Annotated in this window: 47 protein-coding genes and 1 tRNA gene (2 of these 48 running past the window's edge); 20 read left to right on the top strand and 28 right to left on the bottom strand. The window is 69.3% G+C overall.

Going from position 1 to position 57,671, the window contains the following annotated elements; genetic code table 11:
- Positions 1-236, bottom strand: partial view of a hypothetical protein gene (locus AC3ET3_RS00820; protein ID WP_435611442.1) — the start only. 274 nt of this gene lie to the left of the window's left edge; only the first 236 of its 510 coding nucleotides appear in the window; its start codon is at positions 234-236; its stop codon lies beyond the left edge, outside the window.
- A gap of 559 nt (positions 237-795) precedes the next feature.
- Here AC3ET3_RS00820 and AC3ET3_RS00825 point away from each other — a divergent pair.
- A complete protein-coding gene (locus tag AC3ET3_RS00825) occupies positions 796-4,917 on the top strand; it encodes an nSTAND1 domain-containing NTPase (RefSeq protein ID WP_432133534.1) in 4,122 nt (1,373 codons plus the stop codon).
- Positions 4,918-5,128: 211 nt separating this feature from the next.
- Here AC3ET3_RS00825 and AC3ET3_RS00830 read toward each other — a convergent pair.
- The 9 genes from AC3ET3_RS00830 to dnaA form a co-directional block, all read right to left on the bottom strand.
- A tRNA-Ile gene (locus AC3ET3_RS00830) sits at positions 5,129-5,202 on the bottom strand.
- Positions 5,203-5,313: 111 nt separating this feature from the next.
- Complete coding sequence (locus AC3ET3_RS00835) at positions 5,314-6,048, bottom strand: DUF3566 domain-containing protein (RefSeq protein WP_432133533.1); 735 nt, start codon at positions 6,046-6,048, stop codon at positions 5,314-5,316.
- Positions 6,049-6,066: 18 nt separating this feature from the next.
- Positions 6,067-8,658 carry a DNA gyrase subunit A gene (gyrA, locus tag AC3ET3_RS00840; protein WP_432133532.1) on the bottom strand — a complete coding sequence of 864 codons (2,592 nt, stop codon included), beginning with the start codon at positions 8,656-8,658 and terminating at the stop codon, positions 6,067-6,069.
- Positions 8,659-8,700: 42 nt separating this feature from the next.
- On the bottom strand, positions 8,701-10,773 hold the full coding sequence (gene gyrB / locus AC3ET3_RS00845; RefSeq protein ID WP_435611443.1) for a DNA topoisomerase (ATP-hydrolyzing) subunit B: 2,073 nt from the start codon (positions 10,771-10,773) through the stop codon (positions 8,701-8,703).
- A gap of 441 nt (positions 10,774-11,214) precedes the next feature.
- Complete coding sequence (locus AC3ET3_RS00850; protein ID WP_432136540.1) at positions 11,215-11,745, bottom strand: DciA family protein; 531 nt, start codon at positions 11,743-11,745, stop codon at positions 11,215-11,217.
- A complete protein-coding gene (recF, locus tag AC3ET3_RS00855) occupies positions 11,742-12,866 on the bottom strand; it encodes a DNA replication/repair protein RecF (RefSeq protein WP_435611444.1) in 1,125 nt (374 codons plus the stop codon). The genes AC3ET3_RS00850 and recF overlap by 4 nt, the downstream gene beginning before the upstream one ends.
- Before the next feature lie 52 nt (positions 12,867-12,918).
- Entirely contained in the window at positions 12,919-13,794 is an 876-nt protein-coding gene (gene gnd / locus AC3ET3_RS00860) for a phosphogluconate dehydrogenase (NAD(+)-dependent, decarboxylating) (protein ID WP_435611445.1), read from the bottom strand.
- Positions 13,795-13,985: 191 nt separating this feature from the next.
- Complete coding sequence (gene dnaN, locus AC3ET3_RS00865; RefSeq protein ID WP_432136543.1) at positions 13,986-15,116, bottom strand: DNA polymerase III subunit beta; 1,131 nt, start codon at positions 15,114-15,116, stop codon at positions 13,986-13,988.
- A gap of 1,136 nt (positions 15,117-16,252) precedes the next feature.
- A complete protein-coding gene (gene dnaA / locus AC3ET3_RS00870) occupies positions 16,253-18,151 on the bottom strand; it encodes a chromosomal replication initiator protein DnaA (RefSeq protein ID WP_432136544.1) in 1,899 nt (632 codons plus the stop codon).
- Positions 18,152-18,526: 375 nt separating this feature from the next.
- Here dnaA and rpmH point away from each other — a divergent pair, with 375 nt between their 5' ends.
- The 9 genes from rpmH to AC3ET3_RS00915 all read left to right on the top strand — a co-directional run bounded on the left by rpmH (position 18,527) and on the right by AC3ET3_RS00915 (position 25,295).
- Complete coding sequence (gene rpmH, locus AC3ET3_RS00875; RefSeq protein ID WP_003956500.1) at positions 18,527-18,664, top strand: 50S ribosomal protein L34; 138 nt, start codon at positions 18,527-18,529, stop codon at positions 18,662-18,664.
- 21 nt (positions 18,665-18,685) lie between these two features.
- A complete protein-coding gene (gene rnpA, locus AC3ET3_RS00880) occupies positions 18,686-19,057 on the top strand; it encodes a ribonuclease P protein component (RefSeq protein ID WP_432136545.1) in 372 nt (123 codons plus the stop codon).
- Entirely contained in the window at positions 19,054-19,407 is a 354-nt protein-coding gene (yidD, locus tag AC3ET3_RS00885; protein WP_432136546.1) for a membrane protein insertion efficiency factor YidD, read from the top strand. Before rnpA ends, yidD begins: the two co-directional genes overlap by 4 nt.
- A gap of 3 nt (positions 19,408-19,410) precedes the next feature.
- A complete protein-coding gene (yidC, locus tag AC3ET3_RS00890) occupies positions 19,411-20,685 on the top strand; it encodes a membrane protein insertase YidC (protein ID WP_435611446.1) in 1,275 nt (424 codons plus the stop codon).
- 15 nt (positions 20,686-20,700) lie between these two features.
- Positions 20,701-21,210 (top strand): Jag family protein, encoded by a 510-nt coding sequence (locus AC3ET3_RS00895; protein WP_432136548.1) that lies wholly within the window; start codon positions 20,701-20,703, stop codon positions 21,208-21,210.
- 117 nt (positions 21,211-21,327) lie between these two features.
- Positions 21,328-22,044, top strand: coding sequence for a 16S rRNA (guanine(527)-N(7))-methyltransferase RsmG (gene rsmG / locus AC3ET3_RS00900; RefSeq protein WP_432136549.1), 717 nt, complete (start codon positions 21,328-21,330; stop codon positions 22,042-22,044).
- A gap of 248 nt (positions 22,045-22,292) precedes the next feature.
- Positions 22,293-23,366, top strand: a complete 1,074-nt coding sequence (locus tag AC3ET3_RS00905; protein ID WP_432136668.1) for a ParA family protein — start codon at positions 22,293-22,295, stop codon at positions 23,364-23,366.
- Positions 23,363-24,463, top strand: a complete 1,101-nt coding sequence (locus AC3ET3_RS00910) for a ParB/RepB/Spo0J family partition protein (protein ID WP_432136550.1) — start codon at positions 23,363-23,365, stop codon at positions 24,461-24,463. Before AC3ET3_RS00905 ends, AC3ET3_RS00910 begins: the two co-directional genes overlap by 4 nt.
- Before the next feature lie 214 nt (positions 24,464-24,677).
- A complete protein-coding gene (locus tag AC3ET3_RS00915) occupies positions 24,678-25,295 on the top strand; it encodes a GNAT family N-acetyltransferase (RefSeq protein WP_432136551.1) in 618 nt (205 codons plus the stop codon).
- 97 nt (positions 25,296-25,392) lie between these two features.
- Here AC3ET3_RS00915 and trxA read toward each other — a convergent pair whose 3' ends face one another.
- From trxA to AC3ET3_RS00950, 7 genes are all read right to left on the bottom strand, one after another.
- Complete coding sequence (gene trxA, locus AC3ET3_RS00920; RefSeq protein ID WP_432136552.1) at positions 25,393-25,722, bottom strand: thioredoxin; 330 nt, start codon at positions 25,720-25,722, stop codon at positions 25,393-25,395.
- 47 nt (positions 25,723-25,769) lie between these two features.
- Entirely contained in the window at positions 25,770-26,741 is a 972-nt protein-coding gene (gene trxB / locus AC3ET3_RS00925) for a thioredoxin-disulfide reductase (protein ID WP_432136553.1), read from the bottom strand.
- Between the two features lie 158 nt (positions 26,742-26,899).
- On the bottom strand, positions 26,900-27,748 hold the full coding sequence (locus AC3ET3_RS00930) for an anti-sigma factor family protein (RefSeq protein ID WP_435611447.1): 849 nt from the start codon (positions 27,746-27,748) through the stop codon (positions 26,900-26,902).
- Positions 27,745-28,473 carry an RNA polymerase sigma factor SigM gene (gene sigM / locus AC3ET3_RS00935; RefSeq protein WP_432136555.1) on the bottom strand — a complete coding sequence of 243 codons (729 nt, stop codon included), beginning with the start codon at positions 28,471-28,473 and terminating at the stop codon, positions 27,745-27,747. The genes AC3ET3_RS00930 and sigM overlap by 4 nt, the downstream gene beginning before the upstream one ends.
- Before the next feature lie 26 nt (positions 28,474-28,499).
- Positions 28,500-30,227, bottom strand: coding sequence for a protein kinase family protein (locus tag AC3ET3_RS00940; RefSeq protein WP_432156563.1), 1,728 nt, complete (start codon positions 30,225-30,227; stop codon positions 28,500-28,502).
- Between the two features lie 140 nt (positions 30,228-30,367).
- Positions 30,368-32,656 carry a murein biosynthesis integral membrane protein MurJ gene (gene murJ / locus AC3ET3_RS00945; RefSeq protein WP_432136557.1) on the bottom strand — a complete coding sequence of 763 codons (2,289 nt, stop codon included), beginning with the start codon at positions 32,654-32,656 and terminating at the stop codon, positions 30,368-30,370.
- A gap of 43 nt (positions 32,657-32,699) precedes the next feature.
- Positions 32,700-35,135, bottom strand: a complete 2,436-nt coding sequence (locus tag AC3ET3_RS00950) for a DUF6049 family protein (protein WP_435611448.1) — start codon at positions 35,133-35,135, stop codon at positions 32,700-32,702.
- A gap of 204 nt (positions 35,136-35,339) precedes the next feature.
- On the opposite strand from AC3ET3_RS00950, the gene AC3ET3_RS00955 reads away from it, so the two are divergent.
- On the top strand, positions 35,340-36,779 hold the full coding sequence (locus tag AC3ET3_RS00955) for a CCA tRNA nucleotidyltransferase (RefSeq protein WP_435611449.1): 1,440 nt from the start codon (positions 35,340-35,342) through the stop codon (positions 36,777-36,779).
- Between the two features lie 108 nt (positions 36,780-36,887).
- Here the strand turns inward: AC3ET3_RS00955 and AC3ET3_RS00960 are convergent, their stop codons facing one another.
- The 4 genes from AC3ET3_RS00960 to AC3ET3_RS00975 form a co-directional block, all read right to left on the bottom strand.
- Positions 36,888-37,358, bottom strand: coding sequence for an LppU/SCO3897 family protein (locus AC3ET3_RS00960; RefSeq protein WP_435611450.1), 471 nt, complete (start codon positions 37,356-37,358; stop codon positions 36,888-36,890).
- A 127-nt stretch (positions 37,359-37,485) separates the two neighbouring features.
- On the bottom strand, positions 37,486-38,754 hold the full coding sequence (locus AC3ET3_RS00965; RefSeq protein ID WP_432136561.1) for an MFS transporter: 1,269 nt from the start codon (positions 38,752-38,754) through the stop codon (positions 37,486-37,488).
- Between the two features lie 94 nt (positions 38,755-38,848).
- The gene (locus tag AC3ET3_RS00970) at positions 38,849-39,931 is read right to left on the bottom strand and encodes an inositol-3-phosphate synthase (protein WP_432136562.1); all 1,083 of its coding nucleotides are present in this window, start codon (positions 39,929-39,931) and stop codon (positions 38,849-38,851) included.
- A 44-nt stretch (positions 39,932-39,975) separates the two neighbouring features.
- Complete coding sequence (locus AC3ET3_RS00975; RefSeq protein WP_432136563.1) at positions 39,976-40,659, bottom strand: PadR family transcriptional regulator; 684 nt, start codon at positions 40,657-40,659, stop codon at positions 39,976-39,978.
- 351 nt (positions 40,660-41,010) lie between these two features.
- Between AC3ET3_RS00975 and AC3ET3_RS00980 the strand changes: the two genes are divergently transcribed.
- Positions 41,011-43,674, top strand: a complete 2,664-nt coding sequence (locus AC3ET3_RS00980) for a transglycosylase domain-containing protein (RefSeq protein ID WP_435611451.1) — start codon at positions 41,011-41,013, stop codon at positions 43,672-43,674.
- Between the two features lie 148 nt (positions 43,675-43,822).
- Positions 43,823-45,349, top strand: coding sequence for a glycosyltransferase family 87 protein (locus AC3ET3_RS00985; RefSeq protein WP_432136565.1), 1,527 nt, complete (start codon positions 43,823-43,825; stop codon positions 45,347-45,349).
- Between the two features lie 100 nt (positions 45,350-45,449).
- On the opposite strand, the gene AC3ET3_RS00990 is transcribed toward AC3ET3_RS00985, so the two are convergent.
- The 3 genes from AC3ET3_RS00990 to AC3ET3_RS01000 all read right to left on the bottom strand — a co-directional run bounded on the left by AC3ET3_RS00990 (position 45,450) and on the right by AC3ET3_RS01000 (position 48,194).
- On the bottom strand, positions 45,450-46,481 hold the full coding sequence (locus AC3ET3_RS00990; RefSeq protein WP_432136566.1) for an alanine racemase: 1,032 nt from the start codon (positions 46,479-46,481) through the stop codon (positions 45,450-45,452).
- Between the two features lie 82 nt (positions 46,482-46,563).
- The gene (gene femX, locus AC3ET3_RS00995; protein WP_432136567.1) at positions 46,564-47,685 is read right to left on the bottom strand and encodes a peptidoglycan bridge formation glycyltransferase FemX; all 1,122 of its coding nucleotides are present in this window, start codon (positions 47,683-47,685) and stop codon (positions 46,564-46,566) included.
- A gap of 194 nt (positions 47,686-47,879) precedes the next feature.
- A complete protein-coding gene (locus AC3ET3_RS01000; protein WP_432136568.1) occupies positions 47,880-48,194 on the bottom strand; it encodes a hypothetical protein in 315 nt (104 codons plus the stop codon).
- 286 nt (positions 48,195-48,480) lie between these two features.
- Between AC3ET3_RS01000 and rpsF the strand changes: the two genes are divergently transcribed.
- The 4 genes from rpsF (at position 48,481) to rplI (ending at position 50,188) form a co-directional block, all read left to right on the top strand.
- Entirely contained in the window at positions 48,481-48,771 is a 291-nt protein-coding gene (rpsF, locus tag AC3ET3_RS01005; RefSeq protein ID WP_005482942.1) for a 30S ribosomal protein S6, read from the top strand.
- 73 nt (positions 48,772-48,844) lie between these two features.
- The gene (locus AC3ET3_RS01010) at positions 48,845-49,429 is read left to right on the top strand and encodes a single-stranded DNA-binding protein (protein ID WP_432156557.1); all 585 of its coding nucleotides are present in this window, start codon (positions 48,845-48,847) and stop codon (positions 49,427-49,429) included.
- A gap of 57 nt (positions 49,430-49,486) precedes the next feature.
- The gene (gene rpsR / locus AC3ET3_RS01015) at positions 49,487-49,723 is read left to right on the top strand and encodes a 30S ribosomal protein S18 (protein WP_003949403.1); all 237 of its coding nucleotides are present in this window, start codon (positions 49,487-49,489) and stop codon (positions 49,721-49,723) included.
- A gap of 18 nt (positions 49,724-49,741) precedes the next feature.
- Positions 49,742-50,188, top strand: a complete 447-nt coding sequence (gene rplI, locus AC3ET3_RS01020) for a 50S ribosomal protein L9 (protein ID WP_432136570.1) — start codon at positions 49,742-49,744, stop codon at positions 50,186-50,188.
- A 129-nt stretch (positions 50,189-50,317) separates the two neighbouring features.
- Here rplI and AC3ET3_RS01025 read toward each other — a convergent pair whose 3' ends face one another.
- Positions 50,318-51,655: an MATE family efflux transporter gene (locus tag AC3ET3_RS01025; protein ID WP_432136571.1), complete on the bottom strand. Its 1,338-nt coding sequence runs from the start codon at positions 51,653-51,655 to the stop codon at positions 50,318-50,320.
- A 460-nt stretch (positions 51,656-52,115) separates the two neighbouring features.
- Here AC3ET3_RS01025 and dnaB point away from each other — a divergent pair, with 460 nt between their 5' ends.
- Positions 52,116-53,594: a replicative DNA helicase gene (gene dnaB / locus AC3ET3_RS01030; protein WP_432156555.1), complete on the top strand. Its 1,479-nt coding sequence runs from the start codon at positions 52,116-52,118 to the stop codon at positions 53,592-53,594.
- 487 nt (positions 53,595-54,081) lie between these two features.
- On the opposite strand, the gene AC3ET3_RS01035 is transcribed toward dnaB, so the two are convergent.
- Positions 54,082-54,459, bottom strand: coding sequence for a hypothetical protein (locus AC3ET3_RS01035; protein WP_435611452.1), 378 nt, complete (start codon positions 54,457-54,459; stop codon positions 54,082-54,084).
- Between the two features lie 633 nt (positions 54,460-55,092).
- Between AC3ET3_RS01035 and AC3ET3_RS01040 the strand changes: the two genes are divergently transcribed.
- Entirely contained in the window at positions 55,093-56,478 is a 1,386-nt protein-coding gene (locus AC3ET3_RS01040; protein WP_435611453.1) for a serine hydrolase domain-containing protein, read from the top strand.
- Positions 56,479-56,586: 108 nt separating this feature from the next.
- On the opposite strand, the gene AC3ET3_RS01045 is transcribed toward AC3ET3_RS01040, so the two are convergent.
- Together AC3ET3_RS01045 and AC3ET3_RS01050 are read right to left on the bottom strand one after the other, a co-directional pair.
- Entirely contained in the window at positions 56,587-57,039 is a 453-nt protein-coding gene (locus tag AC3ET3_RS01045) for a GNAT family N-acetyltransferase (protein ID WP_432136575.1), read from the bottom strand.
- A 9-nt stretch (positions 57,040-57,048) separates the two neighbouring features.
- The gene (locus tag AC3ET3_RS01050; RefSeq protein WP_432136576.1) at positions 57,049-57,513 is read right to left on the bottom strand and encodes a MarR family winged helix-turn-helix transcriptional regulator; all 465 of its coding nucleotides are present in this window, start codon (positions 57,511-57,513) and stop codon (positions 57,049-57,051) included.
- A gap of 148 nt (positions 57,514-57,661) precedes the next feature.
- On the opposite strand from AC3ET3_RS01050, the gene AC3ET3_RS01055 reads away from it, so the two are divergent.
- On the top strand, positions 57,662-57,671 hold the 5' end (the start) of the coding sequence (locus AC3ET3_RS01055; RefSeq protein WP_432156554.1) for an MFS transporter. 1,199 nt of this gene lie beyond the right edge of the window; 10 of the gene's 1,209 nt are visible here — the first part of the coding sequence; the start codon lies at positions 57,662-57,664; the stop codon falls past the right edge of the window.

The following is a 57,671-nucleotide window of genomic DNA, read 5'->3' on the forward strand; positions in this document are numbered from 1 at the left end:
CCACCCGGGCCGGCAGCGACATCGGTATGGGCCTCGGCATCGGTGAGGTCCGCACCGGCATCGGCATCGGCATCGGCATCGGAGGTGTCGGTGTGGGCGTCGGCGGCCCGCCTCAACGCCTGCGCGGTCCCCTCCTGCCGCGCCCACGCCCCGTCCTTCGGCCCCCACAGCGCGACGACCGGTTCCTGCCCCCGGGCTCGCATGGTGTGGGTCATCTCGCCCAGCGCGTACAGCACAGGCGCGCGATGGGGCGACTCCGCGCCCACCCGCCAGGAACCCGAGCTTGCGTCCGAGCCGGAACCTGAACCGGAGCCGGAACCCGAGTCCCATCCCGAGCCGGAACCCGGGTCCGACCCCGAGCCGGAACCCGGGTCCGGCACGTGGAACAGCGCCACCCAGCGCGGCTCCCCCGGCGGCTGCGGACTCTGCGGATGCGTCCGCGAACGTGTCTCCACTTGCGCTCACCCCCTGCGACAGCGGCACGGCGAGGCGACCATAACTGACGGATCGTCAGGTATCCAGGGGTGCGCACAGGGAGCGGACACGATTCGGCACCGGTCTCTCCCCTCGTGGAGACCGGTGCCGAACTCGGGCGGACACGGTGGCTCCGGGCCGTGTCGGCGGCGGTGCGGAGCGTGTTTCAAGAGGTCAGCGCCGTGCCCGGCGGCTGTGCCGCGATCGTGCCAGCCGAGCCGTGGATGGAGGAGGCCCTCCTCCTCAGAGGCCGACGAAATCGCAGGTCAGGGAGGTAGAGTGAGTTTTCCGGTCCGGATGTCCAGGCGGCGGGAGTAAGGGGTGGATGCCTTGAGTTCCGACTCAGGGGCAGCACGCACAGCCTTCGCGGAACGTCTCGCGCTGTTGTACAAGGAAGCCGGCAACCCACCCCTGAAGAGCGTCTCGGAAGCGGTCGTACGACTGCAGCGCGTCGACGAACGAGGACGACCCGTACGGGTCTCCGCCCAGCGGATCAGCGACTGGCGGCGGGCGAAGAACGTACCCGCGCAGTTCGCCGCCCTGGCGGCGGTGCTCCAGGTCCTGGTACCGGCGGCCCGGCGCGCACGGCCCGCTCCGGTCGCCCCGGGGCTGTACGACATCGGCCAGTGGCAACGGCTCTGGGAGCGGGCGGTGGCCGATCCCGTGCTCCCCGCCGGCTCCACCGGCGGTTCCGCCGCCTCCTCCGGAGACGGAACCGCGGCACCGGACCGGCAGCGGGGTCGGGACCCGGCCGAGGAGCCCCCGCCCGTACCCGGCGGGGTGTGCCCCTACCGGGGGCTCGCCTCGTACCGGCGGCAGGACGCCGGCTGGTTCTTCGGCCGGGAACGCAGTACCGAGGCCCTGGTGAACCAGCTGCGGGCGGCCGAGGACACGGGCGGGCTGGTGATGCTGGTCGGCGCCTCCGGGGCAGGCAAGTCCTCCCTGCTGAACGCCGGTCTGGTCCCCGCCCTGGCCGCAGGCGCCGGGGACGACGACACACCTGCCCGGCCGATCCTGCAGTTCGTCCCGGGCGCCGATCCTCTCGGCGAGCTGACCCGCCGTATCCCCGGACTGGCCTCTGTCGTCTCGGCCGCCCGGCGGTTGTCCACCGGACCCCCCGACACGGACATCGCACCGGCCGCCCCGCACGCCCCCTCCCCCCGGCACCCGGATCCCCCACCGCTCCCCGAGGCCGTACGGCAGGTGCAGCAGGCCGTCACCGCCTGGGCCCACCGCCCCGGCGCCTCTGCCGCGCCCCGCCCCGTACTGATCGTCGACCAGTTCGAGGAGACCTTCACCCTCTGCCCCGACGAGAGCGACCGCCGCACCTTCATCCAGCTCCTGCACGCCGCCTGCACCCCGGCCGGCCCCGGCACACCGGCGCCCGCGCTGGTCGTGCTCGGCGTCCGCGCCGACTTCTACGAGCGGTGCCTCGACCACCCCGAGCTGGCCGACGCCCTGCAGCACCGCCACATGGTGCTCGGACCGCTGACCACCGCCGAACTGCGCGAGGCGGTGACCGGCCCGGCCAAGGCGGTCGGCCTGGAACTGGAACCCGGCCTCGCCGAACTGATCGTCCGCGAGGTCAGCGCCGACGGCCCGCGCGGCGCCCACGACGCGGGCGTCCTGCCACTGCTGTCGCACGCCCTGCTCGCCACCTGGCAACGCCGCAAGGCGGGACGGCTGACGCTGGCCGGCTACCGGGCCGCCGGCGGTATCCAGGGCGCGGTCGCGGCGACCGCCGAGCGCGCCTGGTCCCGCCTCGACCCGGCCGCCCGCACCGCGGCCCGGCTGCTCCTGCTGCGCCTGGTCCGGCTCGGCGAGGACACCCGGACCACCCGCCGGCGCGGCACCCGGCGCCAGCTGGCACAGGAGTCGAGTGACCCCGGAAAGACGGAGGAGTCGCTGGAGGCGCTGGTCCGCGCCCGGCTGGTGACGCTGGACGCGGACACCGTGGAGATCACCCACGAGGCCCTGCTGCACGCCTGGCCGCGCCTGCGCGAGTGGATCGACGAGGACCGCGGCGGCCATCTGCTGCGCCAGCGGCTGGAGGAGGACGGCCGGGCCTGGGAGAGCTCGCACCGCGACTCCTCCCTCCTGTACCGCGGATCCCGGCTCGAGCAGGCCCACACCTGGGCGAAGTCCGCCGGCGACACCTCGCTGACCCGCAGCGCGGTCGATTTCCTGGCCGCCTCGGTGCGGCTGCGACGTCGCACGGTGTGGCTCGGGCGGGCCGCGGTGTCCGCCGTGCTGGTCCTCGCGATCGTGGCCGCCGGTGCGGCGGTGGTCGCCTGGCAGCAGCGAAACGACGCCGTGTTCGGCCAGGTCGTCGCCGAGGCCGACCGGGTGCAGTACACCGACCCGTCGCTGTCCGCCCGGCTCGACCTGGTGGCGCACCGGCTGCGCCCGGACGACGAGGACACGTCGAGCCGCCTCCTGTCGATCGTCAACGCACCCCTGGCCACCCCGCTGTCCGGGCACACCGGTGCCGTCTACCTCACCACCTTCAGTCCGGACGGCAGAATCCTCGCCACCGCCAGCTACGACCGCACCGTGCGCCTGTGGGACGTGCGCGACCCGGCCCGGCCGGAACCGTTGGGCGGCGCCCTCACCGGGCACACCAGCTGGGTGAGCAGCGCGGTCTTCAGTCCGGACGGCCGCACCCTGGCCAGCGCGGGCGACGACGGCACGATCCGGCTGTGGGACGTCACCGACCCCGCCGCGCCACGCCCGCTCACCACGCTCACCGGCCACCGGGGCACCATCTACCTGATCGCCTTCAGCCCCGACGGCCGGACCCTCGCCTCAGCCGGCGAGGACGACACCGTCCGGCTGTGGGACATGACCGACCCGCCGAACGCGACCGCCCGCGGCGCCCCCCTGACGGGGCACACGGCGGCCGTCCGGTCGGTCGCGTTCGGCCCCGACGGGCACACCCTGGCTTCGGGCGGCGACGACGACACGGTCCGCCTGTGGGACGTCACCGACCCGAACCACGCGAAGGCGCTCGGTTCCCCGCTCACCGGACACTCCGACCTCGTGCACTCGGTGGCCTTCAGCCCGGACGGACACACCCTGGCCAGCGGCAGCGCGGACGACACCATCCGGCTGTGGGACGTCACCGACCGGGACCGCGCCGAAGCACTCGGCTCCCCGCTCACCGGACACACGGGACCCATCTGGTCGGTGGCGTTCAGCCCCGACGGCAACCTGCTCGCCGCGGCCAGCGCCGACAGTACGGCGAGCCTGTGGAGCGTGGCGGACCCGGCGAACCCGTCGCGGGTCGGTGAGCCGCTCGCGGGCGGCAGCGGCGAGATGTACGCCCTCGGCTTCCGCCCCGACGGCCGCACCCTGGCCACCGGCAGCGGCGACAGCAAGATCCGGCTGTGGTCCGTCCCGACGTCCGACCTGATCGGCCGCAACGGCGCCTTCCGCCCTGACGGCAAGGTGCTCGCCACGGCCGCGCGGGACGGCCGGATACGGCTGTGGGACGTGGCACGGCCGGACCGGCCCGTGCGCCTGGGCAAGCCGTTCCTGTCGGCGGACGGCGGCCAGCGAATGTTGGCGTTCTCCCCCGACGGCCGGACCCTGGCGATCCTCACGAGCAACCGCACGCTGTCCCTCTGGGACGTCTCCGACCCGGCCCGCCCGGTCGCCCACGCCCCACCCGTCGCCCTGAGCACGCGGTTCATGGGCCCGGACGCGCTGGCGTACAGCCCGGACGGCCGCACGGTGGCCACCGCCTACACCGACCGCACCGTGCGGCTGTGGAACGTCACCGACCCGGACCACATCGTCCCCTACGGCCCCCCGATCACCGGCCACCACGGGTACATCAACGCCCTCGCCTTCAGCCCCGACGGCCGCACCCTGGCCAGCGGCAGCGCGGACCGCACCATCCGGCTGTGGAACGTCTCCGACCCGGCACACCCCTCCCGGCTCGGCCGTGCCCTCACCGGTCACACGGGCCCCGTCAACGTGCTCGCCTACCGCCCCGACGGCACCACCCTGGCCAGCGGCAGCGACGACGACACCGTCCGCCTGTGGGACGTCACCGACCCGACGCACGCCACCGCGCTCGGCTCCCCGCTCACCGGTCACAGCGAGGCGCTGGCCTCACTGACCTTCCGCCGGGACGGCCGTACGCTGGCCAGCGGCGGCACCGACAACACGGTGCGGCTCTGGGACGTGTCCCGCCCGTCGGACGCCACCCCCATCGGCCAGTCGATGAGCCCGCACGCCCGCACCGGCACCTACCTGGCCTTCAACCCACGCACCCACCGGCTCGCCGTCTCCAGCGGCGTCGACACCGTGCGCCTGTGGAACCTGGACGTCGACGACGCCGTCGACCGCATCTGCTCGACGACCCGAGGCGTCCTCACCCCCGAGACATGGCAGGAGTACCTGCCCCGCCTCTCCTACGACCCGCCCTGCGACGACTGACCCCGAGGAATCCCAACCCCGGATTCGGTTCCCGCCACCCCATCTGCCTTGTTAGCCTTGGCCCAAGCCCGGTCGCTGCCGCATCCCCCGTCGTCAGCGACCGGGCATCTCCATGCCCGGCCCCGTCGGCCACCCCGATGTTTCACGCGACCCGATGTTTCACGTGAAACACCAAAAGACCCCCGGTCCACCGGACCGAGGGTCTTCACTGTGGGGCTAACAGGATTTGAACCTGTGGCCTCATCCTTATCAGGGATGCGCTCTAACCAACTGAGCTATAGCCCCGCCGCGCTCTGCGGTGTATGTCCCGCGCGCTGACTCCTGAAGATTAGCGCACGACCGGGGCAGTCCCAAAATCGGTTGTCGGGGTACCGCCCCGGAGGGTTCAGCGGCGGGTCACTCGTCCTCCGCCAAGGTCAGCTCGATGCCGCCGACGAAGCCGGCGGAGAGGTTGTAGATGAAGGCGCCGAGAGTGGCGAGCGCCGTGGCGAGGACGACGTCGATGACCGCGATGATCGACGCGAACATCAGCACGTGGGGGAGCGAGAGGAACGACTGCAGGTCGAATCCGTTCGACTCGTTGGAGCCGGTCGCCTCGGAGATGGTGCTGCCCACCGAGGAGAAGACGCCCATCGCGTCCATGACCATCCACAGCATCGCCGACGCCACGATCGTGCAGATGCCCAGCGCGATGGAGAGCAGGAAACTGACCTTCATCACCGACCACGGGTCGGCCTTGGCCACCCGCAGCCGCGCCTTGCGGACCCTCGGCATGGTGCGGGCGCCCGTCCGGGGCCGCCGTACCGCGGCCCCCGCCGGGGCCGGAGCGCCGGCGCCCTGCGCCGGGTACGCCTGCGGCGGGTGGTACGGCCCGGAGGGCTGCTGCGTCTGCCGTTCCCCCGGCAGCGGGGAGGCCGCCTGCGGGCCTCTGGTGTCGGTCACAGTTCCCCCCTGGGATGTCTGCGCGTCGGGAGAGGGCGTGCCGGAGTCCGTCACCTTGACCGCCTTGAGGTTGGTCGTGTGCGGGTCCGCCACCGGTGCGGCGGAGCCACGGCCGCCGCCCTTCTGCTCCGATTCGGCAGAGGTCCCGGTCGATGCCCCGACCGAACCGGCGCCCGTGGCTCCGCTCACGATGACTCACTCCTCGTGCTACTCGGCCGAGGGCGCCTCACCCTCGTCCGTGCCGGTGGTCGCGGCATCCTCGACGGTCTCGTCCACGGCGTCACCGCCGTCGACCTCCTCCGCCTCGCGCCCCGCCTCGGCGTTACGAGCGATGCCGACCACGGCATCGCGCTTGCCCAGGTTGATCAGTTGGACGCCCATGGTGTCACGGCCCGTCTCCCTGACCTCGTTGACTCGCGTACGAATCACACCGCCGGACAGCGTGATGGCGAGGATCTCGTCGGTCTCCTCGACCACCAGCGCGCCGACGAGCGAACCGCGGTCCTCCACGATCTTGGCGGCCTTGATACCGAGGCCGCCGCGTCCCTGGACGCGGTACTCGTCGACAGCGGTCCGCTTCGCGTACCCGCCGTCCGTCGCAGTGAACACGAACGTACCGGGTCGAACAACATTCATCGAGAGCAGTTCGTCGCCCGGGCGGAAACTCATGCCCTTCACACCCGAGGTCGCCCGGCCCATCGGACGCAGCGACTCGTCCGTCGCCGTGAACCTGATCGACTGCGCCTTCCTGCTGATCAGCAGCAGATCGTCGTCGGCCGAGACCAGTTCGGCGCCGATCAGCTCGTCGTCCGAACCGTCCTCGCCCTCCCGCAGGTTGATGGCGATCACACCGCCGGAACGGGGCGAGTCGTAGTCCTTCAGCGGGGTCTTCTTCACCAGACCGGCCTTGGTGGCCAGTACGAGGTACGGGGCCACCTCGTAGTTCCGGATCGCGAGGATCTCGGCGATCGCCTCGTCCGGCTGGAAGGCGAGCAGGTTGGCCACGTGCTGACCACGCGCGTCCCGGCCGGCGTCGGGCAGTTCGTACGCCTTCGCGCGGTACACCCGGCCCTTGTTGGTGAAGAACAGCAGCCAGTGGTGGGTGGTCGAGACGAAGAAGTGGTCGACGATGTCGTCTTCCTTCAGCTTCGTGCCGCGCACGCCCTTGCCGCCGCGCTTCTGCGCCCGGTAGTCGTCCGTCTTGGTGCGCTTGACGTAGCCGCCGCGCGTGACGGTGACGACGATGTCCTCCTCGGCGATCAGGTCCTCCATGGACATGTCGCCGTCGTAGGGCACCAGCATGGTCTTGCGGTCGTCGCCGTACTTCTCGACGATCGCGGCGAGTTCCTCGCTGACGATGCCGCGCTGGCGGACCGGGGAGGCCAGGATCTCGTTGTACTCGGTGATCTTGGCCTGGAGTTCGTCGTGCTCCTGGACGATCTTCCGGCGCTCCAGGGCGGCCAGGCGGCGCAGCTGCATCTCCAGGATGGCGTTCGCCTGGATCTCGTCGATCTCCAGCAGCTCCATCAGGCCGCCGCGCGCGATCTCTACGGTGTCGCTGCGCCGGATCAGCGCGATGACCTCGTCGATGGCGTCCAGAGCCTTCAGCAGGCCGCGCAGGATGTGCGCCCGCTCCTCGGCCTTGCGCAGCCGGAAGCGCGTACGGCGGACGATGACCTCGATCTGGTGCGTCACCCAGTGGCGGATGAACGCGTCCAGGGAGAGGGTGCGCGGCACGCCGTCGACCAGGGCCAGCATGTTGGCGCCGAAGTTGGTCTGCAGGTCCGTGTGCTTGTACAGGTTGTTCAGGACGACCTTGGCGACCGCGTCCCGCTTGAGGACGATGACCAGGCGCTGGCCGGTGCGCGACGACGTCTCGTCGCGGACGTCGGCGATGCCGCCGATCTTCCCGTCCTTCACCAGGTCGGCGATCTTCTGCGCCAGGTTGTCGGGGTTGACCTGGTAGGGCAGCTCGGTGACCACCAGGCACTGGCGGTTCTGGATCTCCTCGACCTCGACCACCGCGCGCATGGTGATCGAGCCGCGCCCGGTGCGGTACGCCTCCTCGATGCCCTTGCGGCCGACGACCAGCGCGCCGGTCGGGAAGTCCGGGCCCTTGATGCGCTCGATGAGGGCGTCGAGCAGCTCCTCGTGCGAGGCCTCCGGGTTCTCCAGGTACCACTGGGCGCCGGCGGCGACCTCGCGCAGGTTGTGCGGCGGGATGTTGGTCGCCATGCCGACCGCGATGCCGGCCGAGCCGTTGATCAGCAGGTTCGGGAAGCGGGACGGCAGGACGGTCGGCTCCTGGGAGCGGCCGTCGTAGTTGTCCGTGAAGTCGACGGTCTCCTCGTCGATGTCGCGGACCATCTCCATCGACAGCGGTGCCATCTTGCACTCGGTGTAGCGCATGGCCGCCGCCGGGTCGTTGCCCGGAGAGCCGAAGTTGCCGTTGGAGTCGACCAGCGGCATCCGCATCGACCACGGCTGGGCGAGACGGACCAGCGCGTCGTAGATGGAGGAGTCGCCGTGGGGGTGGTAGTTGCCCATGACGTCGCCGACCACGCGCGCGCACTTGTAGAAGCCACGCTCGGGGCGGTAGCCGCCGTCGTACATCGCGTAGAGCACCCGGCGGTGGACGGGCTTGAGGCCGTCCCGGACGTCGGGCAGCGCGCGGGAGACGATGACGGACATCGCGTAGTCGAGATACGAGCGCTGCATCTCGGTCTCGAGCCCGACGGGCTCGACACGCATGGCCAGGGCCTCTTCGCCCGGCGTCACGGAGGTGTTGTCGTCGGTCATTGCTGGTGAAGGTCCTTCCTGGTGCGGTCAGCTGAGACCGACTCAGATGTCGAGGAAGCGGACGTCCTTGGCGTTGCGCTGGATGAACTGCCGGCGCGCCTCGACGTCCTCGCCCATCAGGACCGAGAACAGCTCGTCGGCCTGCGCGGCGTCGTCGAGGGTGACCTGGCCGAGGACCCGGTGCTCCTGGTCCATGGTGGTCACGCGCAGCTCCTCGGCGTTCATCTCGCCGAGACCCTTGAAGCGCTGGATCGAGTCCTCGCGCACCCGCTTGCCGCGCTGGCGGCCCATCTCCAGCAGGGCGTCGCGCTCCCGGTCGGAGTACGCGTACTCGACGTCCTCCCGGCCCCACTTGATCTTGTACAGCGGGGGCCGGGACAGGAACACGTGCCCGGCCTCGACCAGCGGCCGCATGAAGCGGAACAGGAAGGTCAGCAGCAGGGTGTTGATGTGCTGGCCGTCGACGTCGGCGTCCGCCATCAGGATGATCTTGTGATAGCGGAGCTTCTCGATGTCGAAGTCCTCGTGCACGCCGGTGCCGAAGGCGGAGATCAGCGCCTGGATCTCCTGGTTCTGCAGGATCTTGTCGATCCGCGCCTTCTCGACGTTGAGGATCTTGCCGCGGATCGGCAGGATCGCCTGGTACTCCGGGTTCCGGCCGGACTTGGCCGAGCCGCCGGCGGAGTCGCCCTCGACGATGAAGATCTCGCACTTGACGGGGTCGTTCGACTGGCAGTCGGAGAGCTTGCCGGGCAGGGACGCCGACTCCAGCAGGCCCTTGCGCCGGGTCAGGTCGCGCGCCTTGCGGGCCGCCACGCGCGCGGTGGCCGCCTGGATGCCCTTGCGGACGATGTCCGCGGCCTCCACCGGGTTGCGGTCCAGCCAGTCGTTGAGGTGCTCGTAGACCGCCTTCTGGACGAAGGTCTTGGCCTCGGTGTTGCCCAGCTTGGTCTTGGTCTGGCCCTCGAACTGCGGCTCGCTCAGCTTGACCGAGATGATCGCCGTCAGGCCCTCGCGGATGTCGTCGCCCGTGAGGTTGTCGTCCTTCTCGCGCAGCAGCTTCTTGTCGCGCGCGTACTTGTTGATCAGGGAGGTCAGCGCGGCCCGGAAGCCCTCTTCGTGGGTACCGCCCTCATGCGTGTGGATGATGTTGGCGAAGGAGTACACGCCCTCGCTGTAACCGCTGTTCCACTGCATGGCGACCTCGAGGGACAGGCTCTTGTCCTTGTCCTCGGCCTCCAGGTCGATCACCGTCGGGTGGACGACCTCCCCCTTGCGGGAGTTGAGGTACTTCACGAAGTCGACGATGCCGCCCTCGTAGTGGTACGTGACGCTCTTGGGCTCGTCCTTCTCGTCCGCGCCCGCCTCGTCCGCGCCGGCGGTGGCCTTGGCCGACGCGCGCTCGTCGGTGAGCCGGATCGTCAGGCCCTTGTTGAGGAACGCCATCTCCTGGAAGCGCCGCGACAGCGTCTCGAAGGAGTACTCGGTGGTCTCGAAGATCTCCGGGTCCGCCCAGAAGGTCACCGAGGTGCCGGTCTCCTCGATCGCCTCGTGCTGCGCCAGCGGTGCCGTCGGGACGCCCATCTTGTAGTCCTGCGTCCAGCGGTGTCCGTCGGTCCTCACCTCGACGGACACCTTGCTGGACAGGGCGTTCACCACGGACACGCCCACGCCGTGCAGACCGCCGGAGACCGCGTAGCCGCCCCCGCCGAACTTGCCGCCCGCGTGCAGCACCGTCAGCACGACCTCGACGGCCGGCTTGCCCTCGGAGGGGACGATGCCCACGGGGATGCCTCGCCCGTTGTCGACGACGCGTACGCCGCCGTCGTCGAGGATCGTCACGTCGATCGTGTCGGCGTGCCCGGCCAGCGCCTCGTCGACGGAGTTGTCGACGACCTCGTACACCAGGTGGTGCAGACCGCGCTCACCGGTCGAACCGATGTACATACCGGGGCGCTTGCGGACCGCGTCCAGGCCTTCGAGGACGGTGATGGCGCTCGCGTCGTAGGACGCGGTGACGGAGGCCTCGGCGCCATGGGCCTCGGCCTCGGTGGACGGGATGTTCTCGTTGGGGTTGCCGGAATCGGCCACGAAGCGCCCTTTCTGGCACAGCACAAGCCAGGCTCCTGGGGGCCTCCCCGGTGGGGGAGCGTCGCCGGAGCGGCTGCGGCATGGTGCGTTGATAAGCCTTGATTCAGCGTTGCTCAGCTTTTCCCGGACGATCCCCTCGTTCGGGGCGGGATTGTCTCCCAGTCTACCGGTACCACTGACAGCGATGAGGGTTTGCCGGTACCTGAGTCCCCATGTGCCGCCCTGAACCGGACTCGGCCGACTCCCGATATACGGAAGGGGTCCCCAAGACGCTCACAGCGGCACTCAGCGCTTCGAGGTGTCAACCCTTGGCTACCGGGGAGTCACGACTGAATGCGTACGGGATTGCGGGCATTTGCCCCGCAGAACGCCGCGCGGCCGGGGCGGAACCCTCGATCCGCCCCGGCCGCCCGCCTCGCCCAGCCCCGCACGACCGGCAGGCGCATGCCTCACACGTGATGTACGTCACCCATAAGTGTCGCCGGGTCCGCTGCTGCCCGGAGCCCGCAGCGGACCGTACCGGCGCGGGCCGCCACCCGGCCCCTGCACCCTGATCTGTCGCACCGCCCCGTGTCCCAGGTCCTGGTTCAGCCGCGCCACCAGCGTCGGCGCCAGCAGCCGCAGGTTCGTCGCCCAGGCCGTGGAGTCACAGCGCACCACCAGCAGGCGCTCCTCCTCGTCGTACCGCTCGGGCACACAGTGCTTGGCCACGTCCTCACCCACGATCTGCGGCCACCGGCCCATCACCCCGCCCACCGCGGCCGGCGCCTCCCAGCCCCGCTCCGTCAACAGCCGGTTGATCGCCGCACCGAGCGCCATGGGGTCGCGCCCGTCGGCCCGCGCGCCGGAGCGCAGGCCGCCCCCGCGCCGGGCCTGCTTCTTCTGCTGCGCCGCATCGCCTCGCGCGCGTGCCTGCTCGCGCGCCGCGCGGAGCGCCACGCGCGCGAGGTCGACACCGGAGGGCTGCGGAGACTTCTCGGGCTCCTCGGCACTCATACGCGCTCCACCGTCCCGTCGGCCACCGCGTACCGGGCCCCGGCCAGCACGTCCGGCACGTCGTCGTCGACCGCGGCCGTCACCAGCACCTGCTCGCCGGGCGCCACCAGCTCCGCCAGCCGCTCCCGCCGCCGCGCGTCCAGCTCGGCGAACACGTCGTCCAGGACCAGTACCGGCTCGTTGCCCTCGGCGCGCAGCAGGTCGTAGGAGGCCAGCCGCAGCGCCAGCGCGTACGACCAGGACTCGCCGTGCGAGGCGTACCCCTTGGCGGGCAGTTCACCGAGCTTGAGCACCAGGTCGTCACGGTGCGGGCCGACCAGGGTGACGCCCCGCTCGATCTCCTGTTTGCGGGCCTCGGCCAGCGCCTCGCTCAGCCGTTCGTACAACTCCTCGCGCGTGTGCGCACCGCCCAGCGGAGCCGAGGGCCGGTACTCCAGCGCCACCGGGCCGCCGCCCGGCGCCAGCTGCTCGTACGCCTTGTCGGCCAGCGGCTGCAGGGCCGCGATCAGATCGAGCCGCCGCGCCAGCAGCTCGGCACCCGCGCCCGCGAGGTGCTGGTCCCACACGTCGAGGGTGGACAGGTCCATCGACCTTCCGCCGTGCCGCCGCGCCAGGGCCGCCGACTTCAGCAGGGTGTTGCGCTGCTTGAGCACCCGCTCGTAGTCGGACCGCACCCCGGCCATCCGCGGCGACCGCGCGGTGATCAGCTCGTCGAGGAAGCGCCGCCGCTCGCCCGGATCGCCCTTCACCAGGGCGAGATCCTCGGGCGCGAACAGCACGGTCCGTACGATGCCCAGCACGTCCCGGGGTCTGACCTGCGAGGACCGGTTGACGCGGGCGCGGTTGGCGCGGCCCGGGTTCAGCTCCAGCTCGATCAGCTGCTGCCGTTCGCCCTGGCGGACCTGCGCCCTGATGACCGCGCGCTCGGCGCCCATGCGCACCAGGGGCGCGTCGGAGGAGACGCGGTGGCTGCCGAGAGTGGCGAGATAGCCGACGGCCTCGACGAGGTTGGTCTTGCCCTGCCCGTTGGGGCCGACGAAGGCCGTGACGCCCGGGTCCAGTGGGACCTCGACCCGGGCGTACGAGCGGAAGTCGGCCAGCGACAGATGCGTGACGTGCATGGTCGGAGCCGACCTCCTCAACAGCCTGTGGACCGCCGTGCGGTCCTGTGGATCACTTCTTCTCGACGGCGTGCCCGCCGAACTGGTTGCGCAGCGCGGCGATCATCTTCATCTGCGGAGAGTCCTCCTGCCGGGAGGAGAACCGCGCGAAGAGGGAAGCCGTGATCGCGGGCAGCGGCACGGCGTTGTCGATGGCGGCCTCCACCGTCCAGCGTCCCTCGCCGGAGTCCTGTGCGTAACCGCGCAGGTCGTCGAGGTGCTCGTCCTCGTCCAGGGCGTTCACGGCGAGGTCGAGCAGCCAGGAGCGGACGACCGTGCCCTCCTGCCAGGAGCGGAACACCTCGCGGACGTTGTCCACGGAGTCGACCTTCTCCAGCAGCTCCCAGCCCTCGGCGTAGGCCTGCATCATGGCGTACTCGATGCCGTTGTGGACCATCTTCGCGAAGTGGCCCGCGCCGACCTTGCCGGCGTGCACCGCACCGAAGTCGCCCTCCGGCTTCAGCGCGTCGAAGACCGGCTGCACCCTGGCGATGTCCTCGGCATCGCCGCCGTACATCAGCGCATAGCCGTTCTCCAGGCCCCAGACGCCGCCGGAGACGCCGCAGTCGACGAAACCTATGCCCTTCGCGGCCAGCTGCTCGGCGTGCTTCTCGTCGTCCGTCCAGCGGGAGTTCCCGCCGTCCACGACCACGTCGCCGGGCTCCAGGAGTTCGGCCAGCTCGTCGACGGTGGACTGGGTGGCGGCGCCGGCCGGAACCATGACCCAGACGACGCGCGGGCCGCTGAGCTTGCCCACAAGCTCTTCCAGGCTGTGGACATCGGCGAGGTCCGGGTTGCGGTCGTATCCGACGACGGTGTGGCCCGCGCGGCGGATCCGCTCGCGCATGTTGCCGCCCATCTTGCCGAGGCCGACGAGACCGAGCTCCATCAGTTGTTCCTTAGGTCGCTGTGGCGTGTGGGGCACATGGTGCCGACGCACGAGCCTAAACCCGGACGCTGACGCACAACTGTGGGCATAGGCGCTCATACGTACGCCCTGACCTGCACAGGCTCCCGCGGACCCCTGCCTCGGCCGCGGTGCCGGGCACCCACAAGCACCCGGCACCCTGTGGACGACCGTCAGCCGCTGAGCCGCACCGGCATGATCAGGTACTTGTAGGCCACGTCCGCCTCGGCGTCCAGGGCGGGCTTGCCGCTCAGCAGCGCCGGCTTGGTGGACGTGGTGAACGACAGCTGCGCGACCGGCGAGTCGATCGCGCTGAGACCGTCCAGCAGGAACGTCGGGTTGAAGGCGATCGAGATGTCGTCGCCCTCCAGCTGCGCGTCGACACGCTCCACAGCCTGTGCGTCGTCGCTCGAACCCGCCTCCAGGATCAGCACGCCCTGCTCGAAGCTCAGCCGCACCGGAGTGTTGCGCTCGGCCACCAGGGCCACACGCTTGACGGCCTCCACGAAGGGCGCGGTCTCGATCACGGCGACGCTGTTGAACTCGGTGGGGAAGAGCGTCCGGTACTTCGGCAGATCGCCTTCCAGCAGCCGCGTGGTGGTGCGGCGGCCCGCACCCTCGAAACCGATCAGGCCCTCGCCGGAGCCGGAGCCGGAGAGCGCCAGGGTGACGCTGTCACCGGCGCCCAGCGACTTCGCGGTGTCCAGCAGCGTCTTGGCGGGCACCAGGGCGACCGCGGAGGCTTCCGGGTTCTCCGGCTTCCACAGGAACTCGCGGACCGCGAAGCGGTAGCGGTCGGTGGAGGCGAGGGTGACGGTGTCGCCCTCGATCTCGATGCGCACACCGGTCAGCACCGGCAGGGTGTCGTCCCGGCCGGCGGCGATGGCCACCTGCTGCACCGCCGAGGAGAACACCTCGCCGGGGACGGTGCCCGTCGCGTTGGGCATCTGCGGCAGCGCCGGGTACTCCTCCACCGGCAGGGTGTGGAGGGTGAAGCGGGAGGAGCCGCAGACCACGGTCGCCCGTACACCGTCTGTGGAAATCTCCACCGGCCGGTTGGGGAGCGCGCGGGAGATGTCGGCGAGCAGGCGGCCGGAGACCAGCACCGTGCCCTCCTCCTCGACCTCCGCCTCGACGCTCACCCGCGCGGAGACCTCGTAGTCGAAGCTCGACAGGCTCAGCTGCCCGTCCTCCGCCTTCAGCAGCAGGCCGGCGAGGACCGGCGCCGGCGGACGGGCCGGGAGGCTGCGCGCCGCCCAGGCCACTGCCTCCGCGAGTACGTCGCGTTCCACCCGGATCTTCACCGTAAGCCGCCTCCTGCTGTTGCCGGCGCTTCTCGCCCTGCTTCGCTTCGTCGTCTGTCTGGGTGTCGCGGCTCCCTGTGCCGGGAAGGACACCGGGAACCAGTCTGACGCACCGCACTGACAGCTGGTGCCCCTGTGGGTCAAGTCGTGACTCGGGGCGGCCGGGCAGCTCGGAGCGAGTTGTGCACAGGACCCGCTTCAAAACGATTCCCGGGCTCTCTCTAGTCGGGAGTAGTAGTAGGGCCTGTGGATACCGTGGATAACTTCGTTTCCGCAGCTCAGAGGCGATATTTTGTCCACTGGTCCTGTGGGCGGAGGCGGTGGACAACCCGGGGCTTCTGTGGAGAACGGAAAGTTCTGCACACCCCGTGCACAGGTTGGTGCGACTTCTCCCCAGCGCCGTCCCCAGCTTTGCGCGTCTTTCCCACAGGGCCTCCGGGCAACGTGGTGTGACGCCTTTCACTCGACCCGGTCAGGGGACGCGTCGCGTTGCCGAACAGTGGACAGAGATGTGGAGAAGCCGGTGATCGCTGGGGACAAGGGGCCCTAGCCTGTGGGTGGCCGGTGGACAACTCCGCGCACAGCCTGTGGACCGGCAATTCGTCCACAGGCTGTGGATTTCTTTCGTCCACGAATCCACACCCCGCTGACCTGGCAGGACGCCGAACCGGTCGACCGACCTGTGGACACGATCTGAACAACTTCCCGGTCCCCAGCGTGTGGACGGAAGAAAGTCACCGAATCTGTGGAGAGCGGCCGTAACCCGGCAGGTAATCGAACAACCGGTGTCCGCCGGGCATCCACACCGGTCGCCCGTGCCGGTTCCGGAAGCTCCCTCACGGCGCACCGTCGTCTCACCGGACAGCGCCCTTCGGCGCCCTTCGGGCCTCTGGGAGCCCTGCTGAGCCCGTCGGCACCCCGAGGTGTCCCGAGAGCGCCCTACATGTCGGCACACGCCTCTGAGCCGCCCACGTCCTCCACCGCGCGCACGCCCTTCCCCGCGCCCATGTCCTTCACCGCGGGCACGCCCTTCCCCGCGCCCTCGCCTCGGACGCGCGAAGGCGCCCCCGGAACTCGTCCAGGGGCGCCCACAGGCTGTGGAAGGCGGCGCGGCGGCCGCAGGGTCCGCGCCTCGGTCAGCCGGCCTTGATGCGGTTGGTCAGCTCGGTCACCTGGTTGTAGATCGAGCGACGCTCGGCCATCAGATTGCGGATCTTGCGGTCGGCGTGCATCACCGTGGTGTGGTCACGGCCGCCGAAGAGGGCCCCGATCTTCGGCAGCGACAGATCCGTCAGCTCCCGGCACAGGTACATGGCGATCTGCCGAGCGGTCACCAGCGCGCGCCCGCGCGAGGTGCCGCACAGGTCCTCGACGGTCAGTCCGAAGTAGTCCGCCGTGGCGCTCATGATGGCCGTCGAGGTGATCTCGGGTGCCGAGTCCTCCCCGCCGGGGATCAGGTCCTTCAGGACGATCTCCGTCAGGCCCAGGTCCACGGGCTGCCGGTTGAGCGAGGCGAACGCCGTCACCCGGATCAGCGCGCCCTCCAGCTCACGGATGTTCCGCGAGATCCGCGAGGCGATGAACTCCAGCACCTCGGGAGGGGCGTTCAGCTGCTCCTGCACCGCCTTCTTGCGCAGGATCGCGATCCGCGTCTCCAGCTCGGGGGGCTGGACGTCGGTGATCAGACCCCACTCGAAGCGGTTGCGCAGCCGGTCCTCCAGCGTCACCAGCTGCTTCGGCGGCCGGTCGCTGCTGAGGACGATCTGCTTGTTGGCGTTGTGGAGCGTGTTGAAGGTGTGGAAGAACTCCTCCTGTGTCGACTCCTTGTCCGCCAGGAACTGGATGTCGTCGACCAGCAGGATGTCCATCTCGCGGTAGCGCTTGCGGAAGCTGTCGCCCTTGCCGTCGCGGATGGAGTTGATGAACTCGTTGGTGAACTCCTCCGAGCTCACGTACCGCACGCGCGTACCCGGGTACAGGCTCCGTGCGTAGTGCCCGATGGCGTGCAGCAGGTGGGTCTTGCCGAGCCCGGACTCGCCGTAGATGAACAGCGGGTTGTACGCCTTGGCGGGTGCCTCGGCGACGGCGACGGCGGCCGCGTGCGCGAAGCGGTTGGACGCGCCGATGACGAAGGTGTCGAACAGGTACTTCGGGTTCAGCCGCGCGGTCGGCTCCCCGGGACCGCCGGACGGGGCCGGCTGGCCGCCGAGCGGTCCGGAGCCGCTTCCGGTGCCGCCCGGCGAGGGCAGGGACGGTACTCCCGGGCCGCCTCGGTGCGCGGGACCGCCGCCCGCCTGCGGCTCGGGCAGCTCCCGCCGCCCGCCGTCTCGCTGCTCGTAGTCGCCGCGCTGCTGGTCATAGGCCGGCTCGTACGGCTCGTACGGCTTCTCGTACTGGTCGTACGGCTTCTCGTACGACGGACGCTCCGGTGCCTGCTGGTGGTAGTCGGGGGCCGGAGCGCCGTAGGAGTCCTGCGGCGGTGACGCGTACGGGTCGCGCTCGGGGAAGCCGAGGCGCTGCTGCTGCCATCCGTAGTCGTCCTGCTGGGCGCGCGGCCAGGCGCCCGGCTCGGGACGCTGGTACTCGCCCGGGTAGGCCGGGCGGGCGGTGGGCAGCTGGTCGCCGCGGTGCCGGCCGTAGCCGCCGTCGTACGGCGGGGTGTCGTACCCGCCGTCGTACGGGTTGGACGACGGCAGCTCGGGCTCCTCGTAGCGCGGCTGCCGCTGCGACTGGGCGGGCGGCGCGGGCGGGGGACCACCCACGGAGTCGTCGACGGTGATCGCGATGCGGATCGGGCGGCCGCACTCCCGGCTCAGCGTCTCGCTGACGATCGGGGCGAGCCGGCCCTCCAGCACGTCCTTCGCGAACTCGTTCGGCACGGCCAGCAGCGCGGTGTCCGCGACCAGGGCCAGCGGCTGGGTGCGGCGCAGCCAGTGCTCGTCCTTCGCCTCGACACCCTGGCCACGGCCCTCACCGAGGAGCTGCTCCAGAACACGTGGCCACACTGCGGCAAGATCGGCAGGTACGTCGGCCACAGAGCACGCTCTCTCACGGGGTCACACGATCGTGTGATCGTGAGACGGATCGGGATGTAAATCGGGTGGGTGGGGGACAAGGGAACGAATCGGAGTCCAGCCACGGTAGTCAGCGCGACCGGTACGGTTCAAGTTGTTGTCCCCAGGCTGTGGACAGTGTCCCCCGCAGGCCGTCGGTTTGACCGGATGGCGTAGCCCCGCGTACCGTAACCAGGTCGAGTTGTCGATGGCTGCTGCCGCCTGCCTCCGATGGGCACAGATCGCTACAGGTGATCGGAAAGCGGTGCACTCGGGCGTGACGCGAGCTACTCGTGGGCGCACGGTGACAGCCAGGACGGCACCCCGCCACCACCGATTTCTTTCTGGAGCCCCCGAGTGAGCAAGCGCACCTTCCAGCCGAACAACCGTCGTCGCGCGAAGACCCACGGCTTCCGGCTGCGTATGCGCACCCGTGCCGGCCGCGCGATCCTCGCGTCCCGCCGTAGCAAGGGTCGCGCCCGCCTGTCCGCCTGATCCCGGTCAGGTCATGCCGTCGTGCTGCCCACCGAGAACCGGCTGAGGCGGCGCGAGGACTTCGCGACCGCGGTACGACGAGGGCGCCGGGCCGGACGCCCGACGCTCGTCGTCCACCTTCGAAGCGGTGCCACGGACCCGCACGCGCCTGGGGAGAGCGCTCCCCCGACGCGTGCGGGTTTCGTCGTGAGCAAGGCAGTGGGCGGCGCGGTCGTACGCAATACGGTGAAGCGTCGACTGCGCCATCTCATGCGGGACAGAGTCGCCCTCCTTCCCCCCGGTAGCCTGGTAGTCGTACGAGCGCTGCCCGGAGCGGGTGACGCCGGCCACGCACAGCTGGCCCAAGACCTTGATGCCGCCCTTCAACGGCTGCTGGGAGGGGGCGCGCGATGAAGTATCCGCTGCTGGCTCTGATCAAGCTGTACCAGTGGACGATCAGTCCGCTTCTCGGGCCGGTCTGCAAGTACTACCCGTCGTGCTCCCACTACGGGTACACCGCCATCGACCGGCACGGCGCGATCAAGGGAACGGCACTCACCGCCTGGCGCATCCTGCGGTGCAATCCGTGGTCGCTGGGCGGTGTGGACCATGTGCCGCCGCGTAAGCGTCCGCGGTGGCACGAGATGGTGCGCGAAGCCTGGCGCACACGCAGGGGCGGGCCCTCCGCCGCCGAAACGGCCACCGAGGACAATGTGTCCTCGAGCCCGGCCGCAGAGACACCGTCCCATGCCCAAGGAGCATGATTAGTGGACACGATTGCCAGCCTCTTCAGTTTCATCACCTGGCCCGTTTCCTGGGTCATCGTCCAGTTCCACAGGGTGTACGGCGCGATCTTCGGCCCTGACACCGGGTGGGCCTGGGGCCTGTCCATCGTGTCCCTGGTGATCGTGATCCGGATCTGCCTGATCCCGCTCTTCGTGAAGCAGATCAAGGCGACGCGGGCCATGCAGACGCTCCAGCCCGAGATGAAGAAGATCCAGGAGCGCTACAAGAACGACCGGCAGCGCCAGTCCGAGGAAATGATGAAGCTGTACAAGGAGACGGGTACCAACCCGCTCTCCTCGTGCCTTCCGATCCTCTTGCAGTCGCCGTTCTTCTTCGCCCTGTACCACGTGCTCAACGGCATCGCCAAGGGCGACACCATCGGGTACATCAACCAGGCCCAGCTGGAGAGCGCCAAGCACGCGCACATCTTCGGCGCCCCGCTCGCGGCGAAGTTCACCGACGGCGCGTCGACGATCGAAGCGCTCGGTGCCACCCTCACCGACGTCCGGGTCGTCACCGCCATCATGATCGTCCTGATGTCGGCGTCCCAGTTCTTCACCCAGCGCCAGCTGATGACGAAGAACGTCGACACCACGGTGAAGACGCCGTTCATGCAGCAGCAGAAGATGCTGATGTACATCTTCCCGGTCATGTTCGCCGTCTTCGGCATCAACTTCCCGGTCGGTGTCCTCGTCTACTGGCTGACCACCAACGTGTGGACCATGGGCCAGCAGATGTACGTCATCCACAACAACCCGACCCCGGGTTCCAAGGCCCAGGCCGCCTACCTGGAGCGCCTCCAGAAGCGCGTCACGGAGCACGGCAAGATCCGCCGCCGCAGCGAGAAGGTCATCGTCAAGGCGATCGTCGCCAAGGGCCGGGACCGCAACGAGCACGAGCGGAAGTTCATCAACGGTCTGAACAAGGCGGGCCTCGCGGCACAGGCCGACGGCACCGTCGTCAAGGGCGAGACGCAGTCCGCCCAGATCGAAGACGGCGGCACCACGACCACCACCACCGCCACCGCCCGGCGTCAGCAGCCCAAGCGGCAGAGCAAGGCCCAGCGCCAGACCGGGGGCCCCAAGGCGGCCGGCGAGACCACGTCGCTGAGCAAGGGCGACGAGCCGCAGGACGCCAAGCCCGCCGACGCTGCGAAGAAGGCCCCCTCCAAGCCCGGCTCCGGTGGCCGCAGCAAGGCCCAGTCCGGGCAGCGCAAGGGTGGCCCGCAGCGCCCCAAGTCCCCGTCCAAGAAGTAAGAAGGAGCCCATCCCGTGACGGAAGGCACCACCTCCTCCGCCGAGGGTGCAGACACCCTGACCCGCCTGGAGCAGGAGGGCGAGATCGCGGCGGACTACCTCGAGGGTCTGCTGGACATCGCCGATCTCGACGGCGACATCGACATGGACGTCGAGGCCGACCGTGCCGCTGTGTCGATCATCAGCGACAGCGGCAGCCGCGACCTGCAGAAGCTGGTCGGCCGGGACGGCGAGGTGCTGGAGGCGCTGCAGGAACTGACGCGCCTGGCGGTGCACCGGGAGACCGGAGACCGCAGTCGGCTGATGCTGGACATCGCGGGCTACCGGGCCAAGAAGCGCACCGAGCTCTCCGAGCTGGGCGCCAAGGCCGCCGCCGACGCGAAGAACAGCGGCGAGCCGGTCAAGCTCAAGCCGATGACGCCGTTCGAGCGCAAGGTCGTGCACGACGCGGTCAAGGCAGCCGGCCTGCGCAGTGAGTCCGAGGGCGAGGAGCCGCAGCGCTTCGTCGTCGTCCTCCCCGACTGATTCGGTCCTACGTCATCCCGGCCCCGTCTGTTGCGCAGGCGGGGCCGGTCTTTGTCAGCCTGATAGTTCTGGTGGTCGGCGCGCGAGGCGCTGATGCGGTACGGAAGGACGGTCCCCGTGACGGAGGCAGCGGAGCTCCCCCCTGCGCCCGAGCAGGCTCGCGCGGTATTCGGTGATCGCTTCGCGGATGCGGTCCGGTACGCCGAGCTGCTGGCCGAGGCCGGTGTGCAGCGGGGGCTCATCGGCCCCCGCGAGGTGCCCCGCCTCTGGGAGCGGCACCTGCTGAACTGCGCGGTGCTCTCGGAGGTCGTGCCCGAAGGCGTCACCGTGTGCGATGTCGGCTCCGGCGCCGGCCTGCCCGGAATCCCCCTGGCTCTCGTCAGGGACGATCTCAAGATCACTCTGCTGGAGCCGCTGCTGCGGCGGACGAACTTCCTCACGGAGGTCGTCGAGCTGCTCGGCCTGGACCACGTGACCGTGGTGCGTGGCCGTGCCGAGGAGGTCATGGGCAAGCTCCCGCCCGTGCACGTGGTGACGGCGCGGGCTGTGGCTCCGCTGGACCGCCTGGCCACCTGGGGCATCCCCCTGCTGCGCCCGTACGGTGAGATGCTCGCGCTCAAGGGCGACACCGCCGAGGAGGAGCTGAAGAGCGCGGCGACCGCGCTGAGCAAACTCGGTGCGGTGCAGACGTCCATCCTTCACGTCGGGGACGGCGTGGTCGACCCACTGTCCACGGTCGTGCGTGTGGAGGTCGGGGAAAGCCCCGGCGGTGTGCGATTCGCGGCCAAGCGGGCGAAGGCGGCCCGCACGGGACGGACACGCCGACGTCGTTGAGCGGTACTCCACACAAGCTGCCCCGCCCCGCATGACGGAGTGTCGCGCCGGTTCCGCCGACAGCGCTGTGCATCGTGTTTCACGTGAAACGTCGCTCACTGCTGCACGGCATCATCAGCCGGGGCCGGGCCGCGGCCGAACCCCGCGACCGTAAGCCTCTCGGTTCACTCGATGAGGGATCGGAGTTGTCCACAGAGGTGGATTTCTCCACAGAACGCCCGGCCTCACTGGTTCACGACCCCGGAGGCATGGGAGGCTCTGTTCATTGCGAGCCTGAAGTCGAGGAGAGTGAATCCTTGCGGTCCGACGCCAACATCGCGGGACCGATGACCGATCCGGTCCCCGGTCCCCGTACCGAGTCGTTCGGGGAGGATGTTTCACGTGAAACACCGCCTCCGATGGACGACACTCCGATCGGTCGTGCTGCCCAACTGGCGGTAGAGGCTCTGGGCCGCGCCGGTGAGGGCCTCCCGCGGCCCGAGCAGACGCGTGTCATCGTGGTCGCCAACCAGAAGGGCGGAGTGGGCAAGACGACGACGACCGTCAATCTCGCCGCCTCTCTGGCCCTGCACGGTGGCCGTGTCCTGGTGGTCGACCTCGACCCGCAGGGCAACGCGTCCACGGCGCTGGGGATCGACCATCATGCCGAGGTTCCCTCGATCTATGACGTGCTGGTCGACAGCAGGCCGCTCTCCGAGGTCGTGCAGCCGGTCCCCGATGTGGAGGGCCTGTTCTGCGCTCCCGCCACGATCGATCTCGCGGGTGCGGAGATCGAGCTGGTGTCCCTGGTGGCGCGGGAGAGCCGGCTGCAGCGGGCCATCCAGGCCTACGAGCAACCGCTGGACTACATCCTCATCGACTGCCCGCCCTCACTCGGCCTGCTGACGGTCAACGCGCTGGTGGCCGGTCAGGAGGTCCTGATCCCGATCCAGTGCGAGTACTACGCGCTGGAGGGGCTGGGGCAGCTGTTGCGCAACGTCGACCTGGTGCGGGGGCACCTCAACCCCGCCCTGCACGTGTCGACCATCCTGCTCACCATGTACGACGGCCGGACCCGACTCGCGTCCCAGGTCGCGGAAGAGGTGCGCACCCACTTCGGCGACGAGGTGCTGCGGACGAGCATTCCCCGCTCGGTCCGTATCTCCGAGGCGCCGAGCTACGGACAGACCGTGCTGACCTACGATCCCGGATCGAGCGGTGCGCTGTCCTATCTTGAGGCGGCCCGAGAGATCGCTCTGAGGGGAGTCAGCGTCAGTTATGACGCCTCACACGCCCATACCGGCGCGCAGAGCAACCCGAACATGGTGGAGGGGATCCAGTGAGTGAGCGACGGAGGGGGCTGGGTCGTGGTCTCAACGCACTGATCCCCAACGCCTCCACGGAGAAGTTGCCGGCGTCCGCGGCGGTGGGAAACGGCGGCAGCGCCTCCCCCGGCGGGATGCCGGTGCTGACGACCGATCGTGGGGTGGCCGCGGCGAAGGTGGCCATGCTGGCGTCTGTTTCACGTGAAACAGAGGAGCCGGCCCTCAACAGCGGTCCGGAGCAGCCGTCGGCCCCCGTGGGCGCCTACTTCGCGGAGATCCCGCTCGACGACATCACGCCGAACCCGCGTCAGCCGCGTGAGCACTTCGACGAGGACGCCCTGCAGGAGCTCATCACCTCCATCCAGGAGGTCGGGCTGCTTCAGCCGGTCGTCGTCCGGCAGCTGGAGGCCGGGCGTTTCGAGCTCATCATGGGCGAGCGCCGTTGGCGGGCCTGCCGTGAAGCCGGGCTCGATGCCATCCCGGCGATCGTGCGGGCCACGGAGGACGACAAGCTTCTCCTGGACGCCCTGCTGGAGAACCTGCACCGGTCCCAGCTGAACCCGATCGAGGAAGCGGCCGCCTACGATCAGCTGCTGAAGGACTTCAACTGCACACACGATCAGCTGGCCGACCGCATCGGGCGCTCCCGCCCGCAGGTCTCCAACACGCTGCGTCTGCTGAAGCTCTCTCCGGCTGTGCAGCGTCGGGTGGCGGCGGGAGTCCTGTCCGCAGGGCATGCCCGGGCCCTGCTCTCCGTGGAGGACTCTGAGGAGCAGGACCGGCTCGCCCACCGGATCGTGGCCGAGGGGCTCTCGGTGCGTTCCGTCGAGGAGATCGTGAACCTGATGGGTTCTCGCCCTCAGTCGGCGCCCCGTGCCAAGAAGCCCCGTGCAGGCGCCCGCGTCTCCCCGGCGTTGTCCGACCTCGCCACTCGGCTCTCGGACCGCTTCGAGACCCGGGTGAAGGTGGACCTGGGGCAGAAGAAGGGCAAGATCACTGTGGAGTTCGCCTCCATGGAGGACTTGGAACGGATCCTCGACACGCTTGCCCCCGGGGAGGCCCCCGCCCTGCAGAAGGGGCTTACCGAGGGCGGCAGCGAAGAAGCCGATTCCTGAGCCACAGCTGCCGTCGGTTCGGGCCATTGGCCCTGTCGACCACTGAGCGGGTCGTGTCCGGTGTGTGCCGGAACACGACCCGCTCTTTGCTTTTTGTCGGTGTCGAGAGAATCGCATCGTGGATACGATGCGTGAAGGTATGGCGCGATCACCGGTCGGAGCGCTCTGCCGGCGCTCGCGGTGGTGCGGGTGAAGGAAGTGAGGAACAGCCTTCATGGGGCGTCGGCTTGTACCGCTCACGCTGGACAACCTTCAGGACCTTCCGCAGCGGTGCCGTTCATGCGTCTTCTGGGAGTTGGACCCCGTCAGCGGCGAGGCCGCGGTGAGGGCAGGAACGGCCGCGCTGGAGAAAGAGTCATGGATCTCCGCCGTACTGCTCGACTGGGGATCCTGCGGCCGCGTGGTCTACGTCGATGATGTCGCGGTCGGCTTCGTGCTTTACGCGCCGCCCGCCTACGTGCCGCGCTCCATGGCGTTTCCCACCAGCCCGGTGTCGCCCGACGCGGTCCAGTTGATGACCGCGTTCATCCTGCCCCGGTACCAGGGGCAGGGACTGGGCCGGGTCATGGTGCAGACGGTCGCCAAGGATCTGCTGCGTCGAGGCTTCAAGGCGATCGAGGCGTTCGGCGATGCCCGCTGGAAGGATCCGGCCTGTCTGCTGCCGGCTGACCATCTCACCGCGGTGGGCTTCAAGACGGTGCGTTCTCATCCCCGATATCCGCGGCTGCGGCTGGAGCTGCGCTCCACGATCTCCTGGAAGGAAGATGTGGAGATGGCGCTGGACCGGCTGCTGGGGGCGGTTCAGAAGGAGCCCGCGCTGCGACCGCTGTGAAGCTGTCGGCAATGAAGAAGCGGGGCCGACCCCCTCAGGGTCGACCCCGCTCATGTTTCACGTGAAACATCGGCAGCCGGAGCCACAGCTCGGCGTGTCACTCGGCGATGAAGTCCTCAAGATCGCGCAGGATCGCGGCCTTCGGCTTGGCGCCGACGATCGTCTTGGCGACCTCGCCGCCCTGGTAGACGTTCAGGGTCGGAATGGACATGACGCCGTACTTCGCGGCCGTACCCGGGTTCTCGTCGATGTTCAGCTTGACGATCTCGATCTTGTCGCCGTGCTCGGCGGCGATCGCCTCAAGGGACGGAGCGATCTGGCGGCACGGGCCGCACCAAGCGGCCCAGAAGTCCACCAGGACCGGCTTGTCGCTCTTGAGTACGTCCTGCTCGAAGGAGTCGTCGGTCACGTTCTTCAGGTTGGCCACGGGGGGCTCCTCGGTGGTCGTTGCGTGTGGAGGGGGGAGGAAGGAGGTCAGACGGAGGTCTTCTCGGGCTCGGCCTGCTGCTCGGTGTCCGCGAGGGCGGCGAGGAAGCGCTCGGCGTCCAGGGCGGCGGAGCAGCCGGTGCCGGCCGCGGTGATGGCCTGGCGGTAGGTGTGGTCCACCACGTCGCCGGCGGCGAAGACACCGGTGGCGTTCGTCCGCGTGGACGGGGCGGCCACCTTCAGGTAGCCCTCCTCGTCCAGGTCGAGCTGGCCCTTGAAGAGTTCGGTGCGCGGGTCGTGGCCGATCGCGATGAACAGGCCGGTGACCGGAAGGTCGGACAGCTCGCCCGTCTTCACGTTCCGCAGCTTCAGCCCGGCGAGCTTCTGCTCGCCCTGGACCTCGGCGACCTCGCTGTCCCAGACGAACTTGATCTTCGGGTCGGCGAAGGCACGCTCCTGCATGGCCTTGGAGGCGCGCAGGGTGTCCCGGCGGTGGACGACGGTGACCGACTTGGCGAAGCGCGAGAGGAAGGTCGCCTCCTCCATCGCGGTGTCCCCGCCGCCGATGACGGCGATGTCCTGGTCCTTGAAGAAGAAGCCGTCGCAGGTGGCGCACCAGGAGACGCCGCGGCCGGAGAGCGCGTCCTCGTTCGGCAGACCGAGCTTGCGGTGCTGGGAGCCGGTCGCCACGATGACGGCCTTGGCCTGGTGCACGGTGCCCGAGGTGTCCGTGACGGTCTTGATCTCACCGGTCAGATCGACGGAGACGATGTCATCGGGGACCAGCTCGGCGCCGAAACGCTCGGCCTGGGCGCGCATGTTGTCCATGAGCTCGGGGCCCATGATGCCGTCCTGGAAGCCGGGGAAGTTCTCGACCTCGGTGGTGTTCATCAGGGCACCGCCCGCGGTGACAGCCCCCTCGAACACGAGCGGCTTCAGCGACGCGCGCGCGGTGTAGAGCGCTGCGGTGTAGCCGGCAGGCCCGGAGCCGATGATGATCACGTTACGGACGTCGCTCACGGCTGAATTCCTCGTCTCTGGTCTGCTTCGTTCGACCGGTGGGAGCCTCTCTGAACTCTCACCCCACCCAACGGATCCTAAGGGGCGCGCATTCCCGGTGTGGCCGGGCACACGGAGGGTCACGGACGGAGAGCGGGCATCGGAATTCCGTCGGCGTGTCAGGGTCGTACGTAGGTGTCCTTCAAGAGGACTTCGGCCCGGACGGACGGGTGCTGCAGGCATGCCGTGTCCACGAGGTAGGCCGTGACGCGGGTGCTGTCCGAGGCGTCGGGAAGGACCACCAGAAGGACGGTCCGGCCTTGGTAGACGCCCGGCTCGGTGGCCAGGGCCGTGTCCTGCTTGCCGATGGCCTTCTCGACACAGGCGGGAACGGTCGGCTGGGTCAGGACCCGGGGCGACTGGGTGTCGGCCCCGCCCTCCATGCCCAGGCCGTAGGGAGTCCGGGAGCCTGTGTCCTGCGCGAGCAGCGTGGACACGTGCTGTCGCAGCGTGGTCGCGGCGAAGGTGTCCGCGGCGGTGGAGCGCCGGTGAGCCGTGGGGTCGTCGCTCGTGTCGCCGTTCAGGAGCGACGACACCAGAACGGAGCCGAGGCTGAGAGCGACCGCGCCGAAGACCGCGCCGAGTACGGCGATCTTGCGGCGTCCACGGCGGGGACGCTCCTTGCGGCCCGGCCCGGTTCCGGCAGCGCGGGCGTGTCCCGCCGGGCGGTCGGGAGCTGATGTTTCACGTGAAACGCGGAACGCGGCGCCCTCGGTGGCGGACGTCCTCTCCTCGGCGAGCGCGTCCTCGATGCGTTGGGCGACCTCGTCCGGCATGGGCTCCGGCTCCGGCAGGGAGCCGAGCAGGTCCTGGACCTCCTCCAGTGAGGCCTGGACGTCGGCGCAGAGGGCACACCCGTCCAGGTGCCGACGCAGATCCGTGGCCTGGGTGGGACTGAGTAGACCTTCGACGAGGTCGGAGATCTCCGTGACGTCCGGGTGCCCGGTCATGTCCGTCGTCGATGTCACGCTCGCCCACCTCCGCCCTTCACAGCAGCTGAGTCGCCTGTCCCGGCACCACCCGGACCCTCGGGGGGAGGACCCGCTGCGGGTGGGACGGATGTCCCCTGCGCCCGGTTCCGCCCCGTCCTCGCTTCTTCCTCGTCGTCGGCTCTTTCCGGCCGGAGATGGGTGAGCAGGGGGAGGAGTCTGGCCCTGCCCCGGGCACAGCGGCTCTTGACCGTGCCGACCGGCACGTCGAGGACCTGAGCGGCCTCGGCCACGGGATAGCCCTGCATGTCGACCAGGACCAGGGCGGCCCGCTGGTCCGGCGGAAGCGTGCCGAGAGCTTCGAGGAGCTGGCGGTGGACGTCATTGCGCTCGGCCGGGACGGAAGCCGACTCGTGCGGCTCCAGCAGCTGCTCAAGGCGCTCGGGGTCATCGACCGGCGCGGTCTTGCGGGAGGCGGCCTTGCGGGCACGGTCGAGGCAGGCATTGACCGTGATGCGGTGGAGCCAGGTCGTGACGGCCGACCGGCCCCGGAAGGTGTGCGCGGCCCGGTAGGCGGACACCAGAGCGTCCTGGACGGCGTCGGCGGCCTCCTCGCGGTCCCCCAGCGTCCGCAGAGCCACCGCCCACAGCCGGTCGCGATGACGGCGTACGAGCTCACCGAAGGCGTCGGGGTCGCCGTCCACATGGTGGTCGAGCAGGGCTTGGTCACTCACCCCGTCGAACCGGACGCCACCGTCCGCCATCGGCCCCCTCCCCCTCCGGTGAGACGTCAGCCCGTGAACTTCAGGTCGGTGATGGCCTGTTTGTAGCCGGCGCCACTGTAGCTGTCGCCCGGTGCGTACGGCAGGGCGGTGAGCCACACCAGGACGTACCGCGTCTTCACCGCTCCGGTCACCTTGACGGTCGCCTCGGTTCCTGTCGTCGTCAGGGTGCCGAGCCGCCGCATCGAACTCACCGGTGTGGCGGAACTCGTCGAGTCCGTCGCGTACAGCGTGATCGTGGTGTGGCCACCGGAGTTCCCGGGATACTTCAACCCTATCGACGCGGCCGACACCCTTTGTTCGGAGCCGAGGTCGTAGACGATCCCGACGCCGGGCTTGAAGGACGGCTTCATCTCGGGCCCGTCCACGAAGCTCTTCGTACGCCAGTAGGTCGAAGAGCTCCCGTCATAGGTTTTGGCCACGTCCTCCGGCGCCTGGGCGTCCCCCTTGGCGACGTACTCCGTGGCACCCGCGATGGTGAGTGGCTTGGCCGGCTTGGCGGTGGGGTTCTTGTCCTCGCCGTCCGTCGTCTGGGTCTGGTTGGTGTCGTCGGACTGGCTGCCCTGGTCCATCAGGGCGTCCGCGAGCTGCCAGCTGCCCAGGCCCAGCGCGGCGATCAGCAGGGCCGACACCGCCCACTTCAGGGCGCGTCCGGTGCGGCTCTGCAACGGCGGGGGAGGTGTGGGCACCGGCTGGGCGGCGCCCGGGTGCGGCGCGGAACGGCCGTAGCTGCCCTGCTGGTAGGTGGTGCGCTGGTATTCGGGCGGAGCGGTGAAGGCGGGCTCCGGCGGCCGGATGCGGGGCATCTCGCCGATCGCCTTCACCAGCTCCTCGGGAGTGGCGCACGCGGCCTCGTGGCGGGATGCGGTCGCGCCGTCGTTGACGAGGGCCCGCATGGACAGTTCGGACAGGCCGCGGTGGACACCGGCCCGCACCTGGTCGGGGGCGATCAGTCCGATGTCCTTGGGCAGCCCGGACAGGCCGTAGGCGTCGTTCTCGTACGGCCAGCGCTGGGTGAGCGCCGCGTACAGCAGCGCTCCGATCGCCTCGGTGTCGGTGCGCTGCGGGGTGTCCGAGCTGATGCCGCGCAGGGCGGCGTTCACGGCGAGGCCCCGGATGCGCCACTGGCCGGTGGAGGTGCGCAGCACCGCGTTGGGGTTGAGCCGCAGATGGGCCAGTCCCTCACGGTGCGCGGCGGCCATGGCGGCGGCGATCTGACTCACCATCTGATAGGCGTCGTGCGGCTCCAGGGGACCGGTGGTGAGCAGCGTGGTGAGTTCGGTGGCGTCGGGGAGCCATTCGTGGACGACGTAGACAAGGTCGTTCTCCTCGACGGCGTCCAGTACCTGGACGAAGCGAGGGTCACCGAGCAGCGCGGCGGACCGTGCGGCGGCCAGCACGGAGCGGGCCCGCGCGTGGTCGGCCGGCAGGACGTGGACCCCGACGGCGCGCCGTAGTTTCTCGTCGACTGCGCGCCAACTGCTGAACCCGTCCAGACGGGTGACGCAGTCCTCCAGCCGGTACCGCCTGGCCAGTTTGTGGCCGCTGTGCAGCTCTGGCGGTGAGGCCTTTCCGGGACGCTCGGTCCCGCCGCTCCCCTGTGCCTCGTCGTTGTCCGTGTCCCGCTCCCGGTTCGTGGCCACCCCGTCGGCCGTGGACTGGTCCGCCTGCGCGGTCAGCGGCTTGTCACCGCTGTTGTCTGCCACGTCGACGGCAGCCGTGCTCCGTTCCGCCACCGTCGTTCCTGCCTCCCCATTCCTTGCGCGCGTCCGACCCGGTGCGCGCCGTCCGACGCCGAACCCAATTGTGCCCACAGTCCGGCGCTATGCACGACACACGGCGGCGGACGATGGTTGTGCGTGTACCCTCTCCCGTCTCAGCGACCCAGGCGCCCACGGACCGTACCGACGAGCGAGTTGAGCTCATCGATCCGCATCCGCCGGGCGGCGACGTAGAAGATTCCCAGTAGGACGGCACCGCCGGCGAGCAGCGCGGCCAGGGAGCCGCCGACGCCCTGACCGAGGCTGTGGCCGATGCCGTAGCAGGCCGCGCCGCTGAGCGCCGCGGCCGGTACCGAGGCGATGCACAGCCTCGCGTACGTGCGCAGCACGCGGGCTCCGTCGAGGTCGCCGCCGAGCCGCTTGCGCAGCCGGCTCCAGGCGACGCCGACGCCGATCGCGTAGGCCAGGCCGTAGGAGGCGGCCATCCCGGCCACCGCCCAGCGGGCCGGGAGCACGAAGTAACAGACGGCAGAGGCACCCGCATTGACCGCGGCGACGATGACCGTGTTGTAGAAGGGGGTGCGGGTGTCCTCGTAGGCGTAGAAGGCCCGCAGCACCACGTACTGCACGGAGTACGGGATCAGGCCGAGGCCGAAGGCCATGAGCATGTAGCCCATGTTGGTGGCCTCGCTGGTGCCCGAGGACCCGAAGATCAGCGTGCACATGGGGATGCCGAGGGCGAGGAAGCCGAAGGCGATCGGCACGATCGCGACGGCCGTGGTGCGCAGTCCCTGGGAGATGTCGTCGCGGACGGCCCCTCCGTCGCCCTCGGCGGCCGAGCGGGAGATCCGCGGGAGCAGGGCGGCCATCAGGGAGACGGTGATGATGGCCTGCGGCAGGCCCCAGATCAGCTGGGCGTTGGCGTAGGCGGCGAAACCGGTGCCGTCGACAGGTGAGTTGTCGCCCGCCGCGGTGGAGAGCTGGGAGACGACGAGCGCGCCGGCCTGGTTGGCGAGGACGAACAGGAAGGTCCACTTGGCGAGCGTGGCCGCCTTGCCGAGCCCGTGGCCCTTCCAGTCGAAGCGCAGCCGCATCCGGAAGCCGGTCTCGCGCAGGTACGGGATCATCGCCAGCGCCTGCACGACCAGGCCGAGCAGGATGCCGATGCCGAGCAGCCGCTGGCCCTCCGGCGGGATGGTGGTGACCTCCATGCCGGAGTCGGCGGCGGTGCCGTACACCCACAGGAACATGCCCAGCGTCACGATGATGACGATGTTGTTCAGGACCGGCGTCCACATCATCGCGCCGAACCTCCCGCGCGCGTTGAGGACCTGGCCCATCACCACGTGGACGCCCATGAAGAAGATGGACGGCAGGAAGTACTGGACGAAGGTGACGCCCACCTCGTTGGCCGCCGGGTCGCTCGCGACCGAGTCCGACAGCAGTCGGATCAGCAGCGGTGCGGCGAAGATCGCGGCGACCGTCAGCAGCCCGAGCACCACCATGACGAGGGTGAGCAGGCGGTTGGCGTAGGCCTCGCCGCCGTCCTCGTCCTCCTTCATGGCACGCACCAGCTGCGGCACGAAGACGGAGTTCAGGCCGCCGCCGACGGTGAGGATGTAGATCATCGTCGGCAACTGGTAGGCCACCTGGAAGGTGTCACCGAGCAGGCCGACGCCGAGCGCGGAGACGATCATCGCGGACCGGATGAACCCGGTGAGCCGGGAGACCATGGTGCCGGCCGCCATCACGGCGCTGGACTGCAGCAGCCCGGCCGCCTTGCCCTTCCGGGCGGGCGGATCGGGGGTGGCTTCGGGTTCCTCGGCGGGCGCCGTGGTGCCCAGGTTCATGGTGCGGTCGTCGCCGGCCGCGGGGGGCACCGGGGCGTAGTGCTGCGGCACCGCCGCCGGGTTGCCCGGCGCGGGGGCCGGCCCGGGCACCACCGGCTCCGTGGGCGTGCCGGGGAGGCCGCCCCGCTGCTGGTCCCGGAAGAGGTGCGCGAAGGCGTCCGGCTGCTGCTGTTCCTCACCGGAGTGCGTCATCAGGTCGTCCACGCCCACGAACTGGGTGGTGCGGGGGTCGTCACCGTACGGCAGGTACTGGGTGGGCCCCTCCGGCTCGGGCGCCGGTGGCTGCGCCCACACACGCGGGTCGGGCGCGTACGGGGACTGCTGGGGCTGGGCGTACAGAGGCTGCTGGGGCTGCTGGGGCTGCTGGGCGCCAGGGGGTGGCGGTGGGTGCGCGGCACGGTCGTACAGCGCCTCGGCGACCGGGTCCTGCGCGCTGAGGTCCTGCGCTCGGTAGGGGTCCTGGTCGTAGGCGTCCTGGAGGTACATGTCCGCGGGATGCTGCGGCGGCACCTGACCGTGCTCGGGCGGCGGGCCCTCGGGGTGGCCCGAGCTGCCCGCGGCCTGGCCGCGGTCACCGTCGTACGGCGCGTTCATGGTTACCCCACCTCATCGTCCCGGGCCCACGGCCACGACATCCTCAACGGTCCACTCTCTCACCCGTGCCGGAAGGGTCGGCGCTTTCCGTTGCGGTGTCCGGTGTCCCGTCACTCGGCTGCTCCGGCTCGTCCGCCCCGGAGCGGACGCCGGACTCCTCCGCGGGCGGACCGTCGGAGCCCGCCGGGTTCTCCGGCTCGCCGGAGTTCTCGGCCGCGGCCTCGGCACCGTCCTCAGCGGCCCCGTCGGCCTCGCCGGCCTCGTCTGTCTCGTCCGGTTCCGCTGCCTCGCGGGCGGCGGCGCGCTTGCGCTGGCTGTACATCCGGAAGCCGGCCAGCACCAGCAGCAGCACCCCGCCGCCGATGACCAGCATCACGGTGGCCGTGATCTCGGTGACCTTCACGTCGAAGGTGACCGGAGCACCGTACGGCTGGCCGTCCTGCGTGTACAGCTGCGCGACCACCGTCGTCTGACCGTTGGTGTTGGCGGAGGTGGTGAACTTCACCGAGGCGTTGTGGCCGCCCGCGACCGCGATGGGCTGCTCGTCGTAGTCCTTGCCGGCGATCTCCAGCCGGGTCGGGTTGGTCGACGACAGCCGCAGCACCAGATGGTCGACACCCTGCACCAGGTTGTTCTGGACGGTGACGGGGATGGTGGCGCTGCGCCCGGAGAGCTTGGTGTCCGACTTGTCGATCAGCCTGACCTGGCCGGTGAGCGTCGCCAGGTACGACCGCACGCTCGCGCGGTAGCCGACGGCCTCGGTCGGCCGGCCCCGCCACGAGGCGGACATCTCCCGGTTTATGGCCCGCCCGAAGGGGGTCACCACGCGGGACTGGTCGGTGAGGATCACCTTGAAGTTGTCGAGCTTGTCCTGAGTGGCCGCGATCTCCTGGAAGGCGGCCCGCGGCAGTTCCCGCTTGCGCAGGGCCGAGGGGTACGACGACCCCGAGGGGACCCGCCTGGTGGCCTTCGGGTCGGGCTTGGCCGCGCCGGCCGCCACGAGCCCCTGCGCCTGCGACCAGGTGCTGCCCTGCAGGGCCGACACGGCCTCGGCCATCGCCCGCGCCTGCGCCGCGGTGAGCATTCGCTGCGGGGCGACGACGATGCTGCGCTGCTTGTTGACCTGCTGGCCGAGCGCGAGGCTCTGCGCGAGGAACTGCTGCACGGCGAGCGTGGATGCCGAGGCGCGCGTCAGGTCGCCCTCGAAGGCCGTCGACAGCCGGTAATCGGCGACGACCGCCGTGGTGCCGCCCCCGATGGGGCGGGCGGCGGACGGCGTGTACGACAGCTCGTCGGTCTCCTTGAGGCTGTCGCTGCGCGCGATCACCTTGTCGGCGCCCGCGGACGTGGCGACCTTGACGATCGAGGGGTCGACCGCGCCCTGCACCGGCCAGGCGAAGTCGGTGCTCGGCGTCACGTGGAGGACCGTCTGGACCGTGGTGGCGGCGACGTCGGTGGCCGCCTTGAGCTGGCTGAGGGAACCGGTGACATTGGTGCCGTTGTGGGCGAGGGAGGCCAGGTCGGGGTCGGCGAAGGGCAGGGCGACGACCTCCTTGCCCGCCACCGCCTGCTGCAACCGGGCGAGCCACTCCTTGGCGACGGCCTGATGGGAGCCCGGCGTGGTGGTGTCCTCACCCGTGCGGAGACGGTAGCCGCCGGCCATGGCGTCGACGGACGCCAGTAGGTCCGGGTCGATCACCCAGGTGACGTCCAGCTCCTTGCCCAGCGAGAGCAGCTGGTCGAGGCGACCGCCGGGGGAGATCTCCGTGGCGAGGTCGTCGTCGAGGAAGATCGGCGTCTGCTCCTCGTTCGATCCGGTCTCCGCCGTCATGTGGACGGTCGAGACCAGCGGCCAGAGCACCGTCGTCCTCGTCCGGGTGTCCGGTTCGTCCGGCTGCCAGGGCAGGAACGTGCGCTGGACACCCAGCGTCTGGTCCCACGACTGGGCGGAGGGCCGGCCGGACAGGGTGACGCCGAGCGGGTAGACGCCCTCGTCGTCGAGGTTGAGCTTGTCGACGGGCACAGAGATCGTGAAGTGCTCCGCGACACCCGGGCTGAGTTCGGCGAACTCCGCGCTGTAGGCGTCGTCCAGCTCCCTGCCGTCGTAGGCGGGCAGCTCATCGGCGTGCCGGGCGGTGTCGGCGACCGCCGAGCGGGTGCTCAGTGCGGAGCCGAGCCGCAGGTTCACATGGGCGTCGGTGACCTTCTTCGTGCCCCTGTTGGTGACCGAACCGGAGATCGTCACGGTGTCACCCTCGGCGGGGGCGCTCGGGGTGAGCGAGTCGACGGAGACGGCCACGGATCCCTTGTCCGCGGTCTCTCCGACACCCTCCCGGCCGGTCGCCTGCGCGGCGGACGGCGCGGGCAGCTGGAGCAGACCGGCCAGCAGAGGCGCCCCCACGAGCAGTGCTCCGGTGCGCCGCAGCCACCGGCGGGCAGGTGAGGGAGTCATCCCCGGGGTGTCTGCCGCCTCGGCCACGCGTTCGTCCGTCCCTTGTCCTCAGTAGTCCGTCAGTGATCCGTCAGTGGTCGTCGGAAAGTGCGTCCACGCATGGTAACGATGTGCGCCGAGGGTAAGTGCCGCGGAGTGCTCCACAAGATCAGCGGACCGGCGGGGGCGTCCTCTATGTGTACCTATTAACGGGGCGCCCGCGACGTGCACGGCCACGTACCCTTTTCTGTTGTGCCGAACGCCAACGAAGACAACAGCGCCCTGAGCCAGGTGCAGCACCGCGCGGTCAACGAACTGCTGCGGGTCGCCCCTGTCGCCGACGACCTCGCCCGCCGCTTCCAGGAGGCCGGCTTCTCACTCGCCCTGGTCGGTGGCTCGGTCCGGGACGCGTTGCTCGGTCGGCTCGGCAACGACCTGGACTTCACCACCGACGCCCGGCCCGAGGACGTCCTGAAGATCGTGCGGCCGTGGGCCGATGCCCTGTGGGAAGTCGGCATCGCCTTCGGTACGGTCGGGGCGCAGAAGAGCGGCTACCAGATCGAGGTCACCACCTACCGGTCCGAGGCATACGACCGGACCTCCCGCAAGCCAGAGGTGTCCTACGGCGACTCCATCGAGGAGGACCTCGTCCGCCGTGACTTCACCGTGAACGCGATGGCGGTCGCCCTCCCCGAGAAGGAGTTCATCGACCCGTACGGCGGCCTCGGCGACCTCGCCTCCCGAGTGCTGCGCACCCCGGGCACACCCGAGGCGTCCTTCTCGGACGACCCGCTGCGGATGATGCGGGCCGCGCGGTTCGCCGCGCAGCTCGACTTCGAGGTGGCGCCCGAGGTCATCACGGCCATGGCCGAGATGGCCGGACGTATCGAGATCGTCTCCGCCGAACGGGTTCGGGACGAGCTGAACAAGCTGATCCTCTCCGCCAACCCGCGCAAGGGCCTGACCTTGCTGGTCGACACCGGGCTGGCCGCACACGTGCTCCCGGAGCTGCCCGCGCTGCGGCTGGAGCGGGACGAGCACCATCGCCACAAGGACGTCTACGACCACACTCTGATCGTCCTGGAGCAGGCCATCGCGCTGGAGGAGAACGGCCCCGACCTGACCCTCCGGCTGGCGGCGCTGCTGCATGACATCGGTAAGCCGCGTACCCGCCGTTTCGAGAAGGACGGACGGGTCTCGTTCCACCACCACGAGGTGGTCGGTGCGAAGATGACCAAGAAGCGGATGACCGCGCTGAAGTACTCCAACGAACTGGTCAAGGACGTCTCACGACTGGTGGAGCTGCACCTGCGGTTCCACGGCTACGGCACCGGCGAGTGGACGGACTCGGCCGTCCGCCGCTACGTCCGGGACGCCGGGCCCCTCCTCGACCGACTCCACAAGCTGACCCGCTCCGACTGCACGACCCGCAACAAGCGCAGGGCCGCCGCGCTCTCCCGGGCGTACGACGGTCTGGAGGAGCGGATCTCCCAGCTGCAGGAACAGGAAGAACTCGACGCCATCCGCCCGGATCTCGACGGCAACCAGATCATGGAGCTCCTCGGTGTCGGCCCCAGCCCTGTCATCGGCAAGGCGTACAAGCACATGCTGGAGCTGCGCCTGGAGCACGGCCCGATGGGGCACGACGCCGCGGTGGCGGCCCTCAAGGAGTGGTGGGCTCAGCAGGACTGAGGCGGGGCCGTGAGGTGAGCGGGGGTCACGTTTCACGTGAAACGCGACCCGCTGAACACGAATGAGGGCGATGTTTCACGTGAAACATCGCCCTCATTCGCTGGCTTCTTACTTCTTGTAGTCCTTCAGGCACAGCAGGAAGTCGGAGCTGCCACCGCTCTCGGTGTACGTGTACTCGAAGTCCTTGGCCTCGGCCTCGCACTTGGCGTTCGCCGCGATTTCGGTCGAGTAGCTGCCCTTGATCTTGGCGAGCACGACGTACTGGGCTTTGGTGGAGGTGCAGTCCACGACTTCCAGCTCGGGATTGGTCTGGCTGCTGTTGCCCTGGTGCATGCAGTCGCCGACCTTGGCGGTGTTGGCGTCGTCCCGGCTCGATATGAAGCCGTAGACGGCCGCACCGGCCACAGCGAGGACGATCACGACGGTCCTGATCAGCTTGAAGCTGATCTTGCGGCTGGGCTGCGGCGGAACGGGGGCGTGCGGAGCTGCGCCGTTCGGGGGGTACGGGGCCTGAGGCTGGCCGACGGGCGGCTGGCCCTGGGCGTACGGGTTCTGGCCCTGCGGCGTCGGAGTGGTCACGTGGGAAGCCCCCCTGGAGACATGCTGAATGGTGATGCGCGTGGCGCGAAATAAGACGCACGTAAAGTACCGGCCCCTTATGACATCCCTGTGCCGCACAGCGTGCTCTGTGGCGCCGATGTGACACTCACGTGCGCGCAAAACGGCTCATAGTCGCTGCAATCGCCGCGTAGATAACGGCAATTGTTATCACCAGTGCCTCGGAGCGGCCGTCCGGGGGGAGCATCAGGGCGGCCGCTCCGGCGGCGCCCACGAAGGCGACGTTGAAGAACACGTCGTAGAGCGAAAAGGTCCGGCCACGGAACTCGTCGACGACGGTGGCCTGGACGACGGTGTCCGTGGAGATCTTGGCGCCCTGGGTGACCAGCCCCAGGACGACGGCCAGGACCAGAGCCGGCTCCTTGGCGAAGGGCAGGGCCAGGGCGGGTTCGAGGAGGGCCGCCGAGGCGGAGCAGACGACGATCCAGCGGGCCGGTCCCAGCCGGCCGGCGGCCCACGGGGTCACGACGGCCGCCAGGAAGAAGCCCGCGCCGGAGAAGCCCACGGCCAGCCCCAGCAGCGCGAGCCCCTGATCCGGGTCGGAACGCGGCGACCAGGCGTACCGGCACAGCATCAGCACCATGACGGTGAGCGCGCCGTAGCAGAACCGCATCATCGTCATCGCGCCCAGGGCCCATGCCGTCGGCCGGCGCGGCGGCTCGGCGAGATGTCGTAGCGCCGCCGTCAGGCCGCGGGCAGTGCCCCGCAAGGCCGCAGAGAGCCGGGTCGGCACCAATGCGGGCTCGGGGCCGAGCAGTTCGCGGCCCATCCGCAGGGACGCCAGTGCGGAGCACAGGTACAGCGCGGCCCCGAGCAGGACCACGACGGCATCCGAGCCGGAGGTGACGATGCGTACGGCGAAGGCGAGGCCGCCGCCCGCGGTGGCGGCGAGCGTGCCGGCGGTCGGTGAGAGGGAGTTGGCCACCACGAGGCGCTCGGTGTCCACCACCCGGGGCAGAGCGGCCGACAACCCCGCGAGGACGAAGCGGTTGACGGCGGTGACGCACAGTGCCGAGACGTAGAAGAGCCAGTCAGGGACGTGAGCGACCATCAGCAGCGCCGTGGCCGTGGCCAGCAGGGCGCGTAGCACATTGCCGTAGAGAAACACCTGGCGGCGGCGCCAGCGGTCCAGCAGGACGCCGGCGAAGGGGCCGATCAGGGAGTACGGCAGCAGCAGCACCGCCATCGCGGAGGCGATCGCCCCGGCCGACGTCTGCTTCTCCGGGGAGAAGACGACGTACGTGGCGAGCGCGACCTGGTAGACGCCGTCCGCGCCCTGGGAGAGCAGCCGGACGGTCAGCAGGCGCCGGAAGTTCCGGAAGCGCAGCAGGACGCGCAGATCACGGACGACGGGCATGGGGCCCAGCCTCACATACGGGGAGAGTCCCCGGGCCGTTATGACCCGGGGACTCTTCTCGGCCCTGGCAGGAGCGGTTTCGCGAGGTCGGTGACTAGCGCTCGACTTCGCCGCGGATGAACTTCTCGACGTTCTCGCGGGCCTCGTCGTCGAAGTACTGGACCGGCGGGGACTTCATGAAGTAGCTGGACGCCGACAGGATCGGGCCGCCGATGCCGCGGTCCTTGGCGATCTTCGCGGCACGCAGGGCGTCGATGATGACGCCGGCGGAGTTCGGGGAGTCCCAGACCTCGAGCTTGTACTCCAGGTTCAGCGGGACGTCACCGAAGGCGCGGCCCTCGAGGCGGACGTAGGCCCACTTGCGGTCGTCGAGCCACGCCACGTAGTCCGACGGACCGATGTGGACGTTCTTCTCGCCCAGCTCGCGGTCGGGGATCTGGGAGGTGACGGCCTGCGTCTTGGAGATCTTCTTGGACTCCAGGCGCTCACGCTCGAGCATGTTCTTGAAGTCCATGTTGCCGCCGACGTTCAGCTGCATCGTGCGGTCCAGGATGACGCCGCGGTCCTCGAACAGCTTCGCCATGACGCGGTGCGTGATGGTGGCGCCGACCTGGGACTTGATGTCGTCACCGACGATCGGGACGCCCGCCTCGGTGAACTTGTCCGCCCACTCCTTGGTGCCCGCGATGAAGACCGGCAGGGCGTTGACGAAGGCGACCTTGGCGTCGATGGCGCACTGGGCGTAGAACTTCGCCGCGTCCTCGGAACCCACGGGCAGGTAGCAGACCAGCACGTCGACCTGCTTGTCCTTCAGGATCTGGACGACGTCGACCGGCGCCTCGGCGGACTCCTCGATCGTCTCGCGGTAGTACTTGCCGAGACCGTCGAGGGTGTGGCCGCGCTGAACCGTGACACCGGTGTTGGGCACGTCGCAGATCTTGATGGTGTTGTTCTCGGAGGCGCCGATCGCGTCCGCGAGGTCGAGGCCGACCTTCTTGGCGTCCACGTCGAACGCGGCGACGAACTCCACGTCCTTGACGTGGTAGTCGCCGAACTGGACGTGCATCAGGCCCGGGACCTTGGACGCCGGGTCGGCGTCCTTGTAGTACTCGACGCCCTGCACCAGCGATGCGGCGCAGTTGCCCACGCCGACGATGGCTACGCGAACCGAACCCATTCCGGTTGCTCCCTGTGTGTACGAGTGAGGCCCTGACTGGGCGCTCACGTGGCGGTGTCGTCGGGCGTATCCGTCCGGGGGGTGTCCCCGGAGCGGGGCAGGCCGCCCGTCGTTCCATCTGTGGTGTTCTGTTGAGCGGTCCCCCCGGAGGCGGAACCCCTCAGGTCCCGTCCGGCCCGCTCGCTCTCGATGAGCTCGTTCAGCCAGCGCACTTCGCGCTCCACGGACTCCATCCCGTGGCGCTGGAGCTCAAGCGTGTAGTCGTCGAGGCGTTCCCGGGTGCGGACCAGGGAGGCGCTCATCTTCTCCAGACGCTCCTCGAGCCGGCTGCGGCGGCCCTCCAGCACGCGCATGCGGACATCCCGGGAGGTCTGGCCGAAGAAGGCGAAGCGAGCGGCGAAGTGCTCGTCCTCGTACGCGTCGGGTCCGGTCTGGGAGAGGAGCTCCTCGAAGTGCTCCTTGCCCTCCGCCGTCAACCTGTAGACGATCTTGGCGCGCCGCCCGGTGAGGGGCGCGGCGAGCGCGTCCTCGGGTTCGCTGCCCGGCTCCTCTGTCAACCAGCCGTTGGCGACCAGCGTCTTGAGGCACGGGTAGAGCGTGCCGTAGCTGAAGGCGCGGAACACTCCCAGCGACGTGTTGAGTCGTTTGCGCAGCTCATAGCCGTGCATCGGAGATTCGCGGAGCAGGCCGAGTACGGCGAACTCAAGGATGCCGGACCGCCGGCTCATGATCGCCCCCTCTCCCTTATCTCGCGCTGATGTATCGACTCGATACATCAAGACGATAGAACGGCCTTCCGGATGGGACAAGGGGGAGGATCGTGAACGGGATCACATCACCGATTCGTTGGAAGCGAGTTGCCTGATTTGGGGTGAACTTCGGGGCTCGGCGGGTTTTGGCGGTGCGTAGTCTGTGCGCCATGCACACCACTGGGAACTGTGTGACGCCGGGGGGCGTCGATGTTCTCGGTGCCGTACGGGTGAATGCGGAACAGACCACATCCGTACATCGGGGGGACCGGAAACCAGCCGCTGTTTCCAGGCGCGCGCGGGTGCGCCTGCCCGAGGAGTAGTCGTTCGATGAGCGAGCACCGTCGCAAACCGCCGCAGCCGCAGGAAGGCGGACGTGCCGCGGCCCGACGCGGCCAGTCCGGCTCGTCCTCCGGCCGCCGTGCGGCACCGCGAGGCGCCACCGGTTCTCCTTCCGATTCCTATGGATCGGATCCCCACGGCCCGGGAGGCGGTCAGCAGCCGTACGGCGGTCGCGCCGAAGCCCGACGCGCGGCGCAGAGAGGCGCCGGGGGCCGGCGCAGGGCGGCCGAGCCCACAGGGGGGCGCCGGGGCGCCCCGGTCGGCCCCGGCCGTGGCCGCGGCCGTCAGACGCCGCCCAAGAAGCGTTTCATCGACTACCCCCGCTGGGGCAAGGACGGCTATCGCCGCTGGGTGCCGTCCTGGAAGCTCGTCTCGGCCCTGTTCCTCGGCTTCTTCGGCAGTCTCCTGGCCGCGGCGGGCATCGCCTACGCCATGGTCGGCGTGCCCAAGGTCGCCGATACGGCGACGGCGCAGAACAACGTCTACTACTGGGCCGACGAGAGCCAGATGGTCGCCACCGGTGGTGAGACCAACCGTCAGATCGTCGACCTGTCCCAGATCCCCGAGGCGATGCGCTGGGCGGTGATCTCACAGGAGAACAAGACCTTCTACACCGACAGCGGCATCGACCCCAAGGGCATCGCCCGAGCCTTCTACAACATGGCGCGGGGCGGACAGACGCAGGGTGGCTCGACCATCACCCAGCAGTACGTCAAGAACGCCATGCTGGCCGACCAGTCGCAGACGATCTCCCGCAAGGTCAAGGAGATCTTCGTATCCATAAAGGTGGGCGCGGAGGTCGACAAGAACGAGATCATGGCCGGCTACCTCAACTCCGCTTACTACGGGCGCAACGCCTACGGGATCCAGGCGGCCGCGCGGGCGTACTTCAACAAGGACGCCATCAAGCTGAACGAGGGCGAGTGCGCCTTCCTGGCGGCCATGCTCAAGGGAGCCACGTACTACGACCCGGCCGGGGCGCAGTCCATCGATCCCGCGGCCACGCCTGACGCCAACAAGAAGCGCGCCCTGACCCAGATGCAGGACACGCTCGACAAGATGGTCGAGTACGAGCACCTGGACGAAGCCGTACGGGCCAAGTACACGACGCTCCCCAAGGTGCAGAACCCGCGTTCCAACACCCGGCTGAGCGGTCAGATCGGCTACCTGGTCGACCTTGCCAACGCGTACCTGCTCAACAACACGGACATCACCGAGACGAGGCTGCGTCAGGGCGGTCTCTCCATCTACACGACCTTCGACAAGAAGAAGGTCGAGAAGCTGGAGAAGGTGGTGGCCGACGTCCGCAAGAAGAACATCAAGCCGGACGAGCGGCCCGAGGACACGCACGTGCAGTTCGGCGCGGCGTCGGTGGACCCGGCGACCGGCGCCATCCGGGCCATCTACGGCGGTGAGGACGCGACCAAGCACTTCACCGACAACGCCGACCAGACCGGCGCCCAGGTCGGTTCGACGTTCAAGCCGTTCGTGCTCGCCGCCGCCATGAGCTGGGGTGTCCGTGACCCCGACGGCGGGTCCTCGCAGGCCCAGGACGAGCGCACCATCGTCTCCCCGAAGAGCCTGTACAGCGGTAAGAACAAGCTCAAGATCAAGAACTACGACGGGACGATCTGGAAGAACGAGGAGGGCAAGGAGTGGTTGCAGCCGAACGACGGCAACGTCTCCCTCGGCTCGCCGCCGAAGTACAAGATCGACCTGCGTGAGGCCATGCGCGAGTCGGTGAACTCCGCCTTCGTGCAGCTCGGCATGGATGTCGGCCTGGACAAGGTGAAGGACGCCGCCGTCGCCGCGGGCCTGCGCGAGGACAGCCTGACGGGCACCAGCTTCCCGGCGTTCTCCATCGGCATCTCCGACCCGAGCGCGATCCGGATGGCGGGCGCGTACGCGACCTTCGCGGCCAGCGGCAAGCAGCGCGACCCGTACTCCGTGGACAGGGTCAAGAGCGAGACCGGCGTGATCTACGCCCACAAGACCGCCACCAAGGAGGCCTTCACCGCGAAGGTCGCCGACAACGTCACCGACGTGCTGAAGACGGTCGTCGACAGGGGCACGGGTACGACGGCCCGGCTGCCCGGCCGTGATGTGGCCGGCAAGACCGGTACCACCGACGAGAACCGGTCCGCCTGGTTCGTCGGCTACACCCCGCAGCTGTCCACCGCGGTCTCGATGTTCCGCTACGACGACGACGAGTCGAACAAGGACCGCAAGTTCCTCTCGATGTTCGGTACGGGCGGGCAGAAGAAGATCCACGGCGCCTCGTTCCCGGCCCAGATCTGGCACGACTACATGGCGGAGGCCCTGGAGGGCACGCCCAAGAAGTCGTTCCCGACGCCCGAGCCCATCGGCGAGGTCCTCAACGAGGAGCCGGAGCCCAGCCCGAGCCCCTCCCCCATCGAGTCCGAGGAAGCCTCCCCGTCCCCCTCCCCGTCGCCCAGCCGCCGGCCCGGCAAGCCCTCGCCGTCCCCGAGCGACACCTGCAGCGGCTTCAGCTGGAAGTGCGATCCCAGCATCGGAGGCACGGACGGGGGGCCGACCGACGGCACCACGGGTGATCCCACCGCCGATCCCTCGCCATCCGACTCGCCCACCGACGGAGGTGGCAGACCAGGCGGAGGCGGCATCTTCGGTTAGCGCCGCGCTTTCGGCCGGCGCCACGTCGCCCGACACGCGTGTTTCACGTGAAACATGTGGATGTTCCACGTGAAACAAGGGCCGCCACCCCACATCCGGGGTGGCGGCCCTCGGTGCTTTCCTAGGTCCGTACGGCAGGATGTGGGCCATGCCCAGCGCAGAATCGACGCAAGCGAGCATGCACGGTCCGGACCCGGTGCCGCCGACCAGGGATGACGAGGTCGCCCGGGCCGGCAGCGAGCTGATCGGCGGCCCCCTGGGCCGACGTGCCCTGCTGGGGGCGTCCTGGTGGACCCCCGTCCGGGTCATCGCGCTGGTGGCGATCGGCATGTTCGCCCTCGGCCTGGTCCAGAAGGCGCCCTGCTACACCAGCGGCTGGTTCTACGGCGCCAGTTCCCAGTACACCCACGCCTGCTACTCGGACATCCCTCACCTGTACCAGGGGCGCGGCTTCGCCGACGGACTCGTTCCCTACTTCGACAAGCTCCCCGGGGACATGGAGTACCTGGAGTACCCCGTGCTGACGGGGGTCTTCATGGAGGTGGCCGCCTGGCTCACCCCCGGCAGCGGAAGCATCCAGCACCAGGAGCGGTGGTACTGGATGGTCAACGCCGGGATGCTGATGGCGTGCGCGGCCGTCATCGCCGTATGCGTCAGCCGTACCCACGCCCGCCGCCCGTGGGACGGCCTGCTGCTCGCGCTGGCGCCCGCCTTCGCGCTCACCGCCACCGTCAACTGGGACCTGCTGGCGGTGGCCCTGACGGCCGCCGCCATGCTGATGTGGTCCCGGGGCCGCTCCCTCGCCTTCGGAGCGCTGCTGGGCCTCGCCACCGCCGCCAAGCTCTATCCGGTCTTCCTGCTCGGCCCACTGCTCCTGCTGTGCTGGCGCGCCGGCCGGTGGCGGGACTTCGGACGGGCCTTCGGCGGGGCCCTCGCGACCTGGCTGATGGTCAACGTGCCGGTCATGCTGTTCGCGTTCGACGGCTGGTCGAAGTTCTACACCTTCAGCCAGGAGCGCGGCGTCGACTTCGGCTCCTTCTGGCTGATCCTGGCGCAGAACTCCTCCGACCCGCTCACCACGGACTCGGTGAACACCCTCGCCTCGCTGCTCGTGGTGGTCTGCTTCCTCGGCATCGGCTGGCTGGCACTGGCCGCGCCCCGCCGCCCCCGCCTCGCGCAGCTGGTGTTCCTCATGGTCGCGGCCTTCATCGTGACCAACAAGGTCTACTCGCCGCAGTACGTGCTCTGGTTGGTGCCGCTGGCGGCGCTGGCCCGGCCCAAGTGGCGTGACTTCCTGGTCTGGCAGGCGTGCGAGGTGGTGTACTTCCTCGGCATCTGGATGTATCTCGCGTACACGACCAGCGGGGACGCCCACAGGGGACTGCCGACCGACGGCTACCACTGGGCCATCGGCGTGCACCTGGCCGGGACGCTGTACCTGTGCGCGGTGGTCGTACGGGACATCCTGCTGCCGGAACACGACGTGGTGCGCCAGGCCGGAGACGACGACCCGTCGGGCGGCGTCCTGGACGGAGCGGAGGACGTCTTCGCGCTGGCCCCCGCGCACCGCCCGGACCCGCTCCCGGCGTCGTACGCGGGCCCCCAGGTGGAGTGGGGCCGCGCGGAGGCGTCCGAGGGGCGTTCTGAGCCCTCCGCCGGACCAGAGGGCGGCTGATCCCCAGGAGAGACTTCGAAGGCACGAGAAAGGCCGTACACGGGCTTCCGTGTACGGCCTTCGCCGTCGCGGGCGGTGGCTCGGCACCGCCTCGCTGCGTTCAGCGGTCCACGAGCCGGTCGAACTGAGTGGTCGTGTGCCGCAGATGTGCCACCAGCTCGTCGCCGACCTGCGGTTCGGGGGCGTCGTCGGGGACGAAGAGGATCGACACCTGCATGTGCGGCGGCTCTGCGAACCACCGCTGCTTGCCGCCCCAGACGAAGGGCGAAAGATTCCGGTTGACGGTGGCCAGACCGGCCCGGGCGACGCCCTTGGCGCGCGGCATGACCCCGTGCAGCGCCTTGGGGGCCTCCAGACCCACCCCGTGCGAGGTACCGCCCGCCACGACCACCAGGTAGCCGTCGGAGGCGGCCTTCTGCTGGCGGTAGCCGAAGCGGTCGCCCTTGGCGACGCGGGTGACGTCCAGGACCGCGCCGCGGTACTCGGTGGCCTCGTGGTCGCCCAGCCACAGCCGGGTGCCGATCCGGGCGCGGAAGCGGGTCTGTGGGAACTGCTGCTGCAGGCGGTGCAGTTCCTCCGCCTTGAGGTGGCTGACGAACATCGTGTGCAGCGGCAGCCGGGCGGCGCGCAGCCGGTCCATCCAGCCGATGACCTCCTCGACGGCGTCCGAGCCGTCGGTCCGGTCCAGCGGCAGATGGATCGCGAAGCCCTCGAGGCGGACGTTCTCGATGGCGGCGTGCAACTGCGCGAGATCCTGCTCACTGACGCCGTGGCGCTTCATCGAGGACATCACCTCGATGACCACGCGTGCGCCCACCAGGCCGTACACGCCGTCCACGGACGACACCGAGCGGATGACGCGGTCGGGCAGCGGCACGGGCTCCTCGCCACGCCGGTACGGCGTCAGCACCAGCAGGTCACCGCTGAAGAAGTCCTTGGTCCGCGCGGCCTCGTACGTGGTGCCGACCGCCAGGACGTCCGAGCCCAGCCGGGTGGCCTCCTCCGCCAGCCGTTCGTGCCCGAAGCCGTAGCCGTTGCCCTTGCAGACGGGAACCAGGCCCGGGAACTGCTCCTGCACGTGCTTGTGGTGCGCCCGCCAGCGCGCGGAGTCGACGTAGAGCGTGAGCGCCATGGCCGGACCTCGAACCTTTCTGGTCTTAGCGGTCTATGTGGGGTGAGCGGATTCTGAGGGGGTGTCAACCGATTGTGACGGCTCAGCGACGCGACATGTAGATGTCGAGCGCCTTGTGCAGCAGCTTGTTCAGCGGGAAGTCCCACTCACCGAGGTACTCCGCCGCCTGGCCGCCGGTGCCGACCTTGAACTGGATCAGGCCGAAGAGGTGGTCGCTCTCGTCCAGCGAGTCGGAGATGCCGCGCAGGTCGTAGACCGTCGCGCCGAGCGCGTACGCGTCGCGCAGCATCCGCCACTGCATGGCGTTCGACGGCCGGAACTCGCGGCCGATGTTGTCGGAGGCGCCGTAGGAGTACCAGACGTGCCCGCCGACGATGAGCATGGTCGCCGCCGACAGGTTCACGCCGTTGTGGCGGGCGAAGTACAGCCGCATCCGGTTGGGGTCCTCGGTGTTGAGGGCCGTCCACATGCGCTGGAAGTAGGAGAGCGGGCGAGGACGGAAGTGGTCGCGCACCGCGGTGATCTCGTACAGCCGCTGCCACTCCTCCAGGTCGTGATAACCGCCCTGGACGACCTCGACACCGGCCTTCTCGGCCTTCTTGATGTTGCGCCGCCACAGCTGGTTGAAGTTCTTGTGCACCTCTTCCAGGGAGCGGTTGGCCAGCGGCACCTGGAACACGTAGCGGGGCTGCACGTCACCGAAGCCGGCGCCGCCGTCCTCGCCCTGCTGCCAGCCCATCCGGCGCAGCTTGTCGGCCACCTCGAAGGCACGAGGCTCGATGAAGTCCGCCTCGATGTCGCGCAGCCGCTTCACGTCCGGGTTCTGGATGCCCTGCTTGATGGAGGACGCCTCCCAGCGGCGGATGATCACCGGCGGGCCCATCTTCACCGAGAAGGCGCCCTGCTGCTTGAGGTGCGCCAGCATCGGCTCCAGCCAGTCCGTCAGGTTCGGCGCGAACCAGTTGATGACCGGGCCTTCGGGCAGATAGGCGAGGTAGCGCTTGATCTTGGGCAGCTGCCGGTAGAGGACCAGGCCCGCGCCGACCATCTCGCCGGTGCGCCCGTCGAACCAGCCGAGGCTCTCGGAGCGCCATTCCGCCTTGACGTCAGCCCAGGCCGGAACCTGCATGTGGCTCGCCGACGGCAGGCTCTGGATGTACGCCAGATGCTGCTCGCGGCTGATCGTCCTCAGGGTCAGGCTCATGTCGGGGCGCTCCTCGGGCTGGTGTGTCCCCATGGGTACAGGGGCTCCGGCTCTCGCGCCGAAGCCTACTGCGCCCGGGGGCGCGCACCGACTGGGCGCACGCCACCTTCACCCCGGCCGTCCCTGTGGCCGGGGTGTGGCGCGGTGTCGTGCGGACACCGGGACGCGAGAGCCGGCGTCCCGGTGTCCGGGTGTCAGAAGAGGCCGCCGAACAGGCCGCCGTGCGCCATGCCGAGGAAGAAGCCGACGCCGCTGGCGCCGAGGCCCAGGATCAGCCCGAAGCGCTCGCGGGTGGTCTCGGAGACCCACTGCCCGTAGGCGCCGGTGAGGATCCCCAGCAGACCGGTCCACGAACTCACCAGATGGAGGCTGTGGAACATCGCCGTGACGAACGACACCACGCCGAGCACCAGGGTCACCGCGAGCAGTGTGTCCTGGAGGGGGTGGCGTCTGCCGTCGGTGGCGAAGAGGGAGCCGACTCCGGTGTTGGGTCGCAATGCCTGTGCCATGGGGCACCTCCTGCGGAAGGCGGCGCATCGTAGCGCCATACACACCCGACGTGTCCAGATTGACGGTGAGGGCGGGCGGATTTCAACCGGAAGCGGGTGTCCGGGTAGTCTGTACCGTCTGCACCGGTGTCTGCCCAGGCCCAGCCAGGGAGTCCGCCCAGCTCAGAGCGGGGTCGTCGAGAGACGACCCCGATTGTCAGTGGCGGCCGATACCGTTGCGTACGCATCACAACCCTCCTGCCACGGAACGACCGTGGCCGCTGAGTCCAAAGGAGGTGGGTTCCACATGCGTCACTACGAGGTGATGGTCATCCTCGACCCCGATCTGGAGGAGCGCGCCGTCGCCCCCCTGATCGAGAACTTCCTCTCCGTCGTCCGTGAGGGCAACGGCAAGGTCGAGAAGGTCGACACCTGGGGCCGTCGTCGTCTCTCGTACGAGATCAAGAAGAAGCCCGAGGGCATCTACTCGGTCATCGACCTGCAGGCCGAGCCTGCGGTCGTCAAGGAGCTCGACCGCCAGATGAACCTGAACGAGTCGGTCCTCCGGACCAAGGTCCTCCGCCCCGAGACCCACTGAGCCCGCTGCTCAGCTGATCTCGGGATTCGAGTAGCACCACCAGCAGCCCGCAAACCCGCCGAGAGGTTCCCCCATGGCAGGCGAGACCGTCATCACGGTCATCGGCAATCTTGTCGACGACCCCGAGCTGCGCTTCACCCCCTCCGGTGCGGCGGTCGCGAAGTTCCGTGTCGCGTCCACCCCCCGCACCTTCGACCGTCAGACCAACGAGTGGAAGGACGGCGAGAGCCTCTTCCTGACCTGCTCGGTCTGGCGTCAGGCGGCGGAGAACGTCGCCGAGTCGCTTCAGCGAGGCATGCGCGTCATCGTGCAGGGCCGACTGAAGCAGCGGTCCTACGAGGACCGTGAGGGCGTCAAGCGCACGGTCTATGAACTGGACGTCGAGGAAGTCGGCCCCAGCCTGCGCAACGCCACGGCCAAGGTCACCAAGACCACCGGCCGCGGTGCTCAGGGTGGTGGCGGCGGCTTCGGCGGTGGCCAGCAGGGTGGTGGCGGCGGCTGGGGCGGCGGCCCCGGCGGCGGCCAGCAGGGCGGCGCTCCCGCCGACGACCCCTGGGCGACCGGCGCTCCCGCCGGTGGCCAGCAGGGCGGCGGCTGGGGCGGCGGCTCCGGCGGCTCCGGCGGCGGTGGCGGCTACTCGGACGAGCCCCCCTTCTAGGTCTTCGGACCGAGGGTGGGCCGTATCCCCACTTCTTGATCACACAGGAGAATCACCATGGCGAAGCCGCCTGTGCGCAAGCCGAAGAAGAAGGTCTGCGCTTTCTGCAAGGACAAGGTCACGTACGTGGACTACAAGGACACGAACATGCTGCGGAAGTTCATTTCCGACCGCGGCAAGATCCGTGCCCGCCGCGTGACCGGCAACTGCACGCAGCACCAGCGTGACGTCGCCACGGCTGTCAAGAACAGCCGTGAGATGGCGCTGCTGCCCTACACCTCCACCGCGCGCTAAGGGAAGGGTGACCGAATCATGAAGATCATCCTCACCCACGAGGTCTCCGGCCTCGGTGCCGCGGGCGACGTCGTGGACGTCAAGGACGGTTACGCTCGCAACTACCTGATCCCGCGGAAGTTCGCTATCCGCTGGACCAAGGGTGGCGAGAAGGACGTCGAGCAGATCCGTCGCGCTCGCAAGATCCACGAGATCCAGACCATCGAGCAGGCCAACCAGATCAAGGGTCAGCTCGAGGGTGTGAAGGTCCGTCTGGCCGTCCGCTCCGGCGACGCCGGTCGTCTCTTCGGTTCCGTCACCCCGGCCGACATCGCCTCGGCGATCAAGGCCGCCGGTGGTCCCGAGGTCGACAAGCGCCGCATCGAGCTGGGTTCGCCCATCAAGACGCTGGGCGCCCACGAGACGTCCGTGCGTCTGCACCCCGAGGTTGCCGCCAAGGTCAACATCGAGGTCATCGCGGCCTGAGTGCCGCGGCTCGCTTGAGCAGTGAGGGGTCGTGCCTTTCGGGGTACGGCCCCTTTCGCATGCCCCGGGCAACGAGAGCCCGGGGCCCGGGTGGCTTCATGCGGAGCGGGGGTGTTTCACGTGAAACGGTCATCGGGTCGCCCCGGTGACGGCCCAGCGGCCGGATCGACCCCGCAGCCACAGAGTCCCCATCCGTACCGCCATCATCAGCGTCATAGCCGCCCAGAGGGCAGTGAGTCCGCCGCCCAGCACAGGCACCAGCAGGGCTACCGGGGCGAAGACCGCCAGGGTGAGCAGCATGGCCCAGGCGAGATACGGTCCGTCTCCCGCACCCATCAGTACGCCGTCGAGAACGAAGACGATTCCGGAGACGGGCTGGGAGAGGGCCACAATCACCAAGGCGGGCAGGGCGGCGTCGCGCACCGCGGAGTCGTCGGTGAACAGGGACAGGAACAACGGGCGGGTGACCATCACCAGCACGCCGAGGGCCACACCGACCGCGGCGCCCCACTGCACCATGCGGCGGCAGACCGCCTGGGCGCCTGCCGCGTCGCCGGCGCCCAGATAGCGACCGATGATGGCCTGTCCGGCGATGGCGATGGCGTCGAGCGCGAAGGCCAGCAGACTCCACAGGGACAGGATGATCTGGTGGGCCGCGACGTCCGCGTCCCCGAGGCGGGCGGCGACGCCTGTGGCGATCATCAGGATGGCCCGCAGCGAGAGGGTACGGATCAGCAGCGGTGTGCCGGCCTGCGCCGAGGCTCGTATTCCTGCGGCGTCGGGTCGCAGGGAGGCACCGTGCCGACGCGCGCCCCGGACGACGACCGCCAGATAGACCGCGGCCATCCCGCACTGGGCGATGACGGTGCCCCAGGCGGAGCCTGCGATGCCGAGCCCGGCGCCGTAGACGAGTACGGCGTTCAGCGCGCCGTTCGCGACGAAGCCGGCGACTGCGACGTACAGCGGTGTCCTGGTGTTCTGCAGTCCGCGTAGGACACCGGTGGAGGCGAGGACGACGAGCATGGCCGGAATGCCGAGAGAGGAGACGCGCAGATAGGTGGCCGCGTAGGGGGCGGCGGTCTCGGAGGCGCCGAAGAGCTCGACGAGCGCCGGTGCCGTGGGCAGGACGGCGGCGATCACGACGGAACCTAGGAGAAGGGCCAGCCAGATGCCGTCCATGCCCTGTCGGATGGCGGCGGAGAGGTCACCGGCTCCGACCCGGCGGGCGACGGCCGCCGTGGTGGCGTAGGCGAGGAAGACGAAGACGCTGACGGCCGTGGCGAGCAGGGCGGAGGCGACGCCGAGGCCGGCGAGTTGGGCGGTGCCGAGGTGGCCGACGATGGCGCTGTCGGCCATGACGAAGAGGGGTTCCGCGACGAGTGCGCCGAACGCCGGTACGGCGAGCGCGACGATCTCCCGGTCGTGCTCGCGCCGGGTGGCTCTGGGGGGCGCGGGGGCCTGTGTCATGGGCATCAATCTAATCGTCCACAGGTAAGAGATGCAAAACTGGATTGCCCCTTACTGTGGCGGTTGCTCTGTGTCACTTCGCGCACCGTTCGAAGCGATCCGGGTCCGACTGGGCAAGTTTTTCTTCTGCACAGCCAGTGGATGGGAAGTGTGCAGGTCAGGGCCGTGACGGCGCGGAGGGCGAGGTCTTGTTCACAGGGCTGTCCACCGGCTCGTGCACAGGTTTTCGGGAGTTCTCCACAGCATCCGGCCCGTCGTCCACATGGCCTGTGGATAACCAGATTGGCTGACGTCCTCGCCGGGCCTACCGTGGTCCGGCGCCCGTTCCGTTTCCCGCTGGGGAAACCCGCACAAATCCGACGCGCCAGAACCGGAGCCAGGGCCTCTCAGTTGTCAGTGCCGTGCCGTAGAAATGACGGGCACGGCGAGGTCCGCTCGGCGGACGGGAGGAGGTCGCTCGGTGAGCATGTCCGAGCCCTTGGACGACCCGTGGGCCGACAGCGGTCCGAGTGATCGTCTGCCCTCTTTCCGCCGGCGCGGGGACGGCGGCCGCAGCCGGGACGAGCAGCACGAGCGCGGCCGGGAGGCCGCCGAGTGGGACGGCGGGGGCACGCCCTTCGAGCGGGTCCCGCCGCAGGACCTCGATGCCGAGCAGTCCGTCCTCGGCGGCATGCTCCTGTCCAAGGACGCCATCGCGGACGTCGTCGAGATCCTCAAGGGCCACGACTTCTACAAGCCCGCCCACGAGACGATCTACCAGGCCATCCTCGACGTCTACGCCAAGGGTGAGCCGGCCGACCCGATCACGATCGCCGCCGAGCTGACCAAGCGCGGTGAGATCAACAAGGTGGGCGGTGCCTCCTATCTGCACACCCTTGTGCAGACGGTGCCGACGGCGGCCAACGCCGAGTACTACGCCGAGATCGTGCACGAGCGCGCGGTGCTGCGCCGTCTGGTGGAGGCCGGTACTCGTATCACCCAGATGGGATACGCGGCCGACGACGACATCGACGAGATCGTCAACCGCGCCCAGGCGGAGATCTACGCCGTCACCGAGCAGCGCACCAGTGAGGACTACCTGCCGCTCGGCGACATCATGGAGGGCGCGCTCGACGAGATCGAGGCGATCGGCTCGCGCAGTGGTGAGATGACCGGTGTGCCCACGGGGTTCACCGATCTCGACGCGCTCACCAACGGTCTGCACCCTGGTCAGATGATCGTCATCGCGGCCCGTCCCGCGATGGGCAAGTCGACACTGGCGCTGGACTTCGCCCGGGCCGCGTCGATCAAGCACAACCTGCCGAGCGTCATCTTCTCCCTCGAAATGGGCCGCAACGAGATCGCGATGCGTCTACTGTCCGCCGAGGCCCGCGTCGCGCTGCACCACATGCGGTCCGGCACCATGACCGACGAGGACTGGACGCGCCTCGCCCGCCGGATGCCCGAGGTGTCCTCGGCGCCGCTCTACATCGACGACTCCCCGAACCTGTCGATGATGGAGATCCGCGCGAAGTGCCGTCGGCTGAAGCAGCGCAACGACATCAAGCTGGTGATCATCGACTATCTGCAGCTGATGCAGTCCGGCGGTGCCAAGCGTTCCGAGAGCCGTCAGCAGGAGGTCTCGGACATGTCCCGTAACCTCAAGCTCCTGGCCAAGGAACTGGAGGTGCCGGTGATCGCGCTCTCCCAGCTCAACCGCGGTCCCGAGCAGCGCACGGACAAGAAGCCGATGGTGTCCGACCTGCGTGAGTCCGGTTCCATCGAGCAGGACGCCGACATGGTGATCCTGCTCCATCGTGAGGACGCCTACGAGAAGGAGTCCCCTCGCGCCGGGGAGGCGGACATCATCGTCGGCAAGCACCGAAACGGCCCGACAGCCACCATCACCGTCGCCTTCCAGGGCCACTATTCACGCTTCGTGGACATGGCTCAGACCTGATCAGGTGCGCTGTAGGGTCTCAAATCCAGCTTCATGATCTCAGCGCTGCTGCATATGGATGGCATTTATGCAGCCATCATGAGACTCGCAGCTCGGAGCGTTCACTCTGGGTGGCGTAGGGCGCGACCTCTCCGTGCGGGGAGCGAACGCTGACACCGTGCGGTGGACGTCGCTGCGACGGTGAGTATCCGTCATCAACGTGGTGCTCTCGTAGAGGACCAAGACTGGCGTACGGTGCCTGCCGATCTCCTGCAGTCGGCTTGGCTCCAGTCGCGACTCGTGGATCACGTGATCCCGCATCGTCGCCGACCAGTAAGTGCCGGAGTAGTGCTTCTGGCTCTTGTGCCAGCGGAACGTCCGCCACGGAGGCGGACCGCTGCTGGTCAGAGCCGAACGCGGCCGGCCCATGACGCTGACTCCCTTGGGGAGGAGGGTGCTCAGGGCTATTCGCACGTCTCAAGATGGTGCGGCGTCGTAAAACCGGAGTTCACTCCGGGTCGGAAAGGCGATGAAAGGCTCCGTCGAACTCGTCAGACGCAAGCAGCTCGGCGATCACGCCCACCATGCCTTGGATGCCAGGGTCCCGAACGATCAGCCCGTCCGAGCACCAGAAGCACCGGCCCCCTGCGGCTTCTCCGGTCCCCTCCCATCTCCTCATCAGCCGGTCCACCTCGGCGAGGGTGAAGATCGTCGCACTCCAGCGAGAGCCATCGGGAAGGTGAACCTCGACATCCACATTGCAGACCTCCTCGAGCACCTCGTCAGGGCTTGGGAGGAACAGGGCCTCGAACCCTTTGGCGAGGACACGGTAATAGGGGCCGTCCCATCCGGCTCCGGTCTGCAGTTCGCTCGTCGTGGTGGTCACAGCAGGAGCATCCCAGCAGTCCAGATGACGGTCCACAGGAATTGGACACCGCAGCGGCCGGCGCACAGACCGCCGCCATCATGGGCTCGTGACGACATGGATGCGCTGCTACTGGGACGAGGAAGACACCTGGTTCTACTTCGAGTCGACGCCGAAGGCTGGGTGATTCGGCAGGTGGAATCGAAGGGCCTGAGTTGGCCTCGGTCGCAACTGCCTCCCTCGCCGAGTGGCAGCGGGCCCGCGCGAAACCTCAGGCTCACGGACAGTCAATCGGTCGACGCCGGTATCCGTAGCGAACGCCTGAACCGCCTGAAGATAGGCCGCCTCAACCTCGCCGTGATCGCTGGTGGTGTCCTCCACGCCGGTGTAGTGCCCGTGGTCGTCACGGTGGGCGGGGGCGTACTTACTGACGCGAAAGACGTAGGAGAGTCGCACGCCGTCATCTTCCAGCGCCGCCCGTAGGAAGTGCCACGGATTTGAGACAGGGCATCGGTATGCGCTGTGGGACAGGATCGGAAGCCGCAGGTCAGCGCGTCACGATCTGACACGAGCCGCGAGACCCTGCATGCGCGAACCTGGCCGGCTCGGTGATACGGAGTCGACTCCTGGGCGCCCACGGGGTGGACTGGGGCCATGACGAGTTCTCAGGATGAGTTGCTTCCCGGCACGCGGCGGGCGTTGCTGCACCGGATCGCCGTTGCCCAGGCCCAGGGGCGGGCTCCTTCACTGGTAGCAGCGGTCGTGCGGGACGGCCGGGTCGTGTGGCACGGGGCTCGGACGTCGGTGGACGGGCACGGGCCGGACGAGAACGTGCAGTACCGGATCGGCTCGATCACCAAGACGTTCACCGCGGTGCTGGTGCTGCGGCTGCGCGACGAGGGGAGGCTCGATCTCGTCGATCCGCTGGAGAAGCACCTGCCGGGCACACCGGTGGGAGAGGCGAGCATCGCCGAACTCCTCGCCCACGCGGGCGGTCTGGCGGCCGAGACGCCCGGTCCCTGGTGGGAGCGGACGCCGGGCTCACTGCGCCCCGGCATCACGGATGTCCTCGGCGACCAGCCACTGCTCCATCCCGTGGGCCGGCGCCACCACTACTCCAACCCCGGTTACGCCCTGCTCGGAGCCCTGGTGGAGCGGCTGCGCGGCGCCCCGTGGGAGGAGGTACTGCGACGTGAGGTCCTTGATCCCTTGGGGCTCGGCCGCACGACCACGCGCCCCGAGGCACCCTACGCCGGAGGGTGGGCGGTGCACCCGTGGGCCGATGCGCTCCTTCCCGAACCGCTGGAGGAGTACGGCCCGATGGCTCCCGCCGGGCAGCTCTGGTCCACTACCGGTGACCTGGCCCGTTTCGCGGCCTTCCTGATGCGGGGCGACGACCGGGTGCTGAGCATGCAGACACTGCGGGAGATGAGGGCGCCGGCGGCTCCTGTTGAGCCCGCGGATGTCGTGGACGGCGTCTCGTACGGACTCGGTCTGCAGCTCCAGCACCGGGACGGCCGGTTTCTGGTGGGACACTCGGGGTCCGTGCCGGGCTTCCTGGCGAACCTCACCGTCTGCGTGGAGGACGATGTCGCGGCCGTCGTCCTGGCCAACTGCACCTCGGGGCCGCTGCTGTCGCTGCTCGGTGCCGATCTGATCCGTGTCGTCGCCGAGGCGGAGCCACGGATTCCCGAGCCCTGGCGCCCTCTGCGTGAGGTGGACGCGTCTGTGCTGGAGCTGGCCGGTCAGTGGTACTGGGGGACCAGTCCGTTCGCCCTGAGAGTGACGGCCGACGGGCTCGTCTCGCTGGCACCGCTCTCCGGCGGTGGCCGGCGCTCGCGCTTCCAGCCGAACGGCGACGGCACCTGGACGGGGCTCGAAGGCTACTTCGCCGGAGAGCTGCTGCGGGCGGTACGACGGCCGGACGGTGCGGTGGACCATCTGGACCTGGGGTCCTTCGTGTTCACACGTCAGCCGTACGACACGACCGCTGAGGTGCCCGGCGGGGTGGACGCCGAGGGCTGGCGGGGGGCCGTCTAGGGAGGGCCCGCGGCCGGACGACGCGCCAAGGAGCTGTTTCACGTGAAACAAGCGCACGAGACAGCTCCCTGCCCCACGACAGCCCCTCGGCGACGAAGCCCGGTGCCGTCACAGCTGTAGCTTGAATCCCACGTGGGAGGCGACGAAGCCCAGCCGCTCGTAGAAGCGATGGGCGTCCGGACGGGCGTTGTCCGAGGTCAGTTGCACCAACTGGCAGCCCGCGCGGCGGGATTCCTCGACCGCCCACTCGATGAACCGGGTCCCCAGTCCGCTGCCGCGCTCGTCGGCGTGTACCCGCACCCCCTCGATGATCGACCGGGTGGCGCCACGCCGGGACAGACCCGGGATGACGGTGAGTTGGAGCGTGCCGACCACGCGACCCTCCCGGACGGCGACGACCAGACGCTGATGGGGGTCGGACGTGATCCGCTCCATGGCCGCCAGGTAGGGCGCCAGGTCGTCGGGCGACTCGCGCTGTGCGCCGAGGGGGTCGTCCGCGAGCATCGCCACGATCGCGGAGACGTCGTCGGCGCCGGCGGGGCGTATACCAAGATCTCCCATGGCCGCACCCTATGCGGCGGCCGGTGCCGTCAGGGTCTCCACGGCTCGGACGAGAGGGGCCAGTTCGGGGTTCTTCGCCGCGTCGTCGAGGGCTTCCCGCAGAGCGGCGTCATGGGTGGGCCGGGCCCCGGCCAGAAGCCGCAGACCCGATTCGGTGACGTTGGTGTAGATACCGCGCCGGTCGGTGGGGCAGAGGTAGCGCTCCAGCAGGCCGCGGTCCTCCAGCCGGGTGACGAGCCGGGTGGTGGCGCTCTGACTCAGCACCACCGCGTCGGCCACCTGCTTCATCTGCAGGTGGCCCCCGTCGCCGTCGTGCTGTCGGCTCAGGACGTCGAGCAGGGAGTACTCCCGCACGCTCAGGTCGTGCCGGACCTGCAGCGCCCGTTCGATGTGGGCCTCGATCCTGCCGTGCAGCAGGGAGAGGGCGCACCAGCCCTGGGAGAGGGCGGTCAGTGCGGGGTCCGTCGCAGTCATGGCGTTCTCCTCCGTCCCGGAGCGGCTGTGTCCCAGGGTAGAGGACGTTCGCAATAGCCCGCGCTTGCAATTAAAGCGCGTCTGCAATTAATGTCGGAGGCCAGATAGGCGCACGAGCAATCAATCCTCCGGAAGGGGAGCCTCCGTCATGCCTCTCG

It is taken from the genome of Streptomyces sp. bgisy159 (assembly GCF_057707805.1).

What these genes read in the sequence shown, in the direction of transcription:
- sigM (WP_432136555.1), bottom strand. Translation starts at nt 28,473, where the DNA reads ATGGCGGACGGTGGCGTCCGGTTCGACGGGGTGAGTGACCAAGCCCTG.
- rpsF (WP_005482942.1), top strand. Translation starts at nt 48,481, where the DNA reads ATGCGTCACTACGAGGTGATGGTCATCCTCGACCCCGATCTGGAGGAG.
- AC3ET3_RS01045 (WP_432136575.1), bottom strand. Translation starts at nt 57,039, where the DNA reads ATGGGAGATCTTGGTATACGCCCCGCCGGCGCCGACGACGTCTCCGCG.
- AC3ET3_RS00980 (WP_435611451.1), top strand. Translation starts at nt 41,011, where the DNA reads ATGAGCGAGCACCGTCGCAAACCGCCGCAGCCGCAGGAAGGCGGACGT.
- AC3ET3_RS00975 (WP_432136563.1), bottom strand. Translation starts at nt 40,659, where the DNA reads ATGAGCCGGCGGTCCGGCATCCTTGAGTTCGCCGTACTCGGCCTGCTC.
- AC3ET3_RS01025 (WP_432136571.1), bottom strand. Translation starts at nt 51,655, where the DNA reads ATGACACAGGCCCCCGCGCCCCCCAGAGCCACCCGGCGCGAGCACGAC.
- AC3ET3_RS00985 (WP_432136565.1), top strand. Translation starts at nt 43,823, where the DNA reads ATGCCCAGCGCAGAATCGACGCAAGCGAGCATGCACGGTCCGGACCCG.
- gnd (WP_435611445.1), bottom strand. Translation starts at nt 13,794, where the DNA reads ATGGAGCTCGGTCTCGTCGGCCTCGGCAAGATGGGCGGCAACATGCGC.
- AC3ET3_RS00970 (WP_432136562.1), bottom strand. Translation starts at nt 39,931, where the DNA reads ATGGGTTCGGTTCGCGTAGCCATCGTCGGCGTGGGCAACTGCGCCGCA.
- AC3ET3_RS00965 (WP_432136561.1), bottom strand. Translation starts at nt 38,754, where the DNA reads ATGCCCGTCGTCCGTGATCTGCGCGTCCTGCTGCGCTTCCGGAACTTC.
- yidD (WP_432136546.1), top strand. Translation starts at nt 19,054, where the DNA reads ATGAAGTATCCGCTGCTGGCTCTGATCAAGCTGTACCAGTGGACGATC.
- femX (WP_432136567.1), bottom strand. Translation starts at nt 47,685, where the DNA reads ATGAGCCTGACCCTGAGGACGATCAGCCGCGAGCAGCATCTGGCGTAC.
- AC3ET3_RS00990 (WP_432136566.1), bottom strand. Translation starts at nt 46,481, where the DNA reads ATGGCGCTCACGCTCTACGTCGACTCCGCGCGCTGGCGGGCGCACCAC.
- gyrA (WP_432133532.1), bottom strand. Translation starts at nt 8,658, where the DNA reads ATGACCGACGACAACACCTCCGTGACGCCGGGCGAAGAGGCCCTGGCC.
- AC3ET3_RS01040 (WP_435611453.1), top strand. Translation starts at nt 55,093, where the DNA reads ATGACGAGTTCTCAGGATGAGTTGCTTCCCGGCACGCGGCGGGCGTTG.
- AC3ET3_RS01050 (WP_432136576.1), bottom strand. Translation starts at nt 57,513, where the DNA reads ATGACTGCGACGGACCCCGCACTGACCGCCCTCTCCCAGGGCTGGTGC.
- AC3ET3_RS00915 (WP_432136551.1), top strand. Translation starts at nt 24,678, where the DNA reads ATGGGGCGTCGGCTTGTACCGCTCACGCTGGACAACCTTCAGGACCTT.
- rpsR (WP_003949403.1), top strand. Translation starts at nt 49,487, where the DNA reads ATGGCGAAGCCGCCTGTGCGCAAGCCGAAGAAGAAGGTCTGCGCTTTC.
- AC3ET3_RS00850 (WP_432136540.1), bottom strand. Translation starts at nt 11,745, where the DNA reads ATGAGTGCCGAGGAGCCCGAGAAGTCTCCGCAGCCCTCCGGTGTCGAC.
- recF (WP_435611444.1), bottom strand. Translation starts at nt 12,866, where the DNA reads ATGCACGTCACGCATCTGTCGCTGGCCGACTTCCGCTCGTACGCCCGG.
- AC3ET3_RS00905 (WP_432136668.1), top strand. Translation starts at nt 22,293, where the DNA reads ATGGGAGGCTCTGTTCATTGCGAGCCTGAAGTCGAGGAGAGTGAATCC.
- rplI (WP_432136570.1), top strand. Translation starts at nt 49,742, where the DNA reads ATGAAGATCATCCTCACCCACGAGGTCTCCGGCCTCGGTGCCGCGGGC.
- AC3ET3_RS01010 (WP_432156557.1), top strand. Translation starts at nt 48,845, where the DNA reads ATGGCAGGCGAGACCGTCATCACGGTCATCGGCAATCTTGTCGACGAC.
- AC3ET3_RS01000 (WP_432136568.1), bottom strand. Translation starts at nt 48,194, where the DNA reads ATGGCACAGGCATTGCGACCCAACACCGGAGTCGGCTCCCTCTTCGCC.
- murJ (WP_432136557.1), bottom strand. Translation starts at nt 32,656, where the DNA reads ATGAACGCGCCGTACGACGGTGACCGCGGCCAGGCCGCGGGCAGCTCG.